Raw genomic sequence first — 57,401 nt, 5'->3', positions numbered from 1 at the left:
CGATTTGTACCGAGTGCTGTCGATGTTGCATCGGCAATTAATATTGCGGCGTTTAATGCTGGGATTGCCCTTGGTGCTTATTTAGGTGGTATTGTAACGAACTCGTTAGGGTTAATTCATACAGCTTGGGTAGGCGGCATTATGGTAGTAGGTGCTGTTATTTTAACAGCATGGAGTATGACATTAGAAAAAAGAGATCAAGTAAAATAAAAGGAGCGAAAATAAAATGAAAAACTTACAAAGTAAAACAGTATTAAATAATGGTGTAGAAATGCCTTGGTTCGGTTTAGGTGTATTTAAAGTAGAAGAAGGACCAGAACTTGTAGAAGCGATTAAATCAGCAATTAAAGCAGGATACCGCAGCATCGATACAGCTACAATTTACGGAAATGAAACAGCTGTAGGTGAGGGGATTCGGGCCGGTATTGAAGCAACTGGTATTTCAAGAGAAGAATTATTTATCACTTCAAAAGTATGGAACGCAGATCAAGGATATGAAGAAACAATTGCTGCATACGAAGAGAGTTTAAAAAAATTAAAACTAGATTATTTAGATTTATATCTTGTTCACTGGCCTGTAGAAGGGAAATATAAAGATACGTGGAGAGCGTTAGAAACACTTTATAAAGAAAAGCGTGTACGTGCAATTGGCGTAAGTAACTTCCAAATTCATCACTTACAAGATGTAATAAAAGATGCGGAAATTAAGCCAATGATCAACCAAGTGGAATACCATCCTCGTTTAACACAAAAAGAATTACAAGCTTTCTGTAAAGAACAAGGTATTCAAATGGAAGCATGGTCACCACTTATGCAAGGTCAATTATTAGATAACGAAACATTACAAGAAATTGCTGAGAAACATGGTAAAACAACAGCACAAGTCATTTTACGTTGGGATCTTCAAAATGAAGTGATCACAATTCCAAAATCAACGAAAGAGCACCGTATTATTGCAAATGCCGATGTATTTAACTTTGAATTAACGAAAGAAGATATGGAAAAAATCGATGCATTAAATCAAAATCACCGCGTTGGTCCAGATCCTGATAACTTTGATTTCTAATAGAAATGAGTAAAAAGAGTGCAAAAATTGCACTCTTTTTTTATTTTCTATTCAATAAAATGTTTCTGTTTATATTATGACTTTTAAATTACTTTAGGCGAGCTAAAGAACTTATTAACAGTATTAAAGTTTGACATAAAATAATGCATTCTATATTATATATGCTATAGCATATAAATTGCGATTTATTTGAAGGTGGCATATGGACTTATATGAGTTAACAGGACATCTTGTTCATCATACTGATGTGAAGTTAACAAATTATATAATGTAAGTTTTTAATCACATATTGCTTATAAAATTTATCCTTTATATGCTGTAGCATATAAGTGTTATCTCATAACTTGTAACGGTAAAAATTTAAATAATACAGTAGATATATTATGAAACGAGGAGATTTTAGTTATGGAAAAATTCATATTAGCGTTTGATAGAGAACTTGTAATCGCAGAAAAAAAAGACTCAACATGGAGCGTCCAATCGCAGTTTGTAGGTGCGAATCCAGTTGCTTTAGCTTTAGATCCATACGACCAAGAAAGAATGTATTGTGGTACTTTTGATAGGGGATTATGGAGAAGTAAAGATGGAGGAAGTTCATGGGAAGCAATTGGTACGTTGCCTTCATTTGGTGAAGTGTTCCCAGCTAATGATATTCATATGAGAGCTATTACAGCAGTTTCTGTATCTCCAGCGAAGGGGGATGACGGTAACGGGATTGTATATGTAGGAACTGAACCGAGTGCAATGTTCGTATCCAAAAATGGAGGAGACAGTTTTGAGCTGCTAACAGATTATCGACAAATGCCATCATATTCATCATGGTTCTTTCCTCAAAGAACATATACACACCATGTAAAACATATTGAAATTGATGCTAATAATCCAGAAACTATTTATACGACTATTGAGGTTGGTGGATTAATTAAAAGTGTAGATGGAGGTAAGACATGGACTGAGGAAAAAGAGGGGAACTATCCTCAAGATATTCACATTCTTAAATCACATCGCAATGCCCCAAATCGTTTATACGGGGTGTTAGGTGATTCATTCTTGAAAGAACCAGGTCAAGAGTATGCGGAGAGTAATGATGGAGGTAAGACTTGGAACTATATGTGTAGCGGGCTAAAGCATCATTACGCATATCAAATGGCAGTTAACCCAAATGATCCAGAAAATATTATTATCGCGACATCTTCAAATCCACGCGTAGCGCATGATTACAATAATGGAAATTGTGAATCATTTATTTATAAGAAAGAAAAAAATCAGTCTTGGGCAGAAATGAATGCAGGTTTACCAACTCCTAAAGGGACAATCATACCAGTATTAAAGGCAACAAGTGATGGAACGTTTTATCTGTTTAGCAATAAAGGAGTGTATCAGTCAGTAGACGGTGGTTCAAATTGGACATCATTAGAGATTCCTTGGGAGAATAGATTTATGGAACAACATCCATATGAGATGTTAATTATTAAATAAGTGACGGGTATATTTTTTACTACTATTCATTGGTAATGTTTAGTTGAATGTAAATTAAAAATGTAAAAAGCCAGGTAATGTGTTATTCATGCTACCTGGCTTTTTTGACCATCAATTTAAGGTTATTTTCATATTTGTGTAAATATGAAACAAGCAGGATACATGAATAGAGAATGGGTAAAATAATACCGAATGATCACTAGATTGTATCAATGATGCTATAAGAGTTTTTTTAGGTAAACTGAAGCAAGAAGCAGTGGTTTAGATTCAGAATGACTAGCAATTGGTGTTATGGTGTTCGATGGTTCAAAAATGAACTCATTTCAACTCATATTCTCTTCGCAATGTATCATTTTGAAGAATATTAAAACTTAGGAGGAAATGAATTATGACAAAAGATTTCTATACTGCACTGAAAGAAAGACGTACTTACTATGGAATTAACAAAGAGGTACAAGTATCGGATGAAAAAATTAAAGAAATTGTGGAGTTTGCTGTGAAATATACTCCATCAGCTTTCAATTCTCAAACTGCGCGATTAGTTGTATTATTTGGTGAAGCTCATGATAAATTATGGGATATTACAACTGAAACATTAAGAAAAGTAGTTGGAGATGGAGATTTCTCAGGCACGCAACAAAAAATGGATTCTTTTAAAGCTGGTTATGGAACAGTACTATTCTTTGAAGATGAGGCTATCGTTAAATCGCTTCAAGAAAAATTTGCTGCATATGCTGAAAACTTCCCAATTTGGTCACACCAAGCATCAGGTATGCACCAATTAGTCGTGTGGACAGGTTTAGAAGCAGAGGGATTAGGGGTATCTTTACAACATTATAATCCATTAATTGATGATGAAGTAAAAACAGAATGGAATGTTCCTGCTAATTGGAAACTGATTGCGCAAATGCCATTTGGTAATCCAACGGCTGCACCAGGAGAAAAAGAATTCCAACCACTTGAAGAGCGTGTGAAATTTCATAAGTAACATTCAAATGTAATAAAGTGAAGCTTTAATTAGTAGTGGTCTTACTGTTCGCAAATAGCGGAGGAAGCTAACTGTATTGTGAAAAAAAACTGTTTCGTCAAAAAAGTTTATTCGTTCTGTTAAAAACACTATTTTAATCTTTAAAGGAACAAGGTGATCGTTTTGATCACCTTGTTTCATTTCTTAAATTTTATTTTATTCATTCAAAAACGCTAGCTTTTCATAAATGTTTGAAAAACTAGCGTTTTAATTATAGATATTTGTAATTTGATTACTTAAAACTATATACGAAAAAGCTTTTATGCTATTCCTCAAGTTTTACCCATTCCTGTGACCACTCTTCTATTCCACGAATAATGGATTCTAAAGCAAATCCTTTTTGAGTTAAAGAATATTCTATACGAACTGGTGTCTCAGGAAAGACTTTACGTTCGACAATTCCTTCTAGTTCTAATTCTTTCAACCTTTCTGAAAGTAATCTTCCGCTAACAGGAAGAGAAGATTCAAGCGTACAAAAGCGCTGAGATCCAGAAAAAAGTTGGTAAATAATTAGTGCTGTCCATCGTTGACTAAAAAATTTCATTCCTTTTTCAAAGCGAGGGCATAATGTAGAATCCTTCATTTTCCTTCACCTCCTAAAATAAATTATATAACATCTTACTATTAGTAACAAATATTTTTATAATTAATTACTTGACGTAAATTAGTTACGAATGTATACTCACTTACATAAAGTAACTAAGTTGTTTTATGTAATTGGAATTCTTTTCTTTAAATAGCCAAGGTTGTAATGATACATATTGCATATAAGCTGAGAGAAAAAAGAATATCATCTGTAAAAACACTTACGCTGTGTAAGTTAAACAATAAAAAATATAACAATGGAAGAGAATTTTTTAGAGATTCTCTATACTAGGAGGTACCTAATGGTTACAACAGATACAATTCATATGTTAGAAGATAAAATTCAATTTATACATCAAGATGGAAAGGATATTTATTTAGTAGGTCCTATCAAATTGCCAATTAATTTATATGGGGAGACTAAAGTTTTCCAATGGTATTCTTGGTTGCAATGTAGTGAGGTTACAAATAGTGTAGAAGGAATTATTGAAAAGCTTTCATCTATTAATTTAGCTGATATGCAGCAATCTAGTGTGCTTGTGTATGGTGATTTTGAGAATTCTGAAGATGCCCTAATTCGTATGCATAGTATTTGTCACACGGGTGATATCTTTGGTAGTAAACGTTGTGATTGTGGATTTCAATTAAAGCAGTCTTTACAAATGATTACAGAACATGGTTCAGGTGCTTTATTTTACTTAGCGAATCATGAAGGAAGAGGAATTGGTTTGTTTAGTAAAGCTATGACGTACCTCTTGCAAGAAAATGGGTTAGATACAGTAGAAGCTAATCTGAACCTAGGTTTTGAAGATGATGTTCGAAACTATGATGATACAATTGAAGTATTAAAAGCGCTACGCTCAAAACCTGTAAAACTTATTACAAATAATCCAAAAAAATTAGAAGCGTTACAAAAAGCTGGATTAAATGTTACGAGTCGTGAACCGTTATGGGGTGATGTCTCAGAGTTTAATGAGAAATATTTGCAAACGAAGATTCAGCGTTCTGGACATTTTGAAGGGGGACACTTACATGCTTGAGCATGAATTGTATATGAAGCTAGCACTAGAAAATGCCAAGGCTATGAAGGGACAAACGACTCCAAATCCATTGGTTGGATCTGTAATTGTAAATGATAATCGAATTGTAGGGGTCGGAGCACATATGAAGGCTGGAGAACCACATGCCGAAATACATGCGATACGTATGGCTGGAGAACAGGCACGTGGTGCTACAATCTATGTAACTCTTGAACCTTGTTCTCATTATGGTAGAACAGGGCCTTGTGCTGAAGCAATTGTACAAGCAGGAATTAAGAAGGTAGTAGTTGCTACACTTGATCCAAACCCGCTTGTTTCTGGACGTGGAATTAAAATTCTACAAGATGCAGGTATTGAAGTACTTGTAGGAGTGTGTGAAGAAGAATCTAAAAAAATGAATGAAGTCTTTAATAAATATATTTTGACAAAGCGTCCATTTGTAACGATTAAATCGGGAGTTACATTAGACGGGAAAATCGCTACGTCTTCATCGGATAGTAAGTGGATTACATCTACAGAAGCAAGACAAGAAGTACACCAAATACGAAACGAAAATGCGGCTATTTTAGTAGGAGCGAATACTGTTCAAAAGGATAATCCATCATTGACAACGCGTATTCCAAATGGACGAAATCCAATTCGAATAATATTGGACTCGACATTACGCATACCGATGGAAGCTAACGTTGTTACAGATGGAGAAGCTCCTACCTGGATATTTACAACAAGTAATCATGCAGCGAAAAAAAAGAAAGCATTAGAAAATGCAGGAGTTAAAGTATTTGTTACTAGCGGAGAAAAGCATATAAACTTACATGAAATGCTTGATGTTTTAGGGCAAAAAGGAGTCTCCTCCCTACTTATTGAAGGTGGTGGAGAGGTAAATGCTTCGTTTATTGAAAATGGATTGATGGATAAACTTATTTTATATTTTGCACCTAAAATCATTGGTGGCAGATTGGCGCCTAGCTTTGTAGAGGGGACTGGTATTACTAAAATGCAAGATGCGATTGAGTTTAAGGATATATCATTTACCCAGGTTGGAAAAGATTATAGATTTATTGGCTATCCAGAATATCGGAAAATATAAGGAGAATAAAAACTACTTATATTTTTCGATAGATGGATGGCAGAATGGAGCGATGAAGAGTGAAGTTTGGATTTGATATCGATGATACGTTAATTGATTTAAGGCAGCATGCTTTTCATTTATATAATAAAAAATTAAACAAAAAAGTAGGATTGGATATATTTCATTCTTTAAAAACAATTGAAATTCATGAAGCATTTGGCATGAATTCGGAGGAAGGCAGTCATATGTGGAATAGTTTGCTGGATGAGATTTATTATACTTCTTGTTCACCGTTTCCATATGCAGTAGAGACATTACAAGAATTAGAAAGACAGGGACATGAAATATACTATATAACAGCTCGGCCTAAAGAGCATGGAGAGCAAACAAAAAAATGGTTAATAGAAAAAGGTTTTCCGGTACATGAAGATCGCTTTTTCTATGGAATGAGGGATGAAGAAAAAATACACTTCATACAAGAAATAAAATTAAACTATTTCTTTGATGATAAGCCGGCAGTCTTAGAAACGTTAATAGGAAAACCGATAAATGTGTATGCAAAAACTACTTCTTACAATCAACATCTCAATATCCCGCGGATTACAAGTTGGACGGAGTTAGGAGATATTATAAAGAAAGAAATGTGAGGATTTAACTGGCAAATCAAATAGAGCTAAGAGTATATTGAGTGTTACAATTTTAGAGGAAAGACATAGGTGTTATGTCTTTCCTTATTTTTTAATACTATCGTTTTTATTAGTGCGATGTGCTAGGAGTACTTCTAATAGAGAGGAAATAGAAAAATGAGCAATAAGAAAAATATTTTTAAGCTAGTCTTGTATAGCAGTGTAATTTATATATCAATGATGGGTTCCCCTGGTGCCACAATATTTTTGGATATTTTGGATGAGAAGTTTAAGAATTAATAGGGTGTGTTCATAATCATGAATTTTTGGAAAACCAAAATTACAATGTTAGGTTATTTTGAATCAGTAGTGGATGATATGCAAAATTGCATATCACAAAATAAACATCGTAATTTTTGGATTCTTGGTATAAAATACATTACTTAAACTATATATTAGAATGGAGAAAGTGAATTGGAATTATTAAGAAACAGTAAGGTTGGTACAAAACTAAACATATTAATAACTATATCAAGTATTGCATGTATAGTATTATCCCTAATAGGGTTTTGGGGATTAGAAAGAGGGAAAAGTACTTCCTCTAATATGTATGAGGATAATTTACTACCAATTGAGTGGATTGGTATTGTAGAATCTAATTTTTATCATGTTAATATGAACTTTATGGAAATTATGGTATCAAAAGATGAAAAAAGAATGAATGAATTAATAAGAGAAATGGACGGAATTCGTCAGGAAAATGATCATCTTTTAAAGCAGTTTGAGGCTAAAGTTATTTCTACTAAAGAAAAAGAATTATATAACACGTTTTATGAAACATTTAATGAATTAAGAACTCAAATGAAGAAAGCGCAAGAATTAGGGAAATCTAATAATGAGGAAGCATATGCATATTACCTAAAAGAGATTGAACCTAATATGCAAAAATCAATAAAATCAATTCGGGAATTGATTTTATATAATAGTAATAATGCAGAGCTTTTACAGAAGGAAAATAATAATAGTGCTCAAAATACAATGATAATGTTTATTAGTATTTCGCTTTTAGCAATTTTAATAATTATATTAATTGGATATATTATTAAATTAACTATCCGAAAACCACTTGTGTTACTACAAAATGATATGGAAAAAGTAGCAGCTGGAGATTTAACAACACGTACTCCTTATAAAGCAAATAATGAATTAGGGCATATTGTTCAGTCTTTTAATAGTATGTTAGATAACCTTCAACAATTAATTGCGAATGTTAAGATGACAACACAAGAGGTTATTTCTACTACGGAGGGCGTATTACAAGATACAAATCGAGCGTCTAGTATTTCAAATGAGGTTGTACAGACTGTTTTAGAAGTAAAAACAAAAATAGAAGGACAGGTAACTAGTATTCAGGAGAGCTCATCCTCAATGGAAGAAATTACAACAGGGGTGCAAACTGTAGCTGAATCTTCAGCAGTAGTCGCTGAGGTAGCAGTAACGACTACAGAACGAATAAATATCGGTAGTGAAGTGATAAATCACTCTATTCTTCAAATGAATAGTGTGCATGATGTTGTCGAGGAAACATCAAAAGTAATAAATAAACTTGTTACACGTACACAACAGATTGATACAGCTCTCGCTGCAATTACTAATATTGCCGAACAAACGAATCTTCTTGCCTTAAATGCCGCTATTGAAGCGGCACGTGCTGGAGAGAATGGGAAAGGATTTGCAGTGGTTGCCGCAGAAGTTCGAGACTTGGCTGAGCAATCTAAAGAATCTGCAAAAGAAGTTAATCATTTAATAAAATCCATTCAAAAAGATACCCAAGATACAGTTAATGTCATGCAAAAAGGACAACAAAAGGCAGTAGAAGGAAAAGAAGCTGCTTACAAAGCGAATCAAACCTTCTTGTCTATTATGAGAGATATTGATAAGATTACAAGTCAAATTCAAGAAGTATCCGCAGCGACAGAAGAGATGTCTGCTGGTACAGAAGAAGTAAATGCTTCTCTTTCGCTAGTTTCTGAAACTGCAACGGATGTGAAAAAGGAGACGCTTCAAACAGTAAATTCAATTCAATCACAGGCCGTATCAATTGAACAAATATCAATCCAATCCAACAAAATGAAAGAAAAGGTGGAAGAATTAACGGAACTGGTTTCAAAATTTAATATTACAGAACAAAAAGGATGAGTAAATCATAAAAGTTTACGTATGGCTATCAGCCTAAAAATAATTGATTTTTCGCGATTAAAAAGATTTTAGTAATTAATTCAATCACAAGTTTAATAACATGTATAAAAAAACATGAAGACTTAAGAGTCTTCGTGTTTTTTTTGAATAATGTCTGAAAAAATATTGATAATTATAGGATACTTTGGGAATTGTCATTAAGTATTCGTATATGCAAAATTACATATATTTAATGATTGATAATCACGAGTTAATGTAACTATAATAATTACACTGATAAGTAACTTACTGACGACAGTTATAAGTGAAGAAGGAGGGTTTTATTGTATTTTGTATATAAAAAATAGAAAAGGAGATATGCAAATGAAAAGATTACTTGTTATAGGCATCATGTATACAATGTTTTTCCTCATAGGAAATATACATTTACATGCTGATGAACGAACAAATGTAAAAGAAATTACTAGTTTAGAAGAGCCTACTTGGATATTTCAGGCGGGCATAAGTAAGGGTAAATATCACGATCGACAAGATTTAGGATTTATTTTGCAGAGAAATACACCATTAAAGGTAAGACAAACGAATCCTAATTTTAAAGACAAATTAACATTACGTTTATTGTCTAATGACTCTAAAAATGAAAAATCCATACAAGTAGGAAATGAATGGATTACCATTCAAGGTGATACGCCTTTAGTTCCTTTCATAGATACTCCGTATGGTGAAGAGCACGCTGTACTTGAGTACCAAGTAGGGAATGAAAGTGCTACTAAACCTCTTCCCATTTATAAACAACAAGGAAGTGTATCTCAATTTTTTAGTACATGGGATCAATTTGATGGAGAGTATGCGTTACTTCAAGGGGAGAGTTTTCAATTATTTATACCTAAAAAAGATAAAGAAATAGTAAGGTCTTTAAAAGATTTTCAATCATTGGATGAGTTAATTGCGTATTATGAAGATATTTTTGCGATGTATGATTCAATTATTGGTTTAGATGGTTCAGCGGTTGAAAATAAAAAAAGTCAAAATCGTTATTTTTTAAAAGCAGATATATCTGGTGCTGGCGGTGCCTATTATGGCACAAATTGGACAGCGAATAGTTCAGATAGTACAAAAATGTGGTTAGATAAACTGAGTTGGGGAACTTTACATGAAATCGCTCACGGATACCAAGCTGGTTTTGATAATCAAGGAATATTTACAGGAGAAGTTTCTAATAATCTATTCGGTGTTCAATATCAATATAGCAAATATGGAAAAAAAGCAGATCAAGTTGGTTGGTTGTTTAATTTCGGGAAAAAGGAACAGGTAGAACGGAATTTATATAATGCTTTAATGAAAGAAAATAAAACTTATGATGATTTAGATTTACGACAAAAACTTATTCTTTTAACGATGGCGAAACAAAAAGCTGGCGATGAAGCTTTTGCAAAAATGTATCAAGGTTATCGAAAACTAGCTAGCAATGCTGCTTTCAAAAAAGGTGACCATTCTTTACCAGATTTAATGAATCAGTATTATAGTGAGAATGGACAAGTTGATTTTACACCTGTTTTTGAAAGATGGGGCTTTAAGCTTAATCATAAACAAATAGAGATGAATAGGGCGAAAGGTTTTCCGGCTGTTACTTCTTTAGCTTTTATAGTGCCTGAATCACAATTAGCGAAAGCAAGAGCTATAGTTGATCCGGATATTCCGATAAACTCCAATTTCGAAATAGTTACGAATCAGCAAATTGCTCCACTTGGACTAAAAGGGAATTTGCATATCCATTTAAATACAAATGAAATAGATACATTGAAAGGAGGAAAAATTAAATTAAAAGAAGGGAATACAGTTGTTCAAGAGAAAACAATTGAAACAACAGATATCAATGTACAAGACGTACCAAATGGAGTTTATACAGTTGAAATTTCAGGTGGGAAAACGGATAGTATGTACCATTTTAGTTCGTATTATGCCTATGTAAAAGAAAAAGATAATAGTCTAACGATTGATGTTAACGAAATGAAAGTGAGTAAGTTGGTAAATCAAACAATTCAATTCCTAGGATTAGGAGATGACCAGTTTGCCGAATTAAATACAGACTTAGAGCAAAAGCAAGCTGTTTTTACGGTTACTACTAAAACTCCTCATAGCTATTATACAGATGAAAAATACGCATCAATAGAGGTGTTTAATGATAAGGGAGAAAAAATTTATACGAAGGAAATGGAAGGAACAAATGTAACGATAGTAAACGATAGCATTTCACTAAAAGAAGGATATAAAATTAAAATCTATCATGATGAAATAAAAAAACGATTAACTAGTACAGCTACTATTATTAATCCTATGAATAAAACGAATGAATTTATAATGACAAAATGGGGATTGAAAAATACTTATTTGAAAAATAATCCAGAAGGAAATCTTATGCAAAGAATTGATGAAGAAATGGAAGAAATTATAGGTAATCCAGTTTTAAAAGAGATACCAATGCAAAAATTAGAAATGAAAAAGAATGTGTGGATGGCGATAAATATGTTATCAGAACCACAAAAAATAACGTATATAAATAAATATAAAGATAGCTTATATAATGAGTAATTTTTGAGAAATGAAATGAATCTAAAAGTAACGACGCAATCTATCTATATTATGAGGAATCACAATTCATAGTAGATAAACATAGATAGCTTGAAATATCTATGTTTCCAATTTTGAAAAAACATTCGTTTAACTTAATAATAAGATTATAAAGGAGTAAGAATATGAATAATTTCGTAAAGGTAGGTTTAACTACAGGAGTCGTGTTATCGGCGATTATACCCTATGGAGGAGTGCATGCGGAAACAGAAGATTTAAAAGTGGAAATAAAGGAAGATACGTTCCGAACAGGTAATTTAACAGCACCTTCTCAAAATTCGGCAGAAAATGTAGCAAAGGATGCACTAAAAGGAAAAACAGAACAAGCATTATCATCAAAGCAAGTTAATACGGAATCCAAAGTTAATTATAATGTTACGCAAAGTCGTAAATCTTATGATGGTACTACATTGGTACGTCTTCAACAAACGTATGAAGGACGTGATGTATACGGATATCAACTAACAGCACATATTAATGATGATGGTGTACTTACGAGCGTTTCGGGGGATAGTGCCCAAGATCTACAACAACAGGAAGATTTGAAACAACCTATTACTTTATCAGAAGAGGATGCAAAGAAACAGCTTTTCAACATCTATGGAAATGATCTCACATTTATTGAAGAACCAGAAATTAAACAAGTGGTATATGTAGATGAAAATACAAATAAAGCTACAAACGCATATCAAATTACTTTTAGTGCATCTACACCTGAATATGTATCTGGTACAGTATTAATTGATGCTTTTGGTGGTAATCTATTAAAAGAACTCGTTCAAAAATTGGGTATACAAGTAGATAGTAGTATTGTCCAATCTGCGACAGCAAATAAATCACAAGATCCTTCAAAATTAACAGGTACAGGAAAAGATGACTTAGGCATTAATCGTACGTTTGGAATTACACAGCGAAGTGATGGAACGTACATGCTTGCAGATTATTCTCGTGGTAAGGGAATTGAAACATATACTGCTAATTATAAAGATTATAATAATTATAGAAGAAATGTATGGGGGTATCTCGATGATTTAGTAACAAGTAATTCTACAAATTTTACAGATCCTAAAGCAGTTAGTGCCCATTATTTAGCAACAAAAGTATATGATTTTTATCAAGAAAAATATGGCCGTAACAGCTTTGATAATAATGGGCAAAAAGTAATTTCTGTCGTTCATGGTTGGAACACAAATGGTACGAATAAAGGAAATCCTAAGCAGTGGTTCAATGCATTTAGTAATGGAGCTATGCTAGTATACGGAGATCCAATTGTTAGAGCATTTGATGTGGCAGGACATGAATTTACACACGCGGTTACAAGAAATGAGTCTGGACTTGAGTATGCAGGAGAAGCTGGTGCAATTAATGAGGCTCTATCTGATATTTTAGGAGTAGCAGTTGAAAAGTATGCCAATAACGGAAAGTTCAATTGGACAATGGGAGAACAATCAGGTCGTATTTTTAGAGATATGAAAAACCCATCATCTATCTCTTCTAGATATCCGGAGGACTATAGACATTATAATAACTTACCTATTGATGCTGACCACGATCATGGTGGTGTACACACGAACTCTAGCATTATTAATAAAGTAGCTTACTTGATTGCTAGTGGTGGAAACCATAATGGAGTAAACGTACATGGCATTGGAGAAGATAAAATGTTTGATATTTTCTATTATGCAAATACGGATGAATTAAATATGACTTCTGACTTTAAAGAATTAAAAGAAGCTTGTATTCGTGTAGCAACGAACTTATATGGTAAAGACTCATTAGAAGTACAAGCTGTCCAACAAGCCTTTAAAGCAGCTTATATTTAATATTATTTTGATGAATTATAAACCCTTTTATTTTAATATAGTGATTAATTTGTGTGTATAGGCAAAAACCTTGTAGAATTTTTCTGCAAGGTTTTTTTAGAATTTTATTTTACAAATGTGTTATATGGTTTTTAGTTAATTAGAATAAAAATAATCTTATAACTGTATGTAAGAATGTGTGATTTTACAACCTTTTCTATGATAGAAAAGGATACTACGTTAGTAAATGTAAAGGGTTAGAAATTATGGTTTATGGGTTACTTTTTTGTTCCTATGGAACTTTAAAGTGCGTAATTTTCTTTATCGTTAATATATATCATAATGGTATTTATTAGTTGGTTTTAGCGTTACTTTGTTGTTGATGTGATTTTTTAACATTACAATGATTAAAATCAGAATTATCGAGTAGATCTAAATGATGATAATTTCGATTTTTAATTCAGTACAGAGTCCAATAGCTACATAATTTTCGTTTATCCCGCTATTTGCCGGGCAGTAAGACCCCCACTGATTAAAGTTTCACTTTATACTCTTTCGAAAAAAGGGTGGATCTGCTTATTTTCTGTTAAAGATAAGAGAAGTGAACCACAATATAAACGTAATTATTTATTCCAACGTAAGTCAATCATTTAGCACATGAATTTGGAGGGATCTATATGCATATGCAATTAAAAGGAAAAACAGCACTGGTTACTGGATCTACGGCAGGGATTGGAAAAGCAATTGCCACTTCATTAGTAGCGGAAGGAGCTACTGTACTTATTAATGGACGCCGTGAAGAAAATGTTAATCAAACGATAAACGAAATTCAAGCGCAGTATCCGGATGCTATCCTTCAACCCGTAGTAGCTGATTTAGGAACAGAAAAAGGGTGCCAAAATGTGATTGAAAAGTACCCTGAAGTAGACATTCTTATTAATAACTTAGGAATTTTTGAACCTGTAGAATATTTTGATATTCCTGATGAAGATTGGTTTAAATTGTTTGAAGTCAATATTATGAGTGGTGTTCGACTTACTCGCTCGTATTTAAAACAAATGATTGAAAGAAAAGAAGGAAGAGTCATCTTTATTGCTAGCGAAGCAGCTATTATGCCATCTCAAGAAATGGCTCACTATAGTGCGACTAAAACGATGCAACTCTCACTTTCTCGCAGTTTAGCTGAGCTGACGACAGGAACGAATGTGACTGTTAATACTATAATGCCTGGTTCGACTTTAACGGAAGGAGTGGAGACTATGTTAAATAGTCTTTATCCTAATGAGCAATTGACAATAGAAGAAGCTGAGAAGCGATTTATGAAAGAGAATCGACCAACCTCTATTATTCAAAGACTTATTCGACCAGAAGAAATTGCCAATCTTGTCACTTTCTTAAGCAGCCCACTTTCTTCAGCAATTAATGGTTCCGCGTTGCGAATAGACGGGGGATTAGTACGTAGTGTGTTTTAAAAAATTAAAAACAACATAATATTCTGTTGAAGGTAAAGATGGTAAGGCAAATGAGTTGTATTTTATCTATTAATGGAAATATACAAAAAGTAAATTGCGACATGCAAACAGCCGAATTTTCTACTATAAGAAAAATTCGGCTGTTATTTTTTACTTGTTGTAAAGGATGGAAAGCTTTTAAGGTTGTGGCACGCCTCTTAAGACAAAGATAAGGCGAAGCAATCCCGCTGTTATTTGTATTATTTAGTGAAAGTTACCAAACGTTTTTCAACACTATTTTCCCAATTGCTTTATTTGACTCCAAATATTCATGTGCTTGTGCAACTTCATCAAACGTAAAAGGTTTAGAATCTAGCAATGGTCGAAGGTGTCCTTCTTCTACTATTTGCGTTAGTTTAGTTAAAATTTCCCCGCAAGCGTCACGTTTATCTGTATGTAATATTTTTAACGCCATAAAAGTAACGTGCAGAGAGAGTCCTTTTGCGTGTAAAGGAGAGAGGTCATGGGTTGAACGAGCAGCGATTGTTACGACGGTTCCATTGACCGCAGCAGCTTCAAAAGAATGATCAAGATTCTTGCCGCCTACTGTATCAAATATAACTTCAAATCCGTTTCTGTTCGTATGTTTTTGTACATATTCTTGAACAGATTCTTCTTTATAATTAATAGCTATGTCGGCTCCTAGACGATGGGCTATGTCTATTTTGCTTTGCTGAGAAGCGGTTGTAAAAACTTTAGCGCCTGCCCATTTAGCTAGTTGAATGGCTACGTGTCCTACGCCACCAGTAGCTCCATGAATGAGGACATTTTGACCAGGTTTAATATTTGCACGATCAAATAAAGATTCCCAAGCTGTAATTGCCACTAATGGTAGAGCAGCTGCTTCTTCCATTGTTAAATTTTTAGGTTTGTGAGCAATTAATCGCGCATCAGCAAGCATAAATTCTGCAAGTGCACCTCCAGTTTCTTTAAAACCTCCGGCACATCCGTATACTTCATCCCCTGATTTGAATTTCGAAACACCTTCTCCTACTTCAATAACAATACCAGCTACATCGCCGTGTAATATAGCTGGAAACTCAGGAGCGACTGCTGAAACGGCACCACTACGCATTTTTGTATCGATTGGATTTACACTTGTTGCTTTTACATCGATTAGAACATGACCTGGTAAAAGTTTTGGTTTTGAAACTTCTTCTAATTGAAATACAGATGAACCCCCAAAAGAATGAATAATTTGTGCTTTCATAGTTTATACCTCCTGTTTGTGGTTATAGCATAGCAAAGTACGAAAAATAAGTATAATATTTTGAATTTGGTTAGTGAGAATTTTATATAAAGAAGAGGAAAGTGCATGAAATGAAATAATGTAACGTACTTCTAAAAACTACTGTAAAGCTTTTTGAAGAAAGGATAGATGTTATTTTTGCAGCATGATTTATTATTACTCACTTAGTATAGGTACTTTAAAGTGCCTACATCACTTTAAAGTACGTACTGTTATTCATGTTATGGCCGATTTATAATAACACTCGTAGCACAAAGAAAGTTATAACGATTACAATCGGCAACAATGTGGTGTTGCAGTGTTGCTTATGAATTTTGAGAAGAAATATGAAAAGTATAGATTGATATGAATGAGGGAAAGTGAGTGAAACACATGGAAAAGTTTGCGAACCATTTTGGATATAATCGTATGTTTGCGAAAGATCAACTTACGTTAGGAGTTCACATTCCGATTGAAAATTATCAGTTTCATGCTCCAACGATGGAAAAACAAGTAGAGTTAGTACAAAAAGCGGAACAATACGGTTTTACAGGTGTATGGCTTCGCGATGTATTGCTGCAAGACCCTGATTTTGGTGATCCTGCAACAGGTCAAATTTACGATATGATGATTTATTTGACGTATTTAGCAAGCAAAACAGAGAAAATCGCATTTGGAACGTCGGCAACTGTATTGTCACTTCGTCATCCATTGCGTGTAGCAAAAGAAATTGCTACATTGGATCAACTATTTCCAGAAAGAATTATGCTTGGCGTTTCATCCGGTGACAGACGTGCTGATTTCAAGGCGTTAGGTGTTAGTCATGAAACAAGAGGTGAAAAGTTTAGAGAAGCGTTTGCTTACTTGGAAGAAATTTTGTATAAAAACTTCCCGTCTATCCAGTCGACACTAGGAGAAGTTCATGGTGCGAATTTAGTTCCAAAACCGTCTAAACGTGTTCCAACCTTTATTACAGGTTTTAGTCAACAAAATATGGAATGGTTTGCTGAACATGGAGATGGATGGATGTATTATCCACGTAGTCCGGTGCATCAGGCGGGAGCAATTGGACAATGGAGAGAACTAGTAGAGGATTATCATCCAGCTGTATTCAAACCATTTATCCAACCGATGCATTTAGATTTATCTGAAGATCCAAATGAACGTCCTACACCGATACGTTTAGGTTACCGTACAGGGCGTAAGGCACTAATTGAATTACTTGATATATATAAAAGTATTGGTGTGAATCATTTATTCCTTGCTCTATTTGATGGTCAACGTCCAGCTGACGAAGTATTGGATGAGCTAGGAGAAGAAGTACTACCGCATTTCCCAGCATTGTAAAGGAGTGTAAAGAATGAAAGCAATAGGACTTATGCAATATGGAGATAAAAGTGTACTACAAGAGATTGAAATGCAGAAACCGCTATTGGGAGACAACGATATACTGATTGAAGTATATGCAGCTGGTGTAAATCCTGTGGATTGGAAAATACGTGAGGGTTTACTTCAAGACGTAATTTCTTATGACTTCCCGCTCGTTTTAGGATGGGATGTTGCAGGTGTAGTTGCTGCTATAGGAAAAAACGTAACAGCATTTAAAGTGGGGGATGAAGTATATAGTCGTCCAGATATTGAACGAAATGGTACTTATGCAGAGTACGTGGCTGTAGATGAGAAGTATGTAGCGAAAAAACCGAGAAATCTATCTTTTGAGGAAGCAGCATCAATCCCTCTAGTAGGTTTGACAAGTTGGCAAAGTTTAGTGCAATTCGCTAATGTTCAAAAGGGTAATAAGGTTTTAATTCATGCTGGATCTGGCGGGATTGGTACGTTTGCTATTCAGCTAGCAAAAAGCTTCGGTGCACATGTTGCAACTACGACTAGTACGAAAAACATACAGTTTGTAAAGGATTTAGGCGCTGATACTGTCATTGATTACAAAACAGAAGATTTTTCTTTGCTTTTGCATAATTACAATATTGTATTTGATGTGTTAGGCGAGGATGTACTAAAGGATAGTTATAAAGTACTTGCACCAAATGGAAAGTTAGCGTCTATCTATGGTCCGAAAGGTATGGAAATTCCGCAAACTGAAATAGCAAGAGAGAAAAATATTCAGAGTGACCATATATTTACTGAACCTAACGGATATGAACTTTCTCTTATTACAGAATTAATTGAGGGCGGGAAGATTAAACCTGTTGTAACACATGTGTTGCCTTTACATGTAGAAGGCGTAAAAAAAGCACACCACATAAGTGAGTCAGAACGTGCTCTTGGCAAAATTGTATTGAAGAAACATTAGTAAAGTATGAGGTTTTAGAGACAATATTTTGCTAAGTAGCGAATGAGCTTATATATTCTATTCTAGCAATTGTTTTAAAAGGGAGAGAACAAATGGATTCAATGACATTTCTTTTATTCGGAGCGACAGGGGATTTAGCGAAACGCAAAATTTACCCTGCTTTATATAAACTATTTAGTAATCAAAATATACCACAATCTATTTCGATTATCGGTATTGGCAGAAGGGCAATGTCAGATGTGGAATTTCAAACAAAGGTGGAACAATCCCTTGCTACATTTTCTAGAATATCTTCTGATGACGAATCAGGAGTAGAAGAATTTATTAGCACATTTCGTTATTGTCAATTAGATACAGCGAATATAGTGGGCTATCAAGATTTACTGAGCCTTGTAAAAAAGCGTGAAACAGAATTAAATATTTCTGAAAACCGTATGTTTTATCTATCTGTTGTACCAGAAGTATTTGATGTGATTGCTTTAAATATTAAAGAGAGTGGATTGTGGACTACAAAAGGATTAAACCGTCTTATTATAGAGAAGCCTTTTGATTATAATGTAACGTCTGCTCGCGAGTTTAACCGAAAATTAATTGAAGATTTTGATGAAACTGATATTTATTATATCAATCATTATCTTTGAAAATGAATGGTAACTAGGAATACACTTAGAAAAGTATTACAAAATAAATAGTATTTAATTCAAGACATTTTTATTGACGATAATAATTTATGTGGTTAATATACTAGACATAGGATTACTTAATTACTAAAAGTAATTAGATATAAAATATTTCGTTAAGTTCTATAAATAAGTAAGTTGCAGTAGAAATGCTTTGAATTGCCACTATTAATATTGGGGACAATGAGAGAGCGAAAGGTATAAAAAGAATTGGAATTAGATAACTCTTTGTTTTTTATAAAAACAGGAAGTATAAGAGTATGAGCTTCTGTACAATTCATTTTTAGTATATTGAAGAGGATTATACAACAAGAGGGGGACTGAACTTGGAATCAATGACCTTTGTTTTATTTGGAGCGACAGGGGACTTAGCGAAACGGAAAATTTACCCCGCGCTATATAACTTATATAGAGATCAAAAGCTTCCAAAGAAAATATCTGTTATCGGGCTTGGAAGACGTCAAGTATCTCATGAAGATTTTCAAGAAAGAATAAAAGAATCAATAGAGACGTTTTCTCGTCAGAGGGAAGAAGGTACTCCGGAACTGGAAGGTTTTTTAGATAATTTTCGCTATTGTCCATTAGATGTGAGTAAGCCGGAAGACTATGAGAGATTATTACAAGTCGTTCGTGAAAGGGAAGAAGAACTACATATAAAAGGTAATAGAATGTTCTATCTTTCAGTTGCTCCTGAATTTTTCGAGACGATTGCTTTAAATATTAAGGAAAGCGGACTTGATAAAACGGATGGATGGAAACGCCTGATGATTGAGAAACCGTTTGGGCACGACCTTACATCTGCTCGTGAGCTGAATGATAAGCTTAGTCGCACGTTTGAAGAAGACGAGATATACCGTATCGATCATTATTTAGGTAAACCGATGATTCAAAACCTTGAAGCGCTAGAATTTGCAAATCCTGTTCTCCAGTCGATTTGGAATAAAGAACATATAGCGAATGTACAAATTACAGCTAGTGAAACGGTTGGGGTTGAAGAAAGAGCTGGATATTATGATCACGCAGGAGCCATTCGAGATATGGTTCAAAATCATATGTTACAAATATTAATGATGACTGCTATGAATCTGCCGGAAAAGGTTAATGCGTGTGAAATTCGAGAGGAAAAACGAAAGGTAATGGAGACGCTTCGTAAAGTGAAAAAAGAAGACGTTCAAAACCATATCGTTCGCGGTCAATACGCTTCAGGAGAGATAAAAGGTGGGCAAGTTGTAGCATATAAAGAGGAACCAGGAGTAAATCCTTCTTCTAACATAGACACATTTGTTGCTGCTCGCTTGTGGATCGATAATCCGTTTTGGACTGGCGTTCCATTTTATATACGAACAGGAAAACGAATGAAAGAAAAGTCTACTCGTATTGTAATCGAATTTAAAAATACGTTAAAACAGCAATATCAAGATAATAATCCAAATGCAGAACCTAACTTATTAATAATTGAAATTAGCCCAGGTGAGAATGTTTCATTACAGTTAAATAGTAAAAATCCATTGAAAAATGGAGAAATTGAACCGATGCGTATTAACTTTACTTGTGAGCAAGCGGATGTGGGAGTACCTGAAGCGTATGAAAGACTCATTCATGATGCTGTGAGTGGAGACGCTACATTCTTTGCACATTGGAGAGAAGTTGAATTGTCATGGGAATGGGTACAACCAATTCTTGAAGCGTTCGAGGAAAACTTATTACCGCTTCATGAATATGAGTCTGGTTCATATGGTCCAGAAGCGTCTAATGAACTGTTGCAAGAAAGTGGATTTAAATGGTGGTTAGATCAAGAGACGGAAAAATAAGTACTTTCTTTCATGAAAGCATTTAGGGGGACGATTACTATGACACAAAACATAAATCAATTAGCAGTGAATACACTTCGTACGTTATCGATTGATGCTATTAATGCGGCAAACTCAGGTCATCCAGGTCTTCCGATGGGAGCAGCACCAATGGCTTATGCATTATGGGCGAATCATTTAAATTACAATCCTAATCACCCAGAATGGTTTAACCGTGATCGTTTCGTTTTATCGGCGGGACATGGATCTAGTCTGTTATATAGCCTGCTTCATTTAGCTGGATATGATGTTTCAATTGATGACTTGAAAAACTTCAGAAAGTTAAATAGTAAAACACCAGGACATCCTGAGTTTGGTCATACTTCTGGAGTCGAAGCGACGACAGGCCCGTTAGGACAAGGGATTGCCAATGCTGTCGGAATGGCAATGGCAGAAGCGCATTTAGCAGCGAAGTTCAATAAGGATGGTCACTCTATTATAGATCACAATACGTACGCTTTAGTCGGAGATGGTGACTTAATGGAGGGTGTCGCTTATGAAGCGATGTCAATGGCAGGACATATGAAACTTGGCAAGTTAATTGTACTGTATGATTCAAATGAAATTTCACTTGATGGTGAATTAGGCATTGCTTTCTCTGAAGATATTCAGAAAAGGGCAGAATCTGTACATTGGCAATATGTAAGAGTTGAAGATGGAAACGATGTCGATGCTATTACAAAAGCTATTCAATCAGCGAAAGAAAATACGGATCAACCTACTCTTATAGAAATTAGAACTATTATAGGTTATGGAAGTCCAAAAGTTGCTGGAACGAACAAAGCACATGGTAATCCGCTTGGAGTAGAAGAGGCAACAGCGACAAAACAAGTGTATGGTTGGGATTATGAGGAAGATTTCTTTGTACCTGAAGAAGTAAAAGCTCATTTTAATGAACTGAAACAAAAAGGTATTGAAAAAGAAAATGACTGGAATGAGCAGTTCAACTCATACAGAGAGTCGAACCCTGCACTAGCAGATGAATTAGAAAAAGCGATTACAGGTGATGTTTTAATTGAAGCGAAAGACATTCTATCCTTTGATATTGAAAAAACGATTTCCACTCGTGTTGCAAGTGGGGAAGCTATTAATCATTATGTGAAATCGATTCCTTCTATTTTCGGTGGAAGTGCAGATCTTTCTCATTCCACTATGACAGATATAAAAGGTGAAGCTGTGTACGCGGTAGAATCGTATGCTGGACGAAATATATACTTCGGTGTACGTGAACATGCAATGGGCGCGGCAGCGAATGGACTGGCTCTCCATGGAGGAGTAAAACCTTTCGTAAGTACATTCTTTGTATTTAATGATTACCTTCGTCCATCGATTCGACTGGCTGCACTGCAAAATTTACCTGTTACTTACGTATTTACACATGATTCGATTGCTGTAGGAGAAGATGGTCCAACGCATGAACCAATTGAACAATTGGCAGCGCTTCGAGCAATTCCTGGTCTAACAGTTATCCGTCCGTCAGATGCAAATGAAACAGCAAGTGCTTGGGCGTATGCTTTACAGCAAACGGATGGTCCAGTCGTTTTAGTACTGAGCCGTCAAAATTTACCGGTGTTTAATGAAACGAAAGCGAACATAGAGAATCTCTCTAAAGGAGCTTACGTATTAACACAAACGAATGAAAATCCGGATGTAATTTTAATTGCGACAGGTTCTGAAGTATCCTTAGCTGCTAGTGCGAAAGCAAAATTAGAAGAAGATCAAGTTTCTGTTCGCATCGTTGCAATGCCGAGCTGGGAGTTATTCGATCGCCAATCGAACGAATATAAAGAATCCGTTCTTCCGTCTTCTATAACGAAACGAGTATCTCTTGAAATGGGTGTATCTCTAGGTTGGGAACGTTATGTAGGACAAGAAGGAAAAGTACTATCAATTGAAACATTTGGAGCTTCAGGAACTGGAGCTGAAGTCATGAATCTATTTGGATTTACGACAGAAAATGTTGTTCAAATTACAAAAAATGTGTTGAATTCTTAAGCTATGACTGTGAATACCTTTCTGTACATACTAACATTTCAGTGCTGAAAGGTATTCCAGATTGTAGTGATATGGATTTTTAATAAAAGATGATTTGAGGAGGAATTATATTATGCAAGTAGGATTAATTGGGTTAGGTAAAATGGGATTAAATTTAGGGAAAAATTTAATGGATCATAAACATGAAGTAGTAGCATTTGATTTAAATACGAGCGCAGTAGAAGAAATGAAAGAGTACGGGGCAACGGGTACATCTAGTTTAAGTGAACTTGTTCAGTCATTACAATCACCAAGAATTCTTTGGGTAATGGTACCACACGCTGTTGTTGATTCTGTTATTGATGAGGTTACACCACTTTTATCAAAAGGAGATATTTTAATTGAAGCTGGTAATTCACATTATAAAGAGTCTATCCGCCGATATGAGCAATTAAAGAAAGATGGCATTCACTTTATGGATGCAGGAACTTCTGGCGGAATGGAAGGCGCTCGTAATGGTGCTTGTTACATGATCGGAGGAGATCAAGAAGCTTGGGACATCGTTGAACCTATCTTCCGCGATACTGCTGTAGAAAATGGATTCTTATATGCTGGAAAAGCTGGTAGTGGTCACTTCTTAAAAATGGTTCATAACGGAATTGAATACGGTATGATGGCTGCTATTGGTGAAGGATTTGAGATTCTAGAGAAAAGTGAATTTGACTACGATTATGAAAAAGTATCAAGAGTATGGAACAACGGTTCAGTAATTCGTTCTTGGTTAATGGAATTAACAGAAAATGCATTTTCTAAAGATGCAAAACTGGATGAAATTAAGGGTGTTATGCATTCTTCTGGTGAAGGAAAATGGACAGTAGAAACAGCATTAGACCTTCAAACAGCAACTCCTGTTATCGCAATGTCTCTATTAATGCGCTACCGCTCATTAGACAATGATACATTTACAGGAAAAGTTGTAGCAGCTCTGCGCAATGAATTTGGCGGACATGCAGTAGAAAAGAAATAAAGTGAAACTTTAATAAGTAGGGGCTTTATTCCATACCAATCGGGCTTTTACGGGATAAGCATATTAAACATGTAAATCATCAACGTTTAAAAACTGGAGGGAATTGATCATGAAATTTTTTATTGATACTGCAAATCTTGAGGACATAAAAAAAGCATATAAACTTGGAGTTTTAGCTGGTGTTACAACGAATCCTTCTTTAGTAGCAAAAGAGGGCGTTAAGTTTGAAGACCGTATCGCAGAAATTTGTCAGGCAGTACCTAAAGTTGAGTCTGTTTCGGCAGAAGTAACGCCAGATGCTGTTACAGCTGAAGAAATGATTGCTCAAGCAGAAGAATTAATTAAAATTAACGGTGGCGATAAAAACGTCACGATAAAACTTCCAATGACGCTAGCAGGATTAGAAGCTTGTCGCTATCTTACTGAAAAAGGTGTGAAAACGAACGTTACACTTATTTTCACTGTGAACCAAGCACTTTTAGCTGCTCGAGCAGGTGCAACGTATGTTTCTCCATTTTTAGGACGCTTAGATGATATTTCTGAAGATGGTGTACTATTAGTTGCTAAAATTGCTGAATTATTCGATGTTCATCAATTAGATACACAAATTATTGCGGCTTCTGTCAGACATCCAGATCATGTAACTCGTGTAGCGATGGCAGGTGCTCACATTGCAACAATCCCTTATAAAGTAATCGAGCAACTTGCTATGCACCCATTAACAGACCAAGGTATTGAGAAATTTGCGGCGGATTGGGCGAAAGCTCCTAAATTATAATGCATGAAAGTGAAGGTGCTTTCCGAAAATTGCTTTTCATGAGAGGACAAATCCTAAGTAACTTCATCGTTTAAACTGGATCCTGATTTTGTAGTCTTACTACGTGAAAAAAGCAGAGATGAAAGTGTCATTCACTTTTAAAAAAGGAAAAATTGATCGCGCGAAGCGTTTATCACAATAACATTATAATTATGAAAGAGAAATCCCCTTATTAGAGAGATGAGTTATAGTGTATCTCTAATAAGGGAGATTCTTTTTATATAAATCATTATGATGTGAAGATGCTTTTAAACGTATAGCAATATGTAAAGGTATCTTTTACTCAAGTAAGAACTATATAGGTTCTTTTAATTATATAGTAATTATGAAAGGGTTTACATAAAGGGGGATTGAGTATGAATATGTACCTTTTAATTATTACATTATTATCAATTGTAATTGTTATTTTAGGGGTATCGTGGTGGAGATGGCATGCGTTTATTAGTTTAACGGTTGCAAGTTTGTTTTTAGCAATTATGTCTGGAATGCCAATGGATAAAATAGTGAGTGCTTATGAAACGGGAGTCGGAAGTGTTCTCGGGCATTTAGTAGGTATTTTAGTATTAGGTACAATTTTAGGGAAAATGATGGCAGAGTCAGGTGCTGGAATGCAAGTGGCAGAGTTCTTTATTAAATCCTTTGGGATAAAAAACTTACCATGGGCTATGTTAATTGCAGGTTTTATTATTGGAATTCCGGTGTTTTTTGAAGTAGGTATTTTAATATTACTGCCGTTAGTAATTTCAATTCATAAAACAACGAAACAAAATATTTTATTGATAGCATTACCAGCAATTGCTGGGCTATCTGTCGTACACGGCCTTGTTCCTCCGCATCCAGGGGCAATTGTAGCAATTGGTATTTATAAAGCGAATCTTGGGAAGGTACTATTGTATTCACTCATTATTACATTTTTTGCAGCGATTATTGCAGGTCCTATATTTGCGAAATGGATTCACAAACGTGTAATTCCTGAAAATGAGCCAGAATTGATTCGTGTAAATACAAAATCAACGAAATTACCAGGAATAGGAGTTTCATTTTTAGTTATTTTGTTACCTGTTATGTTAATGGTTTTAGCTGCAGCAGCTCCTTATGTGCCTCTTTCTACTACTTTGATGAAGACTGTCACATTAATCGGTAGTCCTATCATTGCACTATTGATTGCATGTTTTGCAGCGTTTTATTTTCTTGGATTTCGCCAAGGTATCGATAAAAAGGCTATTAAGAAGGTAACAGAAGATAGCTTATTACCAATCGGTTCAATTGTTGCGATTATTGGTGCTGGCGGGGGATTTAAGCAAATTCTTATCGATAGTGGCGTAGGGAATGCTATTGCTCAAATGTCTGAGCATTTAGCTCTATCCCCAATTGTATTAGCATTTATAGTAGCAGGATTAATTCGAATTGCGACAGGGTCAGCGACAGTCGCTTTAACAACAGCAGCGGGTATCGTTTCGCCAATCGTTGAAAATACAACAGGTGTGAACTTAGAGTTACTCGTTATTGCAACAGGTGCAGGAGCATTAATGTTTTCACACGTAAACGATGCTGGTTTTTGGATGGTAAAAGAATACCTAGGGTTAACAGTGAAAGAAACATTTAAAACATGGACGGTATTAGAAACGTTACTTTCATTTATCGCTTTTGGAGGAGTTTTACTACTCGATATGTTTGTTTAAGATAAAGATGTTTCTATTTAGATAATTGTGGCATACAACGTTATCAATAGATAAAAGGAATGTATTTTTATGGTGGGATACTGTAACAATTTTTTGTTAGGAGGAAGAAATGTTGAGCTCAAAATATATGATTGGTGTAGACATTGGGACAACTAGTACAAAATCAGTTCTATTTTCTACTGATGGATCTGTTATTGCTAGTCATGGAATTGAATATCCTTTATATTCTCCTACGCCTGAAACAGCGGAACAAGACCCAGAAGAAATTTTTCGTGCAGTAATAAATACGATTAAAGAAACTGTGCGATTAAGTAGTGTACAGCCAAGTGATATTCTTTGTGTCTCTTTTAGTTCGGCAATGCATAGTCTCATTGCTGTAGATGAAAAGGGAGAGCCGTTAACGAGATGTATTACTTGGGCAGATAATAGAAGTGCAAGCTGGGCGGAGAAAATAAAGAATGATATGAATGGTCATGAAATTTACCTTCGTACTGGGACACCAATTCATCCGATGTCACCACTTTCGAAATTAGTTTGGCTACAGAATGAGCAGGCAGAGTTATTCGCAAAAAGTTATAAATTCATTTCTATTAAAGAATATGTTTTTTACAAGTTATATAAAGAGTATGTAATTGATTATTCCATAGCGTCAGCAACAGGGATGTTTAATTTAAAATCTTTAAAATGGGATGAAGAGGCTTTACATGTTGCGGGAATTACAGATGAAAAGCTTTCAAAGCTTGTTCCAACAACGCACAGTTTAACAGGATTAGATGAAGAGCTTGCCAAAGAGATGAATGTACTTGTTTCTACGCCTTTTGTAGTAGGAGCGAGTGATGGAGTACTATCTAATTTAGGTGTAAATGCAATAGATCCTGGCGTTGTGGCTGTTACAATTGGTACAAGCGGTGCGATTCGTGCTGTAACAAATCGTCCTGTAACAGATCCAAAAGGGAGAATCTTTTGTTATGCGTTAACTGAAGACCATTGGGTAATCGGTGGACCAGTGAATAACGGCGGTATGATTTTCAGATGGGCTCGTGACCAATTGGGTACTTCAGAGATTGAACTTGCGAAGCGTTTAGGGAAAGATCCATATGAAGTACTTACTGAAATAGCAGCAAAAGTGAATCCTGGATCTGACGGTTTATTGTTTCACCCGTATTTAGCAGGGGAAAGAGCTCCTTTATGGAATGCAAATGCACGAGGATCTTTCTTTGGACTCGGATTGCATCATAAGAAAGAACATCTTATCCGTGCTGTTTTAGAAGGAGTAATTTATAATTTATATACGGTTCTTCTCGCTTTAAAAGAGTTAATTGGCGAACCGAAAAAAATTCAAGCGACAGGCGGCTTTGCAAGGTCGGAACTTTGGAGACAGATGATGGCGGACATCTTCCATCAAGACGTATATGTTCCGGAAAGTTTCGAAAGCTCTTGCTTAGGAGCTGCAATCCTAGGTTTATATAGTTTAGGTGAAATAGATACATTATCTGTAGTTTCTGAAATGGTAGGTGCAGATTTCCATCATGAGCCAAACATGGAAAGTGTGGAAAAATATAAAGATTTAACGCCAATCTATATCCGTCTGTCCCGTCAATTGGAAGAAGAATATGAAAGTATAGCAGCGTATCAAAAAAAGTGGGTTTAAAAGCTATTTACCAAGAAAATATGGTAACGTATAAAGAGGTACTCCGATTTTTTAGGATACTCTTTCAACATAAAATATTTTAAGAAGCATGATGAACGAAAAATATAGGGAGAGAGGGTTATGAAAATGAAGGATAACAAAGAGTTTATTGGATATGTTGGAACTTACACGAAAGAAAATAGCGAAGGAATATATAAGTTTACTTTAGACACAGAAGCAAAAAAAATTAGTAATGTAACACTTGCCGCTAAGCTGGATAACCCTACATATGTAACGATTAACCGAAAGAATGAATATCTCTATTCTGTTGTTAAGGAAGGCGAATCTGGCGGTGTAGCTGCGTATTCCATTGATAGTCATACTGGAGAACTAATAGCGAAAAATAGACAAGTAGTAGAAGGTGCTTCTCCTTGTCATATTAGTGTTGATAGTGGAAATCATACAGTAGTTACAGCGAATTACCATAAAGGAACGATTGAGTCTTTTGAAATAAATGAAGAAAATGGAACTGTAAATCCTGCTTCATCTATTATGGCACATGAAGGTTCAGGTCCGAATAAAGAAAGACAAGAAAAACCACATGCACATTACGCGGGGTACACTCCTGATGAAAAATATGTAGTGGGCGTTGATTTAGGGATAGATAAAATAATTACGTATGAAGTAAAAGATAGTACATTAACAGAAGTGAATCGTTTATCTGTAAATCCAGGAAGTGGTCCAAGACATATTACTTTTCATCCGAATGGAAAGTATGCGTATGTGATGACGGAGCTTAGTTCAGAGGTTATTGTGTTAACATATAATCCTGCAGAAGGATCCTTTACAGAATTACAGTATATTTCTACTGTTCCAGAAGAGTTTGATGAAAATAGTCAAGGCAGTGCTATCCATATTTCTTCTGACGGCCGCTTTGTATATGCAGGTAATCGTGGTCATAATAGTATTGCTGTTTTCAGTGTGGATCAAAACTCAGGCCAGCTTACATTTGTGGAACATACATCTACAGAAGGAAATTGGCCGAGGGACTTTGTATTAGATCCTACTGAAAAGTTTCTTGTTGCTACAAATGAAAAGTCACATAATCTTGTGCTATTTTCAAGAGATGAATCTACAGGAAAGTTAACACTTTTACAATCTGATGTTGCTGTGCCAGAGCCTGTTTGTGTGAAGTTTTTAAATGTTTAAGTTGTGTCCGATATAATTTCATATACTCAGAAAACAATAAAAAGCAAAGCGATATCGCTTTGCTTTTTATTGTTTCTTTTTCGGTCTACGTACTAACTCACCGCCGCAATTTGGACAAACGTTTTGCCTTTCTTCTGTACATGGTGCGCAAAATGTACATTCGTATACGCAAATGTAAGCTTCAGAATCTTGCTCGAGTGATTGATCGCAAATTTGACAGTTTGTTTTCATTTCTAGTGCCATAATAAGTCTCTTTTTAGTTTGAAAATTTATAATTTAATTATAATTCATTAAATAGAAATAGTCCTTTTCAATTGAAAGGAAATCGAATGATAAAGTTATGAATTGAAATGAAAGATGCTAGTTTATTTTAAAATTGATTATTTATTACAGTTGGAATATTATGAAATAGTCAAAAGACAACAGGGGGTATAGATTTTGACTAATCATAACGATCACTTAAAAGCAAACTGCGAAACATGCTTCGGTCTATGTTGCGTTGCATTACCGTTTGCAGCATCGGTAGATTTTGCAGTGAATAAAGATGGTGGTAAACCATGTTCCAACTTACAATCAGATTTTAAATGTAGTATACATAAAAATCTTAGAGGAAAAGGTTATAAAGGTTGTACAGTATTTGAATGTTTCGGTGCTGGGCAGAAGATTTCTCAGGGTACGTTTAAAGGGATTGATTGGAGGAAAGATGCAAAGCATGCAAGAAAAATGTACGATGCTTTTCCGGTTATGCATCAACTTCATGAAATGCTTTGGTATTTGAATGAAGCGATTCTTTTAAAGGCAACACAGCCAATTCATAAAGAGCTGGAGACCGCAATTGAGGAGACAGAGCGACTTTCGAATTTAAATCCAGATGAGTTAATGAAAATAAATGTTCCAATGCATAGGGCAGAGGTGAACATTCTTCTTTTAGAAACGAGCGAATTAGTATGGAAGGAAATGAATACTGCGCGTAAGAAACGAATCATTCACCGCGGAGCAGACCTTATGGGAGCGAATCTGAAAAAGAAAAATTTACAAGGTGCAAATTTAAGAGGATCTTACTTAATTGCGGCTAACTTAAATGGTGCAGATTTAAGAGGAGCAGATCTCATCGGAGCAGATTTGCGAGATGCAGATATTCGCGGGGCTGATTTTACTAATAGTATTTTTCTGACGCAAGTTCAAGTTAATGCTGCTAGAGGGGACAAACATACGAAATTACCGAAATTATTGTCTCGTCCATCGCATTGGAGTGCGTAAAGAGTGAGGAGTATTTAGTGTGGATATATTTCAGTATTTAGAAGAGATGCAAGAGGATGTCTTTTCGTTAGAAGTAGAGCAAATAGAAGCGAAGTATTATGATATTTGTTGCATGTTGGCATCTACAGAATATGCAGAACGAATTAAAGTAATTGATGTAGAGTCATATAAGGTAAGTATTCGAGTAGGTTTGGATGCAGCTGTAGAAATGGCTACTAATGAAGAAGCAAAAGCGATTTATTTTGAGTATGACCTTGATAACGAGTGGACTAGTCAGTTTTATATTTGTGAGGAGTATGCTCCACTTGAAGAAGAGGATGATGATTGGGCTTCTGAATGGACATATGATGTTGAGGGACCGGAGTCTGTAGAATTAGCGGATATGTATAATGAAAATGGCTTTGACACAAGTGAAAAAGCAATCGGTATCACTTTATATTTAATTGCTAAAACGCTGTGTAGTTTTATAAGTGTACGTAGTGAAGTGCAAAATAATATACCGATTTGTATTGGTTTTCACGACCAAGATCCAATAATGCGAACAGGCAGAGACTAAGAATCTCTGCCTGCTTTTTATTTCTTTTCAAAAGTAGTAATTAAAACGCTACATATAATAAGAATACCACCAATAAAAAAGTTACTATTTAATGTTTCATTTAAGAGCAACCAACCAAGTAACGATCCAACGATAGGTTGGAAGAAGAAAAATAAGGAACCTATGCTTGCATCCAGTAATTCTAATCCTTTATTCCAAAGGAAAAAGGCACCTGCTGTTGAGACGATTCCTAAGTATAATACGCCTAATATTACGTACGTATTTACTGTTCCGATAGAGGCCGCTTGTAGCTCCCATATCATAAAAGGTGTAATAAAAAAGAGTGAAAAGAAAATTGCGTACGTTGTAATAACTAAGGATGAAAATTGGATTGAAGCGATTTTTACATAAATAGATAGTAAAGCCCACGTAATAGCGGCTCCAACTAAAATGATTGTTCCGATAAAATAGGAGCCAATTTCAATATCCCATCCGATTACGATAATGACACCGATTGTCGCTATTATAGTAGATAAAAGTCTACGAGCAGTTAGTTTTTCTTTCAAAATGAGCGCTGCAAATATAACCATAAATGCAGGTGTAGCTGATGTAACTAACGAGCCTGTATGAGCGTCGGATAATTTTGTTCCGATAAATTGGCATGTGATCGAAATGAAATAGCCGATAAATCCAATCCAAGCGAATAGGAGCCAATCTTTTTTGCGAATGGTTACTTTTTTCTTTTGCTTTTTCTCAGCTAGTTTCAAAATGCCATATAAAACAACAAAAGCGATAATAAAGCGTAGCCAAACGAGTGTTAGTGGTGGGATAAAATCGAGTACGTATTTGCTAACAACATACATACCGCCCCATATACTTGCTGCTAGTGATAAGTATATAGCTCCTAAAATTGTTTGTTTCATTTGAAATACCTCCGTCTATTTTTAGGGTAATATGAGTTCCCTAAGACGAGGCATAGTGTATGTGCTAAATGAATGCCCGTCTTAGTTTATAGACGGCCTACAGGTTGATCGTTTTCGAATGAAGTGTTGTAGTACATGAGTGCATTCCTCCTTCATAATTTTATAATGATATTATAACTTAATTTTCAGTTTATTGGAGGTTCTTATGAAATATATCGTTATAAAATCACATGTTAGCAATTATCCTAATCCAATTCGCTTAGAAGAGAGGGGTGTAGTGAAAATGATAGAGAGTTACGTTGGTCCAGAAGACTGGGAAAACTGGATGTTTTATCACGAAGAGAAGTATAACTGGAAAGGATGGGTTTGGTGAGAAGGAACAGATGATGAGAAGGGCTGGACACCAAAGGAAAACTTACAAAAATATTAGTAATACTATTTGTTTAATAATTAGGACACATATTTTTTGTTTGTGAGTATATTGGTTGTAGAGTAAAAAGTAGATTAATAGAGAAAGAGGAGGAGATTGTAATAACTACAACCGTTATTTCTCATTTTTATAACGAAGAGTATTTGCTACCATGGTGGCTTATGCATCACACGAAACTGTTTGATCATGGTATTTTAATTAATAAAGGTTCAACAGATCGTTCCGTTGAGATTTGTAAAAAATTCGCACCGCATTGGGAAGTGCGAGATTCTGTAAATCCAGAGTTTGATGCATATGCGACAGATCATGAAGTGATGAGGATAGAACAAGAAGTACAAGGATGGAAAATGGTTTTAAATACGACTGAGTTTCTTTGCATGCAAGATAAAAATCAGTTTTGGAAATCACTAAATGAATTGGGAGGGAGGATGTATTGGCTGGACGGGCTTATTATGGTTGATGATCCTAACTACAACTATCCGGACCTTAACTTTGGAATACCTTTAATGAAACAGCGATTTCATGGTTATTTACCAGAAGATTGGCCGTTATGGAGAAGAGGTAGATTTATTCATAATCATGAACATGGAAGTTATACGGTTGGAAGACATTTATCCGCGCATGAATCTATGATTTATCCGCCCTTTGCTTGTATATTATGGTTTGGATTTAGTCCGTGGAACGATGTGATGAGAAAGAGAAAGTTACAAATTGGTCCAACTCTTTCTGAAGCTAGTAAGCATGGGGGAATGGGGACGCACCATATTATTACGCCGGAAAGATTAGAAGTATGGTATAAGGAATTAGCGAGAGGAACGAAGGATTTACGTTTTAGTGATGCATATCGTTATGTTTTTGTATAAATGATTTCCACCATAAAATTGTTTCTTCTATTCCTGTATTTAAATCGTATGTTGGTTTCCAGTTTACTTCAGTTTTTAAACGTTCTACACTAACGCCGACAAATAAAGGTTCATCCTTAGAGAAAGGAATCGCGTCTAGTTTAATTAAATGTTCTTTTCCTATTTTTTTAGCGATGATAGAAGCTAGTTCTTTAATTTGTACAGATTGACCTGAAGCGATATTGATGGTGCCTGTAACGCCATGTTCTAATATTGTTACGAGAGCGTCAGCGACGTCACTCACATGGAGGAAATCTCTCGATTGTTTTCCATGTGTACATAGTGCTTCCTCATTTTTTAATAAGGAAGTGATAATGTTAGAAACGAGCCGATTACCTTGTTCGTAAGGTCCATACATATGAAAAATGCGGCCCCAACACATGCTGAGGCCTGTTTGTTGTGCATACGTTTCTAACCAGGAGTGCAGTGCGTTTTTACATAATGAATACGGGGTTTTATAAGAAAGAAGCGGCGAATCTTCAAATAATACGCCGTTAAACCATTCATATTCTGCGCCAGTACCTGCAACGACAACACGCTTTCCGCCGCATGTTGTGAAGTGTTGAATCAATGAAATACTAGACTTTAGCCAATAGTAATTATTAATAGATACATAGCATGCTGGTGGCACTGCTTCCCAAGCAAGGTGAATGAGATGGCTAGGCTGAACGTCGGAAATGAATTGTTTTACTTCGTTATCGCGAAGCAAGTTTACTTTATGCCAATGGCAAGGGAGGTGAGAGGGTTTATTTTTATTATACGTGGCGTGCACTTCATATCCCTTTTGTATAAGTGAATGTACAACATATTTACCTATCCAGCCACTACCACCTGTTACAACAACTTTCTTCATGGCTCGATCACCTCAACTTCTGGAACCGTCACTAAAAATTTACCGCCCCATTCACGAATGAAAGAGCATTCTTTCATAATTTCGTCTTTCAAATTCCAAGGAAGTATGAAAATGTAATCCGGTTTTGTACGTTTAATTTCTGCTGGAGATTTTATTGGAATACGAGTTCCTGGTAAAAGGAGATTTTGTTTGTGAGGATTTTTATCTACTGTATAAGCTAGAAACTCTTTACCTATCCCGCAATAATTCAAAAGGGTGTTTCCTTTAGCTGGAGCACCGTAACCGATAATTTGTTTGTTTAAAGTTTTCGCTTCAATAAAAAACTTTAAAATATTTATTTTCAATTGTTCGATGCGTTTAGAAAAAAGGAGATAGCAATCTAAAGTATCTAACCCTTGGTCGACTTCTTTTTGAATTAATTTTGTAACATTGGAATGGATAGTTGATTGGGCACTTAGATGGTTTACAAAAATCCGTAAGGAACCACCATGCGTTGAAAGTTCTTCTACATCAACAATTTGTAAATGATGATGAGCTAAAATTTTTTGAAGGCTTATAAGTGAGAAATAGGAGAAGTGCTCATGATAGATAGTATCGAACTGATTAGATGATATGAGGTTTAATAAGTGCGGGAATTCAATTGTTATCGTTCCATCACGTTTTAATAAGGTTTTTAAACCAGAGACAAAATCATGCAAGTTTGGAACGTGTGCTAATACGTTATTTGCGACGATTAAATCAGCTTGTGGTAATTTTTTTGCTAAGTCATTACTGAAAAAATTCACATGAGTAGGAATTCCTTTTTTGATAGCGATGTCTGCTACGTTTTTTGCTGGTTCAATTCCCAACGCATCGATATTTTCTTTTTGAAAGTATTGTAATAAGTACCCATCGTTACTTGCAATCTCAATCACTTTTGAATGTTTCGTTAAGTTGAAACGCTTAATCGCCATTTCTACATATTGTTTAGCGTGTAGTAGCCAACTTGAGGAGTAAGAGCTGAAGTATAAATAGTTATGAAAAATATTTTGTGGAGATTCAAATTCATCTAGCTGTACGAGTAAACAAGAGTTACAAACAAATGTGTGCAGGGGATAAAAAGGTTCCATTTTATATGAGCTTTCAGGAGCTACAAATGAATTAGCGAGAGGGGAAACGCCTAAATCTAAAAAAGTATTAGTTAGTAATGAGTGGCAAAAACGGCATTTTTTCTGTTCCATTTTATAGCCCCCTTATAAATTTTTGAATGTGTCGATTTGTTGTCGTGTGAAAGATTCTATATTTTCACCAGATGCATATTTTTTGTACCAATCAACAGTCCAAGTAATAGAATCATCTGTTGATAACTTAGGAGTCCAGTCGAGTTTGTTTACTGCTTTTGTACTGTTGAGTGTTAAAATTGGTGATTCATAAGGAGTTTTTGTAGAGGGAGAATGGATTGTGAGTCGTTTATTCCATAATTTCATTACGGATTGAATGACATCATTTACGGTTCTGCTAGGTTCATTGATTGGACCAAAATTCCACGCTTCTGCATATTTAGCATCATTCCAAAGTTTCTCAGCTAAAAGGATGTAGCCGTGTAGAGGATCTAAAACATGTTGCCATGGACGGATGGCATATTTGTTTCGAATACACAAAGTATGATTGTGCAAATATGCCCGAATGATATCAGGGAATAATCGATCTTCTGCCCAATCACCACCACCAATAACGTTACCTGCTCTTACAGAAGCAAGCGAAGTAGTATTCGTGTGAAAAAAAGATTTGTGATAAGATGTTGTAACTAATTCAGCACAAGCTTTACTAGCGCTATAAGGGTCGAAACCTCCTAGTCGGTCATTTTCCACGAACGCTCGGTCGCCACTATCGTCATTCTCATAACATTTATCGCTTGTCACATTAATAATGGCACGTACGCTTTCGACGGACTTTGCTGCTTCTAGCACGTGGACAGTACCTAAAACATTCGTTTTGAATGTATCGATAGGATTTTTGTATGAAGCGGTTACGATTGGCTGAGCTGCTAAATGAAATATTATGTCGGGTTTATGCTGCTTCATGGCATGAAATAAAGAATGGTAATCTGTAATATCGCCTTTTATTGTCGTGCACTCTTTTGCTACGTTACCTTGTTCAAAAATGTTAGGAATGGATGGGGGATGAGAAGAAAAGCCTACTACTTCTGCACCTAAAGAACTTAAGAAAAGGGTGAGCCAGGAGCCTTTAAATCCAGTATGTCCCGTAATAAATACTTTTTTCTTATTCCAAAAAGATGATGAAGCCATATTACCAAACCTTCCAAGGAGCGTTATTACTTTCCCATAGCTCGACTAATTTATTTTTATCGCGCAATGTATCCATCGGATGCCAAAAACCAGAATGTTGATATGCGGCCAATTCATTTTTGTTTACTAACTGAACTAAAGTGTCTGTTTCAAAAACAGACTTATCTCCACTAATGTAATTGAAAACTTCAGGATTTAAAACGAAAAATCCACCGTTAACCCATCCGCCATCACCTAATGGTTTTTCTTGAAAAGATGTTACAGACTGTTTATCTAATATGAGAGAACCAAATCTACCAGGAGGTTGTACGGCAGTAACAGTAGCCATTTTCCCATGTTTTTTATGGAATGTAATAAGTTCTTTTATATTTACATTACTTAATCCATCACCATAAGTGAGGCAGAAAGGTTCGTCTCCGACATAATTTTGAATCTTTTTCACTCGGCCACCCGTTTCGGTATTTACACCAGTATCGATTAGTGTAACTTTCCATGGTTCTACACGATGAGAATGGCTAGTAATTGTATTATCGTTTAACTGTATTGTGAAATCAGACATGTGTAAGTTGTAATTTAGAAAGAACTCTTTAATTGCATATCCTTTATAGCCTAAGCAAATAATAAACTCAGTAATCCCGTAATGACTATACAAACTCATAATGTGCCATAGAATGGGCTTTGTTCCAATTTCAATCATAGGTTTCGGTTTTAAATGTGTTTCTTCCCCAATTCTTGTACCGTACCCACCAGCAAGAATAACAGCTTTCATTTTTTCCTCCTAAAATAAAAATTTATTATTTATACAGTATTCATGTTTTATGCAAATGAGATTGTTTTTGATTAAGCGAATGAAAATGTTTGAGGTGATGACGATGCAGAAAATATTACGGTTTGAATTTTGGGAATAATTCTTGATATTCAGGGTTATGACGGAGGTCTTGTGTTAGGTTACTAAGCTCTAAAAAACGTATGTCCAGTACTTCAGGAGATTGACCGTAATGTGTTTGAAGCCCCATTTGAATACCCCTTTTTGAAAGGGTAGGTGTAATTTGTAATTTTCTTGCTTTTGATTGTTCATTCCAAGGGCTAAAATAGAATTTTAAAATAAATGAAGGATAGTCATAAATTATATATCCGTGCCGCGAATGATGTCTACCAGGTAAATATGCACCGTCTAGATGATTGTGAATAAATCTCCAAGCACATCCTAGATTTGGGTTATAAGGGAAGACACCGTGGTATCGCTGTTCTACTAAGGGGATAGAATATCTAGGCTTTGAATAATTATAATTATGATTATCTATCATTAAAATCATTCTAATCGCATACATGTTTTGGCCTAGTGTATGAAGAGATGAAAAAAATTCTTCAGTATTATTACAACAAAAGAATTCAGTAGTATTTAAAACGATTTTCCAACCTGAAACTTCTCTTTCAATTTCCATCACTTCAATATCAGTATTAGTTGGATCAAACTCAAGAAATCTTGAATTTCGTACTTCCCAGTGGGGTGCTAATAGTTTACAAATCTCTACGGAACGATCTGTAGACCCTCTATTAATTAAAATGCCGTGATCGAATATTTTCGTGTGATGCATAAGCCACCATGGAAGTAGGTATTCTTCATTATAAAAATGAGAAATGATTGTCTTTTTCATGTTAATTCCCTCCTATACAAGCAATCGTTATTAGTAGGATATGCTTTTAAATAAGAAAGGTTAAAAAGGGCAGACAATGTAGTGATTAGGTAATAGTTTAGTGATTTTATTGTATGAATGTAGATTACTCGTATTGAATAATAATAGGGTGGAGCTTGGAATTTTGTATAAATTGTGAATAATAAACCGTCACGTTTGACTGTACAGTTTAAGTGTTGTATGATGTAAGTAATATAAACAAGGGGGGAAGATCGTTGGGAAGGTGTATCGAATCGGACAGTTGGCTCTCATGGCTCACGTGTCGAAACGAACGATTGATTATTATACGAATCTAGGTATCTTAAAAGCGGAGCGATCTCAATCTAATTATCGCTATTACGACGAAACAGCATTTGAGACATTACAATTTATTGAGAAGTGTAAAGAAATGCATATGCCGCTTTGTGAGATTAAAGAGAAAATCGAGGAGAAGAAGAAGCTGCTCGGTATCAATGAACACGTTTCGAAACAAGTGAATGAAGTGACAGACCATATTCATCGATTAGAAGTGGAGCTTACTGAGTTAAAACCGCTTTTAGATGAATTGACTGATTCACAACGTGAAAAAATATCGAAATCTTTATCAGGTCAAACGACAGCTTTAATACAGACACTTGCTCTATTATTATAGAATAAGTGAAATCCGACCTCTTTAATTTTTGTATCGGGCTATGTTTTCTAACAAACAAATAAGAAAACATTATAGTATACAGGAGGTGGACACCTTAGTTTTTTAACTAAGGGGATTCATTGGAAATATTTAATTTAGTCATGGTTGCGATTTTAATCGCATTTACTGGATTTTTCGTAGCAGCAGAGTTTGCGATTGTAAAGATACGTTCAAGTCGTATCGACCAGCTTGTTGCGGAAGGAAAACGCGGTGCTTTAGCAGCGAAAAAGGTAACAACAAATTTAGATGAATATTTATCTGCTTGTCAATTAGGTATTACAGTTACAGCTATGGGATTAGGTTGGTTAGGTGAACCGACAATTGAAAAGTTATTACACCCGTTATTTGAGAAATGGAACTTAAATCCTTCTATTTCATCAGTACTAACATTTGGTCTTGCTTTTATGATTATGACGTATTTACACGTTGTAGTAGGGGAATTAGCTCCAAAAACGATGGCAATTCAAAAGGCTGAAAGGGTAACGTTATTATTGGCAGGTCCATTAATGATGTTCTATAAAGTAATGTATCCATTTATTTGGGTATTGAACGGTTCAGCTCGTGTGATAACTGGTTTATTCGGTTTAAAGCCAGCTTCAGAACATGAAGTAGCTCATACAGAAGAAGAATTACGTCTTATCCTTTCAGATAGCTATGAAAGTGGCGAAATTAATCAAGCTGAATACAAGTATGTAAATAACATTTTTGAATTTGATAATCGCATTGCAAAAGAGATTATGGTACCGCGAACAGAAATCGTTGGTTTCTACCTGGAAGATTCAGTAGAAGAACACATGAAAGTGATCCAAAATGAGCGATACACACGTTATCCGATTTTTGGAGAAGATAAAGATGATATTATCGGTATGGTCAACGTAAAAGATTTCTTTATTCGATATATGACCGAGGATCAAAAAGATTTATCATCTATTCGCTCGTATATGCGTCCGATTATTGAAGTGATGGAAACGACTCCAATTCACGATTTATTACTTCAAATGCAGAAGAAGCGAATTCCAATGGCTGTTTTATATGATGAGTACGGAGGAACAGCCGGAATTGTAACGCTTGAAGATATCTTGGAGGAAATCGTCGGCGAAATTCGTGACGAATATGATGAAGATGAAGCACCGCCAATTCAACATGTGAACGAGCAACATATTATTGTTGATGGAAAAGTGCTTATCTCAGAAGTGAAAGATTTATTTGGATTACACATCGAAGAAGATGATGTGGATACAATCGGTGGATGGATTATGATGCAAAATCATGAAATCGAAGAAGGACAACACGTTGAGGCGGAAGGTTATGAATTTAAAGTGTTAGAAAAAGACGCTTACCAAATTAAACGTGTTGAAATTCGTAAGATGGAACAAGAACAAGAAGAAGAGAAAGCAGCAACTGTGTAAGTTGCTGCTTTTCTTCTAAAGTACAAAAAATGAGAACTTAGGAGCGGATATTTTGATTCAAGAAGCCTTACGTGTATATCGATTACAATTGTATGTGATCTTTAGTGGTTTACTACTTATGTGGACGATTACTCCGTTTGGAAAACAAGTGACAGGGTTCGGTATTGGATTAGCAGTAAGCGCCTATTGTCTTTGGTTATTAGCTCGCAGAGTGGAGAAACTCGGAAAAAGTATCGTAATGAAGGAAAAGGCTCCTGGATTAGGAGTTTTAAACCGATTTGCAGCTGCTATTTTAGGAGCTATCATCATGTATGAAATTGAGCATGAAATGGAAATGTGGGCATTCGGTACAGGTATTTTAGGTGGTCACTTTTTAATGATTGCAAATTTAGCGTATGCAAATATGCAGTTAGTGAAAGAAGAAGAGAAGCAAAGAGAACATGCTTCGAAAAACATAGAGCTATGATGAAAGGGACCTAATCAGGTTCCTTTTTTAGTTTAGCGATATGATACAAGTAATCAAATTAATGACAAATATAATACGCTTCTTTTTTGTGTTTTTCAATAGTATGAAAAATAATAAAAAAATTTTAAAAAACCCATCGATTTCTAAAGGTTATGTATGTTATTATGACAAAAGACTTTTTGAAAGAGGTGGATACCAATGTTACAAGCGCTACTTATTTTTGTGCTTCAAATTATTTACGTTCCAATATTAACAATCCGTACGATTTTGCTTGTAAAGAATCAAACAAGATCCGCTGCTGGTGTTGGATTGTTAGAAGGAGCTATTTACATTGTCAGTTTAGGTATTGTGTTTCAAGATTTATCAAATTGGATGAACATCGTTGCCTATGTCATTGGCTTTAGTGCGGGACTGTTATTAGGCGGTTATATAGAGAATAAATTAGCAATTGGTTATATTACGTATCAAGTTAGTTTACTAGACCGTTGTAATGAATTAGTAGATGAATTACGTCACTCTGGATTTGGCGTTACAGTATTTGAGGGCGAAGGTATTAATTCTATACGTTATCGCTTAGATATCGTCGCAAAGCGTTCTAGGGAGAAAGAGCTTTTAGAAATCATTAATGAAATTGCACCGAAAGCGTTTATGTCTTCGTATGAAATTCGCTCGTTTAAGGGTGGATATTTAACGAAGGCGATGAAGAAAAGAGCGTTAATGAAAAAGAAAGATGAACATGCATCGTAAAAAAGAGGAGTAGTGCTGCATTAAAAGCGCAGTATAAGTCCAAATGTAAAAGGGAGGAATCTATTTTGATGTAGATTCCTCTCTTTTTTATTGTTAATTGAAAAACTAAATCGTATAATTATTTTTTCTACTCATCCTCAAATTAATGATTAGCCATATAACTTGAAAAAATACCGGTATGATAAACGCGATTAATATAACGATAAGTGATATGGATTTAATTTCAGGTGTTTGAATAACACCAGCACCATCAACCTCTCGTAACCAAATAATAGCGGCCCATATTCCAAAAACGATAATCCAAAATAGGTTACCAATCCACCAAGAAATCCATCGTTTTTTCATGTTAGCACCCCTTACATTTATCTACTGTTAAAAGTATATTTTCGTTCGTTACATTTATAATGAAACAACTTTAAAATTAGTTTTTAACTGTATATCTAACTTGTTTGAAGGTTACTATTTCTCCATCATCATTATCATCTTTCGTTTGCAAAAGTTGAACTTTTGGTTTGTAGTCTGTCCGATGAGCGTGTTCGATATCTTTAATGTTAAGCTTGTAGGATTCACCATTCTTTAGCTTTTGTTCTAACACTTTTTTATTAGCAACATAAATAAAAGTTACTTTATTTTCATCAATTCCCTCGGTCTTAATTTCTAACTCATTATCTTTTGCTGTGATCGTTGGTGTTAATAATTCCATACTGCCTTTCCCGCTTTCTAAAGAATTCTCTGCTATAGTTGAACATCCTGATAGTATGATTCCGGTGAATAGAAGAACAAGTAATTTCCTTTTCATAACATCCCCTCCGATTCTATGTGATTTTTGATTTTGGCATTGTTAGATTGCTAGTGTGGAGCGTAAATGTTTAGCTAGTACTCTTTTTATTGTACCATAATATGTAAATTAAAAAAGGCTGTATATCCAATGTAAGAGAGACTGAAAAATTTACTTATTGTTGTAAATTCGTGTGTTTTAGCTTCTATTTCACTCGAAATGTAGACGGGAGAAAGAAATTTTTTTATAGAAATTACAATTTTTACATTTTACAATAATGATAGGGAATAGATGAATTCATTTACTTCGGAGGTAGTTATTTGAACATTAATGAGAAGGCAATTGAAATGTTTGAACAAAATAAATATGAGGAAGCAATGGAACTGTTTCAACAAGCAGTACATGAATCTAGAGACGTACAATCTCTCAATAATCTGGCTTGGATGTACTTTTATGAGGAAGAGAATGATGATAAAGCTCTTGAATTAATAAGAGAAGTTGTTAAGTTGAATCCTTCTTCATACTTTCCTTATAACATCTTAGGGGACATTTACATGAAACAAGAAAAATGGACAGAAGCGAAAGAAGCATTACAAAAGTCTATTTCGATTCAACCATCAGATGAAGCATATCATAATGTAGCTGTAGCGCATTATAACCTTGGAGAGCTGGAAAAAGCTTCAGAATTTTTCTTGCGAGTTGCAGGGGATTCGGACTATATCATGTATAGCTATGTAAAATGTTTAATTGATTTAGAACGAACGACAGAAGCAAAAGATAAGTTAGATACTTTTAACAGGGAATCTGATAATTTTTTAGGGGAAATTAATGTAGCAGATTTATATGTTGAGTTGAATTGCTATAAAGAAGCAATTGAATGGTTCGAAAAGGGATACAAAGAATGCTGGAAAAGTCCTAATTGGATTAGTAGATTTGTGTATGCTCTATATAAAACGAATAATTTCTCCCGTATAAATGAAGTTATACGGGAATCTATCGAAGCGAAAACAGCAGAAATAAAAGATGTCGAGAATGAAGAAGTAGAAGACAACTGGACAGAGAAAGATAAGAAAGAGTTAATTGAGGAATATACAGAAGCGAATAATGATTATAAAACAATGATAGAACGTATTAAATCTGGATATGTTCCAGGGTTAGAATTTGAAACGGATTTTATAGGTGGGTGCTATTTGTTTGGTTGTAAAAGGCATAATCATCTTGAATATGAACAATAAAAAGATTCGACTGTCACATATGATGGTCGAATCTTTTTCGTTATAGGTCGCTTGTATTACATAGGTGTATATCCTCTTTAGAGGTCACTTTTTTTATATTTAAAATATGTAGTGATATAAAACCAATAAGTCCTATTCCGCCAAAAATAAGCCATGGTGTATACATTCCGCTTAAGTTGGATGTAAAAGATGTACCGGTATAATTACCAATGATAAAACCAAATGCGAGTGATAGTTGATAAAATCCGAAGAAAGTGGCTGTATATGATTCATTACTGTAATTTGCAATAGCGATATCAGCGTTAGGTAATACGAGTGTTTCACCGATTGTAAATAAAATTACACAAATAAAGAGCCAATATGGGTGTTGAAATAAAGGAATGAGTAAAAAGGAAATACTCATTAATAAAACACCGTATTTAATAATTGAAAGTGTGTTGTATTTGTGGAATAATTTTCGGAATAATACCATAAATATGACGCCTGTTATCGCATTTATCGTAATAACGAGTGTAGCAAGTTGATTGCTACTACTAATGTTTTTCATATGAAGTGGAAGTGCGACAGTAAGCTGAGTAAACATAATATAGAAGAAAATCATGATAAAGGAAAACAGAAGGAAAGACTTGTTTTGTAAGATGGCCTGTATTCCTAATGTAATAGACGTGTTTTCAGTAGTGACTTGGAAGTGATTTTTAAGTAAGTAAAAGATAAAAGCGAATAACAGCATAAGTGATCCTGTTAGAGAGAAGGTATAGATTGGATCAAGTAAGAGTAAGAACCCTCCTGCAATTGGTCCGATTATTGCACCGCAATTAAAGCTAAGGTTTAAATATGTAAATAAATTTTTTCTCAAATGAGCTGGTTGTGAACCGAATATGGCGCGCGCAGCAGGTTCGTAAAATGCAGTTCCGAAGCCAATAAGTGCAGAAGAAATAGAAATTGTATAGAAATCAGAGCATATTCCTAAAGCGATAAATCCGATTCCTCTCAAAAATAAACCGGCTATCATCATAATGATATAGCCTATTTTGTCAGCAATTAACCCTGAGAATAATGGGATAACTCGTGATGTAATTGTCATAACCGTCAACACTGTTCCTACTTGGACAGCAGAAAAATGAAGAAAGGTTAATAGATAAATAGCTAAAAATGCGTATACTGCAAAATACCCAAAAGACATAAAAAATGAAGAAATAAGCATGAAACGTATCGGTGTTGAGAAAATTTTCATAGAAATCCTCCTAATTACGTAACCAGTAAAATTATTTGATGGTTAACTATTTTATACTATAATTATACATAAAGTCAGAAAAAAGTAAATTTTAAGAAGAAGGTGGATCGAATTGAATCAAAACGCTCCAAATGAACTAGAATATATTCGGGAATTTTTAAATACATGGAGAATACCAAACGATACGAGAGAGCCAATTGATTTGCTGCAAACAGAAGAAGACATAAAGCTCTTTATGAAAGAATATTTTGATGAAGAGTTTCCATTTCATACAATAGAGGAATTAAGAGGTTTTCGGGAAGATATTCGGATGACAATTGAAGGCGAAGGATCATTGCAAAAATGGTTAGAGAAATACCCATTTCATGTACATATAAAGGATGATATGAAAGGTATTACATATGAACCGGTATATGAAGAGAATGTGTATACAAAAGTGTTAAGCATTGTGTTAATGTCAATTCAAGAAAATGTGTGGGGAAGGTTAAAAGCATGTCCAGATTGTCGCTGGGTATTTTATGATCATTCGCGAAATGGAAGTAAAAGATGGTGCGGCATGTATGCTGGAGAAGAAGGAGGAAGAGCATGCGGTACGATTGCGAAAGTGAAAAACTACCGGGCGAAGAGAAAAGGGCGATCTGGTTATGATATGTAATTAATATTAGAGAAAGAAAAAAGGATGGGGGAATGTAGAATATGAAAGGTACGCAAATGTTAGTTTTAAATAAAAAGTGTTGGGATACAGTTGCACCTTATTTCTTTCAAGTGGATTGTTTACCTAAATATGGTCCGTATACGGCGTCTGAAGATGAGATTCGTTTGTTCGATTCAATCAGAAAGAAAAAGGTTCTTGATATTGGCTGTGGAAGTGGGCATTCGTTGCAATATATGGCGGAACAAGGGGCAGAGGAATTATGGGGGCTTGATCTTTCGAGTACACAAATTGAAATAGCGAATAAGACGTTAAAGGATTGGAATCCAAAGTTAGTATGCGGAGCAATGGAAGAAGAAGGAGATATTCCGAAAGGATATTTTGATATTGTATATTCCATTTATGCATTAGGTTGGACTTCGGATTTAAGAAAAACGTTGGAACTGATTTATTCATATGTAAAGCCAGGGGGAAGTTTTATTTTTAGTTGGGAGCACCCAGTATATTCAAACTTACAGTATGGTACGGAAGAAGTTGCTATAAAGTCTTCTTATCATGAGGAAACGCCCATTACGTTTGAAACATTTAAAGGAGAAAATGTACAAGCGACATTATATAAGAGAAAAATAAGTACATACATAAATGAGTTAAATAGAGCGGGATTTAAAATTGAGAGAATAGAAGAGCCTGAACCATCGAGCTCGTTTGATGAAGAACTAACTGAGCTGTCTACGAAATATTATTCTTTATATAAAGCTAGGATGGTGCCAACTACTTTTATTATGAAAGCTAGAAAGTAAACTGTTTTTATAAAAGAAGCCTATCATTTCAAACAAATGATAGGCTTCTTTATTTTAATAAAATTGAGGTTAAATGTGTACTTTTGTTATAAAAATGCATTTCATATAAAAAGTGTAATTATTTTTGGGGAGGGGGATTGTTGTGCGTCATCATAGAAATTGCAAAAAATTCGGAGTGGCACTGCCTCTTCCGCTTATAGGAGCAACTGGTCCGACAGGTAATAGTGGTCCAATCGGTCCAACTGGAGGGCATGAAGGTCCTGTTGGTCCTACAGGGGTGACTGGACCGACGGGAGCAACTGGGCCCCAAGGTCCTCAAGGTATCAGGGGGATACAAGGTCCCCGAGGGACAACAGGAGCACAAGGAATACAAGGAGCTATTGGTGATACAGGAGAGCAAGGTATAACTGGCCCAACTGGTCTCCAAGGTGCTCAAGGATTAATTGGAAACCAAGGTTTAATTGGTGATATTGGAGTACAAGGATTAGAAGGAATACAAGGAGCTACGGGTCCTGCTGGTAGTCAAGGTATACAAGGCACACAAGGAATACAAGGGGAAATAGGTGAGCGAGGACAAACAGGGGCACAAGGAATGCAAGGAGAGAGAGGCATAACTGGAGTCTCGGGTGTAACTGGTCCACAAGGTCCTCAAGGTGTTCAAGGAATAAAAGGAGAGCAAGGGGCTATTGGTATACAAGGAGAAGACGGCCTCCAAGGGATACAAGGAATTATTGGAGAGGAAGGGCCACAAGGAGCTCAAGGAATACAAGGTGAAGTGGGTCCAACTGGTTCTACTGGAATACAAGGTGCTCAAGGGATAAGTGGAATAAAGGGGATAACAGGTGCAATAGGTTTACAAGGCCCACAAGGTGTGCAAGGAATACAAGGTATAACGGGAGCAATAGGTTTTCAAGGGATAAAGGGAATAAGAGGTATTACGGGAGCGACGGGTAGTATTGGTATTCAAGGCTTAGAAGGACCACCGGGCGGTCCGACGGGAACAACCGGTCCAGTTGGTCCATCTAGTGGAGTGACTGGTCCATCAGGTCCACCAGGTCCACCAGGAGGTCCAACAGGTCCAACGGGAGCGACTGGTTCAACAGGTGTAAGCGGAGGGATAGGACCAATTGGAGCGCAAGGAGTGCAAGGTATAACCGGTCCAACAGGTCATCAAGGTGTAAGGGGAGCGCAAGGTTCCCAAGGTGTAGTTGGAGCAGTTGGAGTACAAGGTGCACAAGGTCCTCAAGGTAACCAAGGTATAACAGGTCCAACTGGTGCAGAAGGTTCTCAAGGAATACAAGGTCCGCTGGGAGTAACTGGTCCAACTGGTGCAGAAGGTCCTAAAGGTATTCAAGGTATTCAAGGTGTAATAGGTCCAACAGGTGCACAAGGAATGGTGGGAATACAAGGCGTATCCGGTCCAGTTGGTGTTACAGGAGCGGAAGGAACTCAAGGTGCACAAGGAATCCGAGGAGCAACCGGTCCTGCTGGAGCACAAGGTATACAAGGAGTTCAAGGAAGTCAAGGGGAAACAGGAGCAGCTGGAACACAAGGTCCTCAAGGTGTTCAAGGGATACAAGGGACTACCGGATTGACAGGTACACAAGGTGCCCAAGGTCCTCAAGGAGTGCAAGGAATAATAGGACCGACTGGAGCTATTGGTTTGCAAGGTCCTCAAGGATTACAAGGAATAACGGGTCCAACAGGAGCTCAAGGAGTGCAAGGAATACAAGGTGTGCAAGGAATTATCGGTCCAACAGGTGCACAAGGAATTAGAGGCCCCCAAGGAAATACAGGGGAAATTGGTATAACAGGACCTCAAGGAGTCCAAGGAGCGCAAGGTAGTCAAGGGCCCCAAGGTCCACAAGGAAATGTTGGAATTACAGGTGCAACGGGTGAAACTGGGGCAACTGGAGCAACCGGGGCAACTGGACCACAAGGTGTGCAAGGAGTGCAAGGGATTACGGGAATACAAGGAATAACGGGAACGACAGGAATTACAGGTGCAACGGGTCCGCAAGGAATACAAGGTATACAAGGAGTTCAAGGTTTGCAAGGCCCAACTGGAGCAAGTGGAGTGACAGGTGCTAGTGGTAGTATAGGACCAGTTGGAGCGCAAGGTAGTCAGGGGCAAAACGGAGCGGTTGGACCTACAGGCGCAACTGGTAGCGTAGGAGCAATAGGCTTCTCGGGAATAGTAGGAGTGACTGGAGCGACTGGTTTACCTAGTGGGGGCGGTTATTTCTTTTCCACTGCAACGAGTGCAATTGCAGCGAATGCGCTAATACCAATCAATTCTGGTTCTACAATTTTTGGATCAGGAATTAGTTTAACAAGTGCAACAACTGTAACGTTGAGTACGCCGGGAATATATTTAGTAAGTTATTATTTTCAAGGTGATCCAACTGCCGGAAATGAAACGATTTCAGTAAGGCTGACGTTAAACGGAACACAAGTCGCAGGGAGTTTTATTTTTTATGTTACAGCAGGTTTTGTATTGGAACCAGCGATTTCTAATACGATGATAATTCAAGTTACTTCTTCAAATTCCACCTTGTCATTACAAAATGGTCCATTAGCTATTGGGCATGTAACGACATTAGCGGGAGTAATAACAGCTAGCTTAAACATATTACAAATAGTTTGATGCGTTACAAACGGGAGGAGATGCTTGTGAAGAATCAAGATAAGTGTAGCAAGTTTCAAGCACCTATTCCTTTTCCACCGCCAGGTATTACGGGGCCCACTGGACCAACCGGTCCAACCGGTGCTTTAGGTGGACCGACTGGACCACAAGGAATACAAGGCGTACAAGGTCCAATCGGTCCAACTGGTCCTCAAGGAATACAAGGAGTGCAAGGGGTGCAGGGAGAAAATGGTCCAACAGGCCCAACAGGTTTAACTGGACCACAAGGTTCTCAAGGTAATCAAGGACCTATGGGAGAACGAGGGCCACAGGGAATACAAGGTGTTCAAGGAATTCAAGGTGAAAGAGGTCCGACTGGTCCAACTGGTATTCAAGGGATACAAGGAATTCCTGGCCCAATAGGTCCAACCGGTCCAACAGGAATACAAGGTATACAAGGAATGCAAGGAGAAATCGGGTTAACAGGTCCAACAGGAATACAAGGTATACAAGGAGTACAAGGAGAAAATGGTCCAACCGGTCCAACTGGAAATACTGGTATACAAGGTGTGCAAGGTAATTTAGGGAGTAGTGGTTTACAAGGTGTAACAGGAATACAAGGAATACAGGGTCCGATTGGTCCAACAGGCCCAACCGGTTCTCAAGGGATTCAAGGGGAACAGGGTCCAATAGGGCCACAAGGAGAAACTGGTGTTCAAGGTTTACAAGGTCCCCAGGGAGAAATGGGGCAGGTAGGTCCAACAGGTTCTCAAGGAATTCAAGGAGTGCAAGGTGAAATCGGTCCAACAGGCCCAACTGGTTTACAAGGTGATCCCGGTCCAACAGGCCCGACAGGAGCAACTGGGATAACTGGTCCGACAGGTTCTGCAACAGGTCCGACGGGAGCAACAGGTCCAACGGGGCCACCGGGAGGCCCGACAGGTCCAACAGGTCCAGCAGGATCACCAGGGGGCCCAACAGGTCCGACGGGAGCAACAGGGGCAACAGGGGCGACAGGAGCAACAGGAGCAACTGGAATCCAAGGAGTGCAAGGAATACAGGGTCCAACAGGAGCAACCGGTTTAACAGGTTTGCAAGGAGTACAGGGGCCGATGGGAGCAACGGGTCCAACGGGTGATCAAGGCATTCAAGGTCCACAAGGGATAACAGGTCCAACGGGAGCAACCGGACCGACGGGAGAAACGGGTCCCCAAGGTCTACAAGGAATCCAAGGTCCACAAGGGATAACGGGTCCAACAGGAGTAACGGGCCAGACGGGATTGACTGGTGCAACTGGACCGACCGGAATCCAAGGCATACAAGGAATAACAGGAGCGACAGGGGGAACGGGAGTAACAGGCCCAACAGGTGCTACTGGCCCAACGGGCTTAACTGGAGCGACAGGATCATCTGCTATATCTACAGGTGGTGGCTATTTCTTCTCTACATCAACAAGTACAATTGCAGCAAATACTAACATTCCAATTAATTCTGGATCCACTGTATATGGAACTGGTGTATCTTTAACTAGTGCTACGACAGTCACAGTAGCGACGCCAGGAATATATTTAGTAAGCTACTATTTCCAAGGGGATGCAAATGGTGGGAATGAGACAGTATCTGTGAGATTACTATTAAATGGAACGCAACTAACAGGGAGTTTTATACAAAACGTAACGACATCAACTGTAGTAATCGAACCAGCCATTTCAAATACACTTCTTGTGAATGTGACGAGTGCCAATTCAACATTAATATTACAAAATGGCCCGTTAGGTGTAGGGCATGTGACTACTATAGCAGGTGCGATTACAGCAAGTTTAAATGTAGTGAGAATTTTATAAAGAATATAAAAAACACAAGGAATGTCTTTGTAAGACACACCTTGTGTTTTTTAATATTAAATAAACATTTTCTTTATCTTTTCGGTTGAAAAATATGCTGAAAGAAGTATTTGTGATGTAAGTTATCTACAACTTTATTTGCTTGATATGTGCGTTGTTTTTCAATTCGTAGTCTTTGCTCCATCATTTTTATTGCGTGATCAGATAAACGTAACATAATACATTCTCCTTTTCTATAAATATAGGTGACTATTTGATATCGATCCCATATTTATAATTAAGGAGGCAAAATGTGTAACATAGGCAAAAAGCACCTTCCTCTCCCATTACGCTTACGAGGTTAGCTGTCGGACTCGGGAAGTGAGAGTTTCCCTACTTAAAAAAGATTCGCCCCAAGTAGCATAGCTACAAAAATGGTTCCCCCGCTCCAAAATTTGGACTCAGCAAAAGGTTTTATAAAGTAAAAAATAACATAAAGGAGCGGAAAAGTCAAATTATTTTGTGTATTCTGTCTTTTTTAATTGCGTAAGAATCATACCGTCAGGAAGTATTGTATCTGCTACTGTAATGAATCCGTGTTTTTTATATAAAGTAATAGCAGGGGTATTGGCTTTACCTGTTTGTACAATGTATGTCATTGAAGAGGGAAACATGTTAAATATATAAATTAGGAGTTTCGTTGCGATTCCTTTTTGAAAAAAATCGGGCGATACAACTAGCCTATGGATATCGATTAGTTTTTCTTCTTGTACAAAAGAAATAAAACCGACAAGTTTATTTTCAGAAAAATATCCATAGAATGTTTCAACGCAATTTTGAATATCGTTTACAGTATCATATAAACGAGGTATGGCAGTACTATTTAAGTAGTCTGCTTCAATTTTATAAGCTGGAATTTGAACCTGTAAAATGGATGTTGCTACTTCAAAAGAAGTGGAATTTAACTTAAGAATCATAGATAATGAAGCCTCCTTTAAATATGGTATATGAATATAATTGCTTTATGGGTGAGTTTGACAATATTTTTCTTTTTTGCATATAATATATGTATCTCCATATGTAAAATAGTAGTAAATATATTTCTATAGTGAAATATGATTAGCAATGATAAATACATATGTTTGTATTAAATCATACAAACTATAATAGAAATGGAGGACTAAAAATGGGATGGATTATCACATTAATAGTTGGTGCTATTATAGGTGCAATTGCTAGTTCTATAACAGGTAAAAATTTCCCAGGTGGTATGTTCGGAAATATTATCGCAGGTTTATTAGGTGCTTCGTTAGGTGGTAGATTATTTGGATCCTTTGGGCCATCATTTGGTGGGATTCATGTCGTGCCAGCATTATTAGGTGCAATCGTGTTAATTTTTATTGTATCATTTGTAGTGAAAGCTGCAAAGAAATAGATATATAGATTATGATGAAGAGCCCTGAATAAGGGCTTTTCATCATTCGAAGAGGTGGTTTCATTGGAGAAAATAAATATAAGAAAAAGAGATAAGTTAAGAAAGTTTTTTAGAGAACAAAATTATTTGGCGGTATTACTTGGATTTGCGTTATTGTTCATTAATATTTTATTGCTAACAAAAATATCATTTGTTTTTACACCGTTTATCGTATTTTTAAAAACAATTTTCTTCCCAGTACTATTAGCAGGCGTGCTATTCTATATTTTACATCCATTCGTTTCGCTTTTAGAAAAGAAAGGTGTTTCAAGAATCGTATCGATAGCTTCCATATATTTAATCGTACTAGGATTATTTGTATTTTTAGTTGTAACGGTTATCCCTATTATTAAAGATCAAATTGATGCATTAATTGATAACTTACCGTATTTTGGCCATGAGATTGAACAAGCAGCACGTAGATTCGGGGAAAGTAATTTACTCGGTAAAATTCAAGAGAATTTAAATATTAATGTTGCGAATATGGTAAAAGAATACACAGTTGATTTTACAAAGTCATTATCATCAGTAACTGGGAATGTAACTGGATTTTTGAGTACTGTTACAGAGGTTGTTTTAACATTTGTAATGGTTCCATTTATATTGTTCTATCTTTTAAAAGATGGTGAGCAATTGCCGAATCACTTTTTAAAGTTTATTTCAGAGCAAAGACAACCAGCAGCAATGAGAATACTAGATGATATGCATTATGCGATTAGTTCGTACATTAGAGGGCAAATTATAGTTAGCTTGTTTATCGGTATTATGCTATTAATCGGTTACCTTATTATCGGTATTAAATATGCAGTACTACTCGCTATTTTAGCGATGATTGTAAATATCGTTCCGTACGTAGGACCAATTATCGCAATTACACCAGCGTTAATTATTGCGTTTATTGATTCGCCAGGGATGGTTTTAAAGGTAATTATTGTAATGATGGTTGTACAATTAGCAGAAGGTAAATTTATTTCTCCGCAAGTTATGGGTAAGAAGTTAGATATTCACCCAATTACAATCATATTTATCATTTTAACTGCCGGAAACTTATTCGGGATTATGGGCATTATTTTAGCCATTCCAGGATATGCGATATTAAAAGTGTTAGTTACACACGGTTATAGATTTGTTAAGTTGAATACATGAAAAAAAGAGCTAAAACAGTGGGAACTGTTTTAGCTCTTTTTTATTAACAATTCATTTGCATATTGGCGCGCCCATTGATCCGCTTCCAATATAGCATCAAGTGAAGGATCTATTACATTATGATGAGCTTCAACTGTTTTGTAAATTGTTTTTTCAATATCGAAAAAGGCAATTTCATTTTTTAAGTATAGTGCATTCGCAATTTCATTTGCTGCATTTAATACAGCGGGAGTAGTACCACCGATTTTGCCACATTCATATGCGTATTGTAGACAAGGGAACTTCTCTAAATCTGGTTTTTCAAAATGTAAACTACCCATTTCTAATAAATTTAATTTTTCATAGGAAGAAGGTAGCCGAGTAGGATAGTGAAACGCATATTGAATCGGCATTCTCATATCAGGAGCACCGAGCTGTGCCATAACTGATCCATCAATAAATTCTACTAAAGAATGAATGATACTTTCTTTATGAATCATTACATCAATTTTTTCATACGGAATATCAAATAGCCATCTCGCTTCCATTACTTCAAAGCCTTTATTCATTAATGTGGCAGAATCAATCGTTAGTTTTGCACCCATTAACCAGTTTGGATGTTTTAAAGCGTCCTTAGCTTGTAATGTTTGCATTTCTTCACGTGTTTTATCACGAAAAGCACCACCGGAAGCTGTTACAATTAACTTCTCAATCTCTTTATTATTTTCTCCGTTTAAACATTGGAAAATAGCTGAATGCTCACTATCTACTGGAATTAAGCGACATCCGTTTTGTTTCGCTAGTTCAGTTACGATATGTCCAGCTGCAACCAAAGTTTCTTTATTAGCAATAGCGATATCTTTCTTCGCTTTTAATGCTTCAATTGTTGGGAGTAATCCTGAAACACCTACAACAGAGCTTAATACAAGATTTGAATCAGGGTGAGTAGCTACTGCAATTAAGCCATCAGTCCCGTGTGTGATTTTTGTATTTGCTGAAATACGCGTACGAAGCTTGTCTGCTAAGTCTTTTGTCGCAACGCTTACAATACGAGGTTGAAACGTTTTGATTTGTTGCTCAAGAAGATCGATATTATAATTTGCGGTTAAACCGACGATTTTAAAATGTTCAGGATGAGCTGAAACGACATCTAATGCAGATGTGCCGATGGATCCTGTTGAACCTAAAATTGATATATATTTTACCATGAAAAAACCTCCAAAGTTGTTTCGAATATTTCTGCAAACCTATATAACATTAGACAATTGAAGTGGAAATTCCTGCTATATAAAATAGAAAATTAGGGTTTGTTTGGAAGTGAAATGTGATAAACTGTAAAAAATAACGAAAAAGCAATGAAAGAGAAGAGTACATATTCGAAACTTTTTAGAGAGCTGATGTGTGGTGGAAATCAGTAAGGGATGAATATGGAATGGGCTCTGGAGCTTCTAACTGAAATGAGTAGGTAAAGACGGTTACTTCACGTTAAGAAGTTGAAGTGAGCTATAATGATAGCTAATTAAGGTGGTACCGCGGGAGTCTCTCGTCCTTTTTTAAGGATGAGAGGCTCTTTTTATTTTGAGAAAGGAGGAGTTAGTGTGAGTGAGAAAATAATGTTAACAGGAATTAAGCCAACAGGTTATCCGCATTTAGGAAATTATATTGGTGCGATTAAACCTGCATTACAAATGTCAAAGAATAATGAAGGAAAAGCATTGTACTTTATAGCTGATTATCATGCATTAAATGCTGTTCATGATCCAGAGAAGTTCAGCAGTTATACGAAAGAGGTAGCAGCTACTTGGTTATCGCTTGGACTTGGGGAAGATGTTGTTTTTTATCGGCAAACAGAAGTATCGGAGATTCTAGAATTAGCTTGGATTTTAGCTTGCCTAACTCCGAAAGGTCTTATGAACCGTGCTCATGCGTATAAAGCGAAGGTGGAGCAAAATAAAGAAGCGGGTTTAGAGGTAGATGCAGGAGTGAATATGGGATTATATACGTATCCGATTTTAATGGCGGCGGATATATTACTATTTCAAGCTACTCATGTACCAGTTGGGAAAGATCAAATTCAGCATATTGAAATTGCACGTGATATTGCGACGTATTTTAATCATACATTCGGCACGACATTTACACTTCCGGAGTATGTAGTGCAAGAAGAAGGAGCAATATTACCAGGACTTGATGGAAGAAAGATGAGTAAAAGTTACGGGAATGTAATCCCATTATTTGCAGAGAAAGAAAAACTACGAAAGTTAATATTTAAAATCAAAACAGATTCTTCACTTCCAAATGAATCGAAAGAATTAGAAACATTATTTATGATATATAAAGAGTTTGCGATGGAAGATGAAATACAGTCGATGCGTGAAAAGTATGAGACTGGAATCGGATGGGGCGATGTGAAAAAAGAGTTATTTCGCGTTGTAGACCGTGAGTTAGCTGGACCTCGTGAGAAGTATGCAATGTATATGAATGAGACAAATTTATTATATGAAGCATTAGAAAGAGGTGCTGATAGGGCACGGACTATTGCGAAGGTAAATTTAGCGGAAATTAAAAAACGGATTGGATTTGAGAGGGGGCGCTGAGCGTTCCCTCGTTTTTCGATATAAATTATTCTTCATATCGATACGTAGAGCAAGGAGTTCGCACTTCTTTTCCGAACTTATTAGTTGCATATATTAAAAAGTATGCTAATATAGGGTTACTTATTAAACGTGTTTAATAAGTTTAATTAAAGGTACTTATTAAAGATGTTTAATAAGTGCACCCCATATAATAAAAAGGAGAGGATTGTATGAAAACGGAGAAAGAAAAGATGGTGGTAGGAGAAATGTATATTGCGGATGACGAAGAATTGGTGGCTGATAGGGGGGAGGCAAAACGTTTAACACGCCTTTATAACGAGGCGATGGAGACAGGAGATGAGAGGCGTTTTACATTATTAAATCAGCTTTTAGGTTCTTCAGCTGATGGGAAAGCCCAAATTAATCCTGATTTTCGTTGTGATTACGGCTACAATATCCATGTTGGAAAGAGCTTTTTCGCAAATTTCAATTGTGTGATTTTGGACGTTTGTGAAGTTCGAATCGGTGATAATTGTATGTTTGCACCTGGTGTTCACATTTATACTGCTACTCATCCATTACATCCGGTGGAACGAAACTCTGGCAAAGAATATGGAAAACCGGTAAAGATAGGTAACAATGTTTGGGTTGGCGGAGGCGCTATTATTAACCCTGGTATTTCAATTGGAGATAATGTTGTAATTGCTTCAGGGTCAGTTGTGACAAAAGATGTACCTAATAATGTAGTTGTTGGTGGTAACCCAGCTAAAGTTATTAAAACGATAGACTTATAGAAATCGTTTTTTATGAGTGCATGAATAAACAGATGTCGTATCGTATAGAAAAGGTGAAAGATGTTTCATATAAAGAAAAATAGTACGGAAAATCGTACGAAGACATTACTTACTTCTTGAAACGCTCTTTTTCGTATTTGTTTTGCCGGTTTTCTCGTTTGCTGTAAGTTTCTATCATGCCTTTCGAGAGGACTCCCACCTCTAAACGTAAGTGAAGGTGGTGAGGTGAATCGAAAGAAATATTTTATTTTCAAGAAAACAATAGAAACATACGTTCTGTTTTGCTGTAATATCCTTAACAAGGAGGTGAATAAAATGACAAAGGAAAATCCGTCAAACTATAAAACTCTTCAAATTTGGATTAAAAAAGGGCATCGTATGTATTCTTATTTTCAAGAATGTTGTCATAACGCTAAGAACATGTACAACACCACAAACTTTTATATACGCCAGGTGTACACTGGATTAACACAAGAAAAAGAGTTGCAGCCTTTGCAAAAAGAAGTTCTGGATCATATTCATAAAAATATTGATAAGATGAATGACACACAACGTCTTGCCTATCAGAAGAAATTGGAAAAAGAGAAATTAAAGCCTAAAGAAGAACAGAAAGAGATTACATGTAATTTGTTTTCAGAACCTAATTTTGAAAAACCTT

Annotated in this window: 52 protein-coding genes, 2 pseudogenes, 1 riboswitch and 1 other annotated feature; of the genes and pseudogenes, 39 read left to right on the top strand and 15 right to left on the bottom strand. The window is 35.9% G+C overall.

Annotated elements, in window-relative coordinates; translation table 11 throughout:
- The 4 genes and pseudogenes from H6481_RS23680 to H6481_RS23665 all read left to right on the top strand — a co-directional run.
- A pseudogene (locus tag H6481_RS23680) lies at positions 1-210 on the top strand (MFS transporter); the annotation flags it as partial.
- A 16-nt stretch (positions 211-226) separates the two neighbouring features.
- Positions 227-1,066 carry an aldo/keto reductase gene (locus H6481_RS23675; RefSeq protein ID WP_023522567.1) on the top strand — a complete coding sequence of 280 codons (840 nt, stop codon included), beginning with the start codon at positions 227-229 and terminating at the stop codon, positions 1,064-1,066.
- Between the two features lie 405 nt (positions 1,067-1,471).
- A complete protein-coding gene (locus tag H6481_RS23670; RefSeq protein WP_182813348.1) occupies positions 1,472-2,545 on the top strand; it encodes a glycosyl hydrolase in 1,074 nt (357 codons plus the stop codon).
- Between the two features lie 388 nt (positions 2,546-2,933).
- Positions 2,934-3,533 (top strand): nitroreductase family protein, encoded by a 600-nt coding sequence (locus H6481_RS23665; protein ID WP_182813346.1) that lies wholly within the window; start codon positions 2,934-2,936, stop codon positions 3,531-3,533.
- A gap of 304 nt (positions 3,534-3,837) precedes the next feature.
- On the opposite strand, the gene H6481_RS23660 is transcribed toward H6481_RS23665, so the two are convergent.
- Positions 3,838-4,155, bottom strand: coding sequence for a helix-turn-helix domain-containing protein (locus H6481_RS23660; protein WP_098852079.1), 318 nt, complete (start codon positions 4,153-4,155; stop codon positions 3,838-3,840).
- 304 nt (positions 4,156-4,459) lie between these two features.
- Here H6481_RS23660 and H6481_RS23655 point away from each other — a divergent pair, with 304 nt between their 5' ends.
- The 7 genes from H6481_RS23655 to H6481_RS23625 all read left to right on the top strand — a co-directional run bounded on the left by H6481_RS23655 (position 4,460) and on the right by H6481_RS23625 (position 14,999).
- Positions 4,460-5,197 (top strand): GTP cyclohydrolase II, encoded by a 738-nt coding sequence (locus H6481_RS23655; RefSeq protein WP_000258865.1) that lies wholly within the window; start codon positions 4,460-4,462, stop codon positions 5,195-5,197.
- On the top strand, positions 5,190-6,287 hold the full coding sequence (ribD, locus tag H6481_RS23650) for a bifunctional diaminohydroxyphosphoribosylaminopyrimidine deaminase/5-amino-6-(5-phosphoribosylamino)uracil reductase RibD (protein ID WP_098852080.1): 1,098 nt from the start codon (positions 5,190-5,192) through the stop codon (positions 6,285-6,287). The genes H6481_RS23655 and ribD overlap by 8 nt, the downstream gene beginning before the upstream one ends.
- Before the next feature lie 59 nt (positions 6,288-6,346).
- The gene (locus H6481_RS23645) at positions 6,347-6,916 is read left to right on the top strand and encodes an HAD family acid phosphatase (RefSeq protein WP_098852081.1); all 570 of its coding nucleotides are present in this window, start codon (positions 6,347-6,349) and stop codon (positions 6,914-6,916) included.
- Positions 6,917-7,369: 453 nt separating this feature from the next.
- The gene (locus H6481_RS23640) at positions 7,370-9,094 is read left to right on the top strand and encodes a methyl-accepting chemotaxis protein (protein WP_000422012.1); all 1,725 of its coding nucleotides are present in this window, start codon (positions 7,370-7,372) and stop codon (positions 9,092-9,094) included.
- Positions 9,095-9,457: 363 nt separating this feature from the next.
- Positions 9,458-11,686 (top strand): putative mucin/carbohydrate-binding domain-containing protein, encoded by a 2,229-nt coding sequence (locus H6481_RS23635; protein WP_182813344.1) that lies wholly within the window; start codon positions 9,458-9,460, stop codon positions 11,684-11,686.
- Between the two features lie 164 nt (positions 11,687-11,850).
- On the top strand, positions 11,851-13,548 hold the full coding sequence (locus tag H6481_RS23630; protein ID WP_182813342.1) for a M4 family metallopeptidase: 1,698 nt from the start codon (positions 11,851-11,853) through the stop codon (positions 13,546-13,548).
- Positions 13,549-14,204: 656 nt separating this feature from the next.
- Complete coding sequence (locus H6481_RS23625; protein ID WP_000551091.1) at positions 14,205-14,999, top strand: SDR family oxidoreductase; 795 nt, start codon at positions 14,205-14,207, stop codon at positions 14,997-14,999.
- Positions 15,000-15,252: 253 nt separating this feature from the next.
- Here H6481_RS23625 and H6481_RS23620 read toward each other — a convergent pair whose 3' ends face one another.
- Complete coding sequence (locus H6481_RS23620; RefSeq protein ID WP_182813340.1) at positions 15,253-16,248, bottom strand: zinc-dependent alcohol dehydrogenase family protein; 996 nt, start codon at positions 16,246-16,248, stop codon at positions 15,253-15,255.
- 411 nt (positions 16,249-16,659) lie between these two features.
- On the opposite strand from H6481_RS23620, the gene H6481_RS23615 reads away from it, so the two are divergent.
- From H6481_RS23615 to H6481_RS23570, 10 genes are all read left to right on the top strand, one after another.
- Entirely contained in the window at positions 16,660-17,613 is a 954-nt protein-coding gene (locus H6481_RS23615) for an LLM class oxidoreductase (protein ID WP_000410336.1), read from the top strand.
- 13 nt (positions 17,614-17,626) lie between these two features.
- Positions 17,627-18,577 carry an NADP-dependent oxidoreductase gene (locus tag H6481_RS23610; RefSeq protein ID WP_098840509.1) on the top strand — a complete coding sequence of 317 codons (951 nt, stop codon included), beginning with the start codon at positions 17,627-17,629 and terminating at the stop codon, positions 18,575-18,577.
- Between the two features lie 92 nt (positions 18,578-18,669).
- Positions 18,670-19,218, top strand: a complete 549-nt coding sequence (locus H6481_RS23605; RefSeq protein WP_000377932.1) for a glucose-6-phosphate 1-dehydrogenase — start codon at positions 18,670-18,672, stop codon at positions 19,216-19,218.
- A 365-nt stretch (positions 19,219-19,583) separates the two neighbouring features.
- On the top strand, positions 19,584-21,068 hold the full coding sequence (gene zwf, locus H6481_RS23600; protein ID WP_182813338.1) for a glucose-6-phosphate dehydrogenase: 1,485 nt from the start codon (positions 19,584-19,586) through the stop codon (positions 21,066-21,068).
- A 39-nt stretch (positions 21,069-21,107) separates the two neighbouring features.
- Positions 21,108-23,102 (top strand): transketolase, encoded by a 1,995-nt coding sequence (gene tkt, locus H6481_RS23595; protein ID WP_182813336.1) that lies wholly within the window; start codon positions 21,108-21,110, stop codon positions 23,100-23,102.
- A 112-nt stretch (positions 23,103-23,214) separates the two neighbouring features.
- Positions 23,215-24,108, top strand: coding sequence for a phosphogluconate dehydrogenase (NAD(+)-dependent, decarboxylating) (gene gnd / locus H6481_RS23590; protein WP_001195925.1), 894 nt, complete (start codon positions 23,215-23,217; stop codon positions 24,106-24,108).
- Between the two features lie 109 nt (positions 24,109-24,217).
- Positions 24,218-24,886: a fructose-6-phosphate aldolase gene (gene fsa / locus H6481_RS23585; protein ID WP_000667692.1), complete on the top strand. Its 669-nt coding sequence runs from the start codon at positions 24,218-24,220 to the stop codon at positions 24,884-24,886.
- A gap of 395 nt (positions 24,887-25,281) precedes the next feature.
- Positions 25,282-26,607: a gluconate permease GntP gene (gene gntP / locus H6481_RS23580; RefSeq protein WP_001057601.1), complete on the top strand. Its 1,326-nt coding sequence runs from the start codon at positions 25,282-25,284 to the stop codon at positions 26,605-26,607.
- A gap of 109 nt (positions 26,608-26,716) precedes the next feature.
- Positions 26,717-28,258, top strand: a complete 1,542-nt coding sequence (gene gntK / locus H6481_RS23575) for a gluconokinase (protein WP_182813334.1) — start codon at positions 26,717-26,719, stop codon at positions 28,256-28,258.
- Positions 28,259-28,378: 120 nt separating this feature from the next.
- Positions 28,379-29,446, top strand: a complete 1,068-nt coding sequence (locus H6481_RS23570; protein ID WP_182813332.1) for a lactonase family protein — start codon at positions 28,379-28,381, stop codon at positions 29,444-29,446.
- Between the two features lie 66 nt (positions 29,447-29,512).
- Here H6481_RS23570 and H6481_RS23565 read toward each other — a convergent pair whose 3' ends face one another.
- Positions 29,513-29,689: a DUF1272 domain-containing protein gene (locus H6481_RS23565; protein ID WP_001162791.1), complete on the bottom strand. Its 177-nt coding sequence runs from the start codon at positions 29,687-29,689 to the stop codon at positions 29,513-29,515.
- Between the two features lie 195 nt (positions 29,690-29,884).
- Between H6481_RS23565 and H6481_RS23560 the strand changes: the two genes are divergently transcribed.
- Together H6481_RS23560 and H6481_RS23555 are read left to right on the top strand one after the other, a co-directional pair.
- Positions 29,885-30,706, top strand: coding sequence for a pentapeptide repeat-containing protein (locus H6481_RS23560; RefSeq protein WP_182813330.1), 822 nt, complete (start codon positions 29,885-29,887; stop codon positions 30,704-30,706).
- 19 nt (positions 30,707-30,725) lie between these two features.
- Positions 30,726-31,262, top strand: coding sequence for a hypothetical protein (locus H6481_RS23555; protein ID WP_182813328.1), 537 nt, complete (start codon positions 30,726-30,728; stop codon positions 31,260-31,262).
- 17 nt (positions 31,263-31,279) lie between these two features.
- Here H6481_RS23555 and H6481_RS23550 read toward each other — a convergent pair whose 3' ends face one another.
- Positions 31,280-32,164 carry a DMT family transporter gene (locus H6481_RS23550; protein ID WP_000814762.1) on the bottom strand — a complete coding sequence of 295 codons (885 nt, stop codon included), beginning with the start codon at positions 32,162-32,164 and terminating at the stop codon, positions 31,280-31,282.
- A gap of 205 nt (positions 32,165-32,369) precedes the next feature.
- On the opposite strand from H6481_RS23550, the gene H6481_RS23545 reads away from it, so the two are divergent.
- Together H6481_RS23545 and H6481_RS23540 are read left to right on the top strand one after the other, a co-directional pair.
- Positions 32,370-32,537 (top strand): SH3 domain-containing protein, encoded by a 168-nt coding sequence (locus H6481_RS23545; protein WP_000875292.1) that lies wholly within the window; start codon positions 32,370-32,372, stop codon positions 32,535-32,537.
- 107 nt (positions 32,538-32,644) lie between these two features.
- Positions 32,645-33,457, top strand: a complete 813-nt coding sequence (locus tag H6481_RS23540; protein ID WP_088020580.1) for a glycosyltransferase family 2 protein — start codon at positions 32,645-32,647, stop codon at positions 33,455-33,457.
- On the opposite strand, the gene H6481_RS23535 is transcribed toward H6481_RS23540, so the two are convergent.
- The 5 genes from H6481_RS23535 to H6481_RS23515 all read right to left on the bottom strand — a co-directional run bounded on the left by H6481_RS23535 (position 33,426) and on the right by H6481_RS23515 (position 38,295).
- A complete protein-coding gene (locus H6481_RS23535) occupies positions 33,426-34,349 on the bottom strand; it encodes an NAD-dependent epimerase/dehydratase family protein (RefSeq protein WP_140157130.1) in 924 nt (307 codons plus the stop codon). The genes H6481_RS23540 and H6481_RS23535 overlap by 32 nt on opposite strands.
- Positions 34,346-35,569 (bottom strand): class I SAM-dependent methyltransferase, encoded by a 1,224-nt coding sequence (locus H6481_RS23530; RefSeq protein WP_071731197.1) that lies wholly within the window; start codon positions 35,567-35,569, stop codon positions 34,346-34,348. Before H6481_RS23530 ends, H6481_RS23535 begins: the two co-directional genes overlap by 4 nt.
- 12 nt (positions 35,570-35,581) lie before the next feature.
- Entirely contained in the window at positions 35,582-36,637 is a 1,056-nt protein-coding gene (rfbG, locus tag H6481_RS23525) for a CDP-glucose 4,6-dehydratase (RefSeq protein WP_182813326.1), read from the bottom strand.
- Position 36,638: 1 nt separating this feature from the next.
- Positions 36,639-37,406, bottom strand: coding sequence for a glucose-1-phosphate cytidylyltransferase (gene rfbF, locus H6481_RS23520; RefSeq protein WP_000648807.1), 768 nt, complete (start codon positions 37,404-37,406; stop codon positions 36,639-36,641).
- Between the two features lie 115 nt (positions 37,407-37,521).
- The gene (locus H6481_RS23515; RefSeq protein ID WP_000750972.1) at positions 37,522-38,295 is read right to left on the bottom strand and encodes a glycosyltransferase family 2 protein; all 774 of its coding nucleotides are present in this window, start codon (positions 38,293-38,295) and stop codon (positions 37,522-37,524) included.
- 262 nt (positions 38,296-38,557) lie between these two features.
- Between H6481_RS23515 and H6481_RS23510 the strand changes: the two genes are divergently transcribed.
- The 4 genes from H6481_RS23510 (at position 38,558) to H6481_RS23495 (ending at position 41,626) form a co-directional block, all read left to right on the top strand.
- Positions 38,558-38,965, top strand: coding sequence for a MerR family transcriptional regulator (locus tag H6481_RS23510; protein ID WP_000285639.1), 408 nt, complete (start codon positions 38,558-38,560; stop codon positions 38,963-38,965).
- A 119-nt stretch (positions 38,966-39,084) separates the two neighbouring features.
- The gene (locus H6481_RS23505; RefSeq protein WP_000402258.1) at positions 39,085-40,413 is read left to right on the top strand and encodes a hemolysin family protein; all 1,329 of its coding nucleotides are present in this window, start codon (positions 39,085-39,087) and stop codon (positions 40,411-40,413) included.
- Between the two features lie 52 nt (positions 40,414-40,465).
- Positions 40,466-40,879 (top strand): ATP synthase subunit I, encoded by a 414-nt coding sequence (locus H6481_RS23500; protein WP_000613876.1) that lies wholly within the window; start codon positions 40,466-40,468, stop codon positions 40,877-40,879.
- A gap of 198 nt (positions 40,880-41,077) precedes the next feature.
- On the top strand, positions 41,078-41,626 hold the full coding sequence (locus H6481_RS23495; protein WP_000938438.1) for a DUF2179 domain-containing protein: 549 nt from the start codon (positions 41,078-41,080) through the stop codon (positions 41,624-41,626).
- Between the two features lie 105 nt (positions 41,627-41,731).
- Here H6481_RS23495 and H6481_RS23490 read toward each other — a convergent pair whose 3' ends face one another.
- Together H6481_RS23490 and H6481_RS23485 are read right to left on the bottom strand one after the other, a co-directional pair.
- Positions 41,732-41,971, bottom strand: coding sequence for a DUF3923 family protein (locus H6481_RS23490; RefSeq protein WP_000747695.1), 240 nt, complete (start codon positions 41,969-41,971; stop codon positions 41,732-41,734).
- A 76-nt stretch (positions 41,972-42,047) separates the two neighbouring features.
- Positions 42,048-42,425 carry a hypothetical protein gene (locus H6481_RS23485; RefSeq protein WP_000823781.1) on the bottom strand — a complete coding sequence of 126 codons (378 nt, stop codon included), beginning with the start codon at positions 42,423-42,425 and terminating at the stop codon, positions 42,048-42,050.
- A gap of 299 nt (positions 42,426-42,724) precedes the next feature.
- Between H6481_RS23485 and H6481_RS23480 the strand changes: the two genes are divergently transcribed.
- Positions 42,725-43,639 carry a tetratricopeptide repeat protein gene (locus H6481_RS23480; RefSeq protein ID WP_023522539.1) on the top strand — a complete coding sequence of 305 codons (915 nt, stop codon included), beginning with the start codon at positions 42,725-42,727 and terminating at the stop codon, positions 43,637-43,639.
- Between the two features lie 40 nt (positions 43,640-43,679).
- On the opposite strand, the gene H6481_RS23475 is transcribed toward H6481_RS23480, so the two are convergent.
- Positions 43,680-44,873 carry an MFS transporter gene (locus tag H6481_RS23475; protein WP_182813323.1) on the bottom strand — a complete coding sequence of 398 codons (1,194 nt, stop codon included), beginning with the start codon at positions 44,871-44,873 and terminating at the stop codon, positions 43,680-43,682.
- 112 nt (positions 44,874-44,985) lie between these two features.
- On the opposite strand from H6481_RS23475, the gene H6481_RS23470 reads away from it, so the two are divergent.
- The 4 genes from H6481_RS23470 to H6481_RS23455 all read left to right on the top strand — a co-directional run bounded on the left by H6481_RS23470 (position 44,986) and on the right by H6481_RS23455 (position 50,795).
- On the top strand, positions 44,986-45,528 hold the full coding sequence (locus H6481_RS23470) for a CGNR zinc finger domain-containing protein (protein WP_001072930.1): 543 nt from the start codon (positions 44,986-44,988) through the stop codon (positions 45,526-45,528).
- Positions 45,529-45,569: 41 nt separating this feature from the next.
- Complete coding sequence (locus H6481_RS23465; RefSeq protein ID WP_078400296.1) at positions 45,570-46,325, top strand: class I SAM-dependent methyltransferase; 756 nt, start codon at positions 45,570-45,572, stop codon at positions 46,323-46,325.
- A gap of 142 nt (positions 46,326-46,467) precedes the next feature.
- The gene (locus tag H6481_RS23460) at positions 46,468-48,972 is read left to right on the top strand and encodes a collagen-like protein (RefSeq protein WP_182813322.1); all 2,505 of its coding nucleotides are present in this window, start codon (positions 46,468-46,470) and stop codon (positions 48,970-48,972) included.
- Between the two features lie 20 nt (positions 48,973-48,992).
- Positions 48,993-50,795 (top strand): collagen-like protein, encoded by a 1,803-nt coding sequence (locus H6481_RS23455; protein ID WP_182813320.1) that lies wholly within the window; start codon positions 48,993-48,995, stop codon positions 50,793-50,795.
- Positions 50,796-50,868: 73 nt separating this feature from the next.
- Here H6481_RS23455 and H6481_RS23450 read toward each other — a convergent pair whose 3' ends face one another.
- Together H6481_RS23450 and H6481_RS23445 are read right to left on the bottom strand one after the other, a co-directional pair.
- Positions 50,869-51,012, bottom strand: a complete 144-nt coding sequence (locus H6481_RS23450) for a hypothetical protein (RefSeq protein ID WP_000945243.1) — start codon at positions 51,010-51,012, stop codon at positions 50,869-50,871.
- A 96-nt stretch (positions 51,013-51,108) separates the two neighbouring features.
- Positions 51,109-51,251: riboswitch (cyclic di-AMP (ydaO/yuaA leader) on the bottom strand.
- 38 nt (positions 51,252-51,289) lie between these two features.
- Positions 51,290-51,751 carry a GNAT family N-acetyltransferase gene (locus H6481_RS23445; protein ID WP_023522535.1) on the bottom strand — a complete coding sequence of 154 codons (462 nt, stop codon included), beginning with the start codon at positions 51,749-51,751 and terminating at the stop codon, positions 51,290-51,292.
- A 209-nt stretch (positions 51,752-51,960) separates the two neighbouring features.
- Here H6481_RS23445 and H6481_RS23440 point away from each other — a divergent pair, with 209 nt between their 5' ends.
- Together H6481_RS23440 and H6481_RS23435 are read left to right on the top strand one after the other, a co-directional pair.
- Positions 51,961-52,209: a GlsB/YeaQ/YmgE family stress response membrane protein gene (locus H6481_RS23440; protein WP_000539730.1), complete on the top strand. Its 249-nt coding sequence runs from the start codon at positions 51,961-51,963 to the stop codon at positions 52,207-52,209.
- Positions 52,210-52,272: 63 nt separating this feature from the next.
- Positions 52,273-53,394, top strand: a complete 1,122-nt coding sequence (locus H6481_RS23435; RefSeq protein WP_000411485.1) for an AI-2E family transporter — start codon at positions 52,273-52,275, stop codon at positions 53,392-53,394.
- A 29-nt stretch (positions 53,395-53,423) separates the two neighbouring features.
- Here H6481_RS23435 and H6481_RS23430 read toward each other — a convergent pair whose 3' ends face one another.
- Entirely contained in the window at positions 53,424-54,581 is a 1,158-nt protein-coding gene (locus H6481_RS23430) for a 1-deoxy-D-xylulose-5-phosphate reductoisomerase (RefSeq protein WP_078993965.1), read from the bottom strand.
- A gap of 138 nt (positions 54,582-54,719) precedes the next feature.
- Positions 54,720-54,927, top strand: a binding site (T-box leader).
- Between the two features lie 44 nt (positions 54,928-54,971).
- On the opposite strand from H6481_RS23430, the gene H6481_RS23425 reads away from it, so the two are divergent.
- The 3 genes and pseudogenes from H6481_RS23425 to H6481_RS23415 form a co-directional block, all read left to right on the top strand.
- Complete coding sequence (locus H6481_RS23425; protein WP_182813318.1) at positions 54,972-55,970, top strand: tryptophan--tRNA ligase; 999 nt, start codon at positions 54,972-54,974, stop codon at positions 55,968-55,970.
- 209 nt (positions 55,971-56,179) lie between these two features.
- A complete protein-coding gene (locus H6481_RS23420; RefSeq protein ID WP_182813315.1) occupies positions 56,180-56,743 on the top strand; it encodes a maltose O-acetyltransferase in 564 nt (187 codons plus the stop codon).
- Positions 56,744-57,058: 315 nt separating this feature from the next.
- A pseudogene (locus H6481_RS23415) lies at positions 57,059-57,401 on the top strand (RNA-guided endonuclease TnpB family protein); the annotation flags it as partial.

The organism is Bacillus sp. ME78 (genome assembly GCF_903970865.1).
Taxonomy (GTDB): domain Bacteria; phylum Bacillota; class Bacilli; order Bacillales; family Bacillaceae_G; genus Bacillus_A; species Bacillus_A cereus.
Note: the sequence above shows the minus strand (reverse complement) of the source record. Positions and strands in the feature narration are given on the sequence as shown.

Excerpts from the sequence above, each read along its gene's own strand:
- H6481_RS23485 (WP_000823781.1), bottom strand. The coding sequence starts at position 42,425 with ATGAAAAGGAAATTACTTGTTCTTCTATTCACCGGAATCATACTATCA.
- H6481_RS23655 (WP_000258865.1), top strand. The coding sequence starts at position 4,460 with ATGGTTACAACAGATACAATTCATATGTTAGAAGATAAAATTCAATTT.
- ribD (WP_098852080.1), top strand. The coding sequence starts at position 5,190 with ATGCTTGAGCATGAATTGTATATGAAGCTAGCACTAGAAAATGCCAAG.
- H6481_RS23535 (WP_140157130.1), bottom strand. The coding sequence starts at position 34,349 with ATGAAGAAAGTTGTTGTAACAGGTGGTAGTGGCTGGATAGGTAAATAT.
- H6481_RS23450 (WP_000945243.1), bottom strand. The coding sequence starts at position 51,012 with ATGTTACGTTTATCTGATCACGCAATAAAAATGATGGAGCAAAGACTA.
- H6481_RS23620 (WP_182813340.1), bottom strand. The coding sequence starts at position 16,248 with ATGAAAGCACAAATTATTCATTCTTTTGGGGGTTCATCTGTATTTCAA.
- H6481_RS23420 (WP_182813315.1), top strand. The coding sequence starts at position 56,180 with ATGAAAACGGAGAAAGAAAAGATGGTGGTAGGAGAAATGTATATTGCG.
- H6481_RS23625 (WP_000551091.1), top strand. The coding sequence starts at position 14,205 with ATGCATATGCAATTAAAAGGAAAAACAGCACTGGTTACTGGATCTACG.
- rfbG (WP_182813326.1), bottom strand. The coding sequence starts at position 36,637 with ATGGCTTCATCATCTTTTTGGAATAAGAAAAAAGTATTTATTACGGGA.
- H6481_RS23615 (WP_000410336.1), top strand. The coding sequence starts at position 16,660 with ATGGAAAAGTTTGCGAACCATTTTGGATATAATCGTATGTTTGCGAAA.
- gntP (WP_001057601.1), top strand. The coding sequence starts at position 25,282 with ATGAATATGTACCTTTTAATTATTACATTATTATCAATTGTAATTGTT.
- rfbF (WP_000648807.1), bottom strand. The coding sequence starts at position 37,406 with ATGAAAGCTGTTATTCTTGCTGGTGGGTACGGTACAAGAATTGGGGAA.
- fsa (WP_000667692.1), top strand. The coding sequence starts at position 24,218 with ATGAAATTTTTTATTGATACTGCAAATCTTGAGGACATAAAAAAAGCA.
- H6481_RS23635 (WP_182813344.1), top strand. The coding sequence starts at position 9,458 with ATGAAAAGATTACTTGTTATAGGCATCATGTATACAATGTTTTTCCTC.
- H6481_RS23490 (WP_000747695.1), bottom strand. The coding sequence starts at position 41,971 with ATGAAAAAACGATGGATTTCTTGGTGGATTGGTAACCTATTTTGGATT.
- H6481_RS23465 (WP_078400296.1), top strand. The coding sequence starts at position 45,570 with ATGAAAGGTACGCAAATGTTAGTTTTAAATAAAAAGTGTTGGGATACA.
- H6481_RS23515 (WP_000750972.1), bottom strand. The coding sequence starts at position 38,295 with ATGAAAAAGACAATCATTTCTCATTTTTATAATGAAGAATACCTACTT.
- H6481_RS23550 (WP_000814762.1), bottom strand. The coding sequence starts at position 32,164 with ATGAAACAAACAATTTTAGGAGCTATATACTTATCACTAGCAGCAAGT.
- H6481_RS23530 (WP_071731197.1), bottom strand. The coding sequence starts at position 35,569 with ATGGAACAGAAAAAATGCCGTTTTTGCCACTCATTACTAACTAATACT.
- H6481_RS23455 (WP_182813320.1), top strand. The coding sequence starts at position 48,993 with ATGCTTGTGAAGAATCAAGATAAGTGTAGCAAGTTTCAAGCACCTATT.
- H6481_RS23545 (WP_000875292.1), top strand. The coding sequence starts at position 32,370 with ATGAAATATATCGTTATAAAATCACATGTTAGCAATTATCCTAATCCA.
- H6481_RS23495 (WP_000938438.1), top strand. The coding sequence starts at position 41,078 with ATGTTACAAGCGCTACTTATTTTTGTGCTTCAAATTATTTACGTTCCA.
- H6481_RS23445 (WP_023522535.1), bottom strand. The coding sequence starts at position 51,751 with ATGATTCTTAAGTTAAATTCCACTTCTTTTGAAGTAGCAACATCCATT.
- H6481_RS23565 (WP_001162791.1), bottom strand. The coding sequence starts at position 29,689 with ATGGCACTAGAAATGAAAACAAACTGTCAAATTTGCGATCAATCACTC.
- H6481_RS23430 (WP_078993965.1), bottom strand. The coding sequence starts at position 54,581 with ATGGTAAAATATATATCAATTTTAGGTTCAACAGGATCCATCGGCACA.
- gntK (WP_182813334.1), top strand. The coding sequence starts at position 26,717 with ATGTTGAGCTCAAAATATATGATTGGTGTAGACATTGGGACAACTAGT.
- H6481_RS23630 (WP_182813342.1), top strand. The coding sequence starts at position 11,851 with ATGAATAATTTCGTAAAGGTAGGTTTAACTACAGGAGTCGTGTTATCG.
- tkt (WP_182813336.1), top strand. The coding sequence starts at position 21,108 with ATGACACAAAACATAAATCAATTAGCAGTGAATACACTTCGTACGTTA.
- H6481_RS23605 (WP_000377932.1), top strand. The coding sequence starts at position 18,670 with ATGGATTCAATGACATTTCTTTTATTCGGAGCGACAGGGGATTTAGCG.
- H6481_RS23675 (WP_023522567.1), top strand. The coding sequence starts at position 227 with ATGAAAAACTTACAAAGTAAAACAGTATTAAATAATGGTGTAGAAATG.
- H6481_RS23440 (WP_000539730.1), top strand. The coding sequence starts at position 51,961 with ATGGGATGGATTATCACATTAATAGTTGGTGCTATTATAGGTGCAATT.
- H6481_RS23475 (WP_182813323.1), bottom strand. The coding sequence starts at position 44,873 with ATGAAAATTTTCTCAACACCGATACGTTTCATGCTTATTTCTTCATTT.
- H6481_RS23610 (WP_098840509.1), top strand. The coding sequence starts at position 17,627 with ATGAAAGCAATAGGACTTATGCAATATGGAGATAAAAGTGTACTACAA.
- H6481_RS23670 (WP_182813348.1), top strand. The coding sequence starts at position 1,472 with ATGGAAAAATTCATATTAGCGTTTGATAGAGAACTTGTAATCGCAGAA.
- H6481_RS23665 (WP_182813346.1), top strand. The coding sequence starts at position 2,934 with ATGACAAAAGATTTCTATACTGCACTGAAAGAAAGACGTACTTACTAT.
- H6481_RS23660 (WP_098852079.1), bottom strand. The coding sequence starts at position 4,155 with ATGAAGGATTCTACATTATGCCCTCGCTTTGAAAAAGGAATGAAATTT.
- gnd (WP_001195925.1), top strand. The coding sequence starts at position 23,215 with ATGCAAGTAGGATTAATTGGGTTAGGTAAAATGGGATTAAATTTAGGG.
- H6481_RS23570 (WP_182813332.1), top strand. The coding sequence starts at position 28,379 with ATGAAAATGAAGGATAACAAAGAGTTTATTGGATATGTTGGAACTTAC.